Here is a 55523-nt window from a genome sequence, read left to right as displayed (position 1 = left end):
GCGAGCGTCAGATCGACGTGGCTGTCGTTCGGCGTCGGGATGTAGACCGCCTCGATGGACGGGTCGGCGAACAGGGCCTCATAGGAGCCGTGGGCGACGGGAATGTCGAGGGCGACCGCCGCCGTCTTCGCCGTATCGATGTTGCGCGAAGCAATGGCCGCCACCTCCAGCCAGGGCGTCGTGCGAAACCCGGGAATGACCTTCTCGCGGGCGATATTGGCGGTGGAAACGACGCCGATACGGACGGGCTTGTGCGTGGACATGTGCAGCCTCCCTTCTGTTTTGTACGATTTATAGGGGAGGGCTTCGGGGAAGGGAAGCGTGTCAGACGTTGCCGGACGATCGTTCGGCCGACATCGCCAGCTCGGCGTGCAGATGGACGAGTTCGCCGCTGGTCAACGCCCGCTTCCGTTCGGTTGCGAGCCGCCGTACGGCCTCGACGAGGGGACCCGCGAGCTTTGGGTCGAGGGCCATGCCGCGACTTGCCAGAACGTGGGCCAGCGCCTGGGCGCCCGAGTGCTTGCCGATGACGACGGTGTGGTGACGCCCGAGCAGCCTGGGGTCGAGGCCCTGGTAGGTCTGGGCTTCCTTGAGAAGACCGGCGACGTGGAGGCCGCTCTCGTGGGAGAACACATCGCGCCCGACGACGGCCTTGCCGAGTGGTACGTCGCGGCTGGCCGCGCTGGCGACCATCTCGGCAAGCGGCTTCAGCGATGGCAGGTCGATACCGGTCGAGCGGCCGTCGAGCCGCAGCAGGGCGACGGCCACCTCTTCCAGCGCGGCGTTGCCGGCTCGCTCGCCAAGGCCGAGCACGGTGACGGAGGCCTCCTCGCAGCCGGCGCGCAGGGCGGCGAGCGTATTGGCGGTGGCAAGGCCGAGATCGTCGTGTCCGTGAAACTCGAGAGCGAGCGAGGTGCGGGCTCTCAGGTCCACGACCAGTTTCATGGTCGACAGCGGATCGAGAACGCCGACGGTGTCGGCCAGCCGCAGCCGCCAGCCGCCGGATTGCGCGACCATCTCGGCCATGGCGGCGAGGTGATCGGGATCGGCGCGCGAGGCATCCTCGGCGCCGACCGAGACCTCAAGACCGAGATCGAGCGCCATCGGCACGAAACGGGCGATGCGGGAGAGCGCCTCGCGCCTGTCGATGCCGAGCTTGGCGGCGAGCTGCAAGTCGGAGGCGGGAATGGACAAGTTGATGGCCGGTGCGCCGCTGCGGATAGCGGCGGCGATGTCCTCGCCACGCATGCGGCACCAGACGGCGACGCGGACCGGCAAGGCCAGGCCGACGATGGCGGCGATCGTGCCGATCTCGTCTTCGCCCATGGCCGGGGTGCCGGCCTCGATCTCGGCGATGCCGGCGGCGGCGAGCGCCTCGGCGATGGCCAGCTTCTCGCTGCGCGTGAAGGCGACGCCAGGCGCCTGTTCGCCATCGCGCAGCGTGGTGTCGTTGAGGCGGGCGCCGATCATGCTGCGGTCTCCAGAATGCCGGCTTCGCGCGCGATCGCCGGAAGCAAAGCGAGAAGGTGGTCGATGTCCGCATCGGTGTTGAAGCGGGACAACGAGAAACGGACGACCGAGCCGGCGAGATGCTTGAGCCCCATGGCGAGCAGCACACGGCTCGGCGCCATGCCGCCAGCCGCGCAGGCGGAGCCGGACGAGGCGGCGATGCCGGCACGGTCGAGACGGCTCAGCATCATTTCGGCATCTGCGCCGGGGAAGGCGAGACAGGCGGTGTTGGCAAGGCGCGCCGCGCGGTCGCCGAGGACGAACGCGCCGGGAAGGGCCGAGAGGACACACGTCTCCAGGCGATCCCGGAGGCCGGAGATACGCCTGGCTTGGTTGTCGGAGAACGCAAGCCGGGCTGCGACGCCGAAGCCGACGATGCCCGGTACGTTCTCGGTGCCGGCCCGTCGACCACGCTCCTGGCCGCCGCCGGTGATCAAGCCTTCGAAAGGAATGCCTCGACGGACATGAAGGGCGCCGATGCCTTTCGGGCCGTGCAGCTTGTGGGCGCTGAGCGAGGCCATGTCGACGCCGCTGGCGGCAACCGAAAAATCGAGCCGGCCAGCGGCCTGCACGGCGTCGGTGTGGAACAGGGCGCCGACGGCGTGGGCGAGCGGGACGAGATCGGCAATGGGAAACAGCGTTCCTGTCTCGTTGTTGGCGGTCATCAGCGTGACCAGTGCGGTGTCGGGGCCGAGCGAGGCACGATAGGCATCGAGGTCGAGCCGGCCGCATGCGTCGACCGGAAGACGATGGATAACGATGCCATCCGTCGCGGCGAGGCGGTCGAGCGTCGCGTGGACCGATGGATGCTCGACGGCGGACGTCACCACCTTGCGCCGGCCTGGCCGGGCGGCGAGCGCCGCGCGAATGGCGGCGACGTTGCTTTCGCTACCGCCGGAGGTGAAGACGATCTCGTCCGGTCGGTCGGCGCCGATCAGTGCCGCCACCTTACGCCGGGCTGCCTCGATGGCACGACGCGCGTCGCGGCCGGCCGCGTGGACGGACGACGGATTGCCATGGAGGTCGGTCAAAGCCGAAAGCATGGCAGCGGCCACCCGGGGATCGACCGGGGTGGTGGCGTTGGCATCGAGATAGGCGACCGGGCCGGCGACCATGACGATCCCCCCAAGTGTTCAGGCGACGGCGGCGGCTCGGCCGAAGCGTTCGGCATAGACCTTGCCGACGGCGGTCTCGATGTAGTCGTAGGCGTGGGCGTCGGTGACGGTGATGCCGGCGGCCTGAAGGGCATCGCGCGGGCAGTCGCCGACCTTGGCGCAGAGCACGGTGTCGATGCCGTCGAGGGCGGAGATGGTCGGGCCGAGCGTGGCGTCCTCGCCGAAGCCGCCCATGCAATAGGCGTCGACCTTGCGATGGCCGACGAGCGTGATGCCCTTCGACCCCGCCTCGTAGATCTGGAATTCGCGGGCATGGCCGAAGTGCTCGTTGACGCGGGCGCCGCCCTTGGTGGCGACGGCGACGAGGAGGCGGACGTCGTCGGCCACCGCACCGATGCGCCTGAGGGCATCGTCGCGGGCGGCGCCCCGGTCGCCGCGTTCGGCGGCGACGAAGGCGCGGTAGGCCTGCCGAGGGGCGGGATCGTAGGTGACCGTCTCGGGCAGTCTGTCGAGGTTGAACTCCTGGCCACGGTCCTCGCCGAGCAACCCGATGGCGTCGGCGCGGCATTGGCGGCAGTGGCGCATCAGCTTGGCGCCGCCATCGAGCCGATCCTGCAGGGCCTTGAGTTCGGTCGGCGTCGGCCCGCGCTGGCCGGTGAGGCCGAAGTGGGTGCCATGCGCCGGATCGGAGATCAGCGGCATGACGTTGTGCAGGAAGGCACCGCGTGCGCGCACTGCCCGATTGACCTCCGGAAGGTGGTCGTCGTTGATGCCGGGAATCATCACCGAGTTGATCTTCACGAGGATGCCACGCGCGGTCAGCATTTCGAGGCCGCGCATCTGCCGTTCGAGGAGAATGGTCGCGGCCTCGATGCCGGTGCGCCGCTTGTGGTCGAAGAAGATCCAGGGGTAGATCCGGGCGCCGATCTCCGGGTCGACGGCGTTGATGGTGATCGTCACGTGATCGATGGCCATCTCGGCGATCTCATCGACATGGTCGGGCAGCGCGAGGCCATTGGTGGAAAGGCAGAACTTGATGTCGGGGACGACCTTGCGCACCGCGTCGAAGGTGGCGCGGGTATTCTTCCAGTCATGCAGCGCGTCGCCGGGGCCGGCGATGCCGAGCACCGACAGTTCCGGTACGGCGGCGGCCACCGCAACGACCTTGCGCACCGCTTCCTCCGGCGTCAGCCGTTCGGAGACGACGCCCGGCCGGCTTTCGTTGGAGCAGTCGTACTTGCGATTGCAGTAGTTGCACTGGATGTTGCAGGCTGGCGCCACGGCCACATGCATGCGCGCGAAATAGTGGTGCGCCTCTTCCGAATAGCAGGGGTGATCCTTGATCCGTTCCCAGGTCGCGGGGTCGATATCCGCGGGGCGGGACGATGCGCCGCAGGACGACGATGCGCAGCCGCCGCGCCGGGGGCTTGGCGAGACCGTCAGGCTGTCGAGGGAAACGATCTGCGAGGACATGGCACTCTCCGGGCGAAACGAGGTCAACTCGTGTTTCGCAAACGACGTGCCAGACATAAAATGTATTTATTTCAATGGGATATATAGATTGAACGAGAAAGGCGACACACCAGTGGCAGGTCTTTGTCGGACTTGCGACAAGGGCGCGCCTTGCGTGGCGGAGGCTGAAGCCGGGGGCAAACAACGCTCTTCCGTTCGCTGGACGCGGTTAGGCGGCGAATATCAGTGAAATCCCTTAATTATCAAATAGAAGTGAGCTACATTAAAATGCCTCTAAGAAAGGCTTGCATTTTGGGGCGGTTGTGCCGATAGTGCCGACCGTCCGTTTCAAACCCACTCGTAATGAGGATATTCGACATGCTCGGTATTGGCGACAAGCTCCCTTCCTTCACCGTCACCGGTGTGAAGCCCGGCTTCAACAATCACGTCGAAGGGGGCGTCTCCGCATTCGAGGACATCACCGAAGCGTCCTTCCCCGGCAAGTGGAAGGTGATCTTCTTCTACCCCAAGGACTTCACCTTCGTCTGCCCGACCGAAATCGCCGAGTTCGCCCGTCTGGCCAAGGACTTCGAGGATCGTGACGCCGTCGTGCTCGGCGGCTCGACCGACAACGAGTTCGTCAAGCTGGCCTGGCGGCGCGATCACAAGGATCTCGACAAGCTGCCGATCTGGTCGTTCGCCGACACCACCGGTTCGCTGGTCGACGGTCTTGGCGTCCGCTCGCCGGCCGGCGTTGCCTTCCGCGTGACGGTGATCGTCGATCCCGACAACACGATCCAGCACATCTACGGCACCAACCTCAACGTCGGCCGCAATCCGAAGGACACCCTGCGCGTCCTCGACGCTTTGCAGACCGACGAGCTTTGCCCCTGCAACCGCGAGGTTGGTGGCGACACGCTGAAGGCCGCCTGATGTCGATCGCCAGCCTCCAGGATAGGTTTCCGTCCTATGCGCGCGACGTGAAGCTGAATCTCTCGGCAATGGCCGAGGATGACAGCCTGACGCCGCAGCAGAAATACGGGCTGTTCGTTGCCTGTGGCCATGCGTCGCGCAACGCGGAGGTCGCCAAGGCGCTCGAGGGGGAGGCGGCGAGCCACCTTTCCCCCGAGGCGCTCGATGCCGCGCGCGGCGCCGGCGTGCTGATGGGCATGAACAATGTCTATTACCGCTTCCTGCACCTCACCTCGAACCCGGAATACCGGACCATGCCGGCCCGGCTGCGCATGCAGCTGATCGGCAAGCCCGGCGTGGACAAGGTGGATTTCGAACTGTGGTGTCTCGCCGTTTCGGCGATCAATGGCTGCGGGATGTGCATGGACAGCCACGAGAAGGTGGTGCGCGAGGGCGGTCTTCCCGCCTCGGCGGTGCAGACCGCCGTTCGCTTCGCCGCCATCATACAGTCGGCAGCGATCGCGCTTGAGACGGCGGCGGTCGTCGCCTGATCTCGGATCGATACATTGTTGCTGAGCGCCCGGCCGGACAGCGTCCCGCCGGGCGTTTCGTTACCAGCACTCGTCAGGCGGCAGTCCTTCGAACAGCTCGGCAAGGCGACGCCGCGTGGCCGTGGTCGTTCCTTCCGGCAAGCCGTCGGGTGCGAAAAGGCCGATCTCGGCAATTTCCCGATTGGCGCGGAACGCGCGACGCGGCACGCAGTCCGGCACATGGTAAAGCGCCACATGGTCGCGGCCGGCCATGGCCGGATTGAAGTAGAGGCCGAGAAAGCGGGTGGCGCCCGCCGCTTCGTAGCCGGTCTCCTCGAAAAGCTCCCGTCGAGCGGCGGCTTCGGCAGTTTCGCGAGCGTTGACACCGCCACCGGGCAGGTGCCAGCCGGACACGTATGTATGGCGAACCAGCAGTATACGCTCCTCGCTGAAAGCGATGGCGCGTACGCCCAACGTCGTGCCGCCCCACAGTCGGACCGCCAAGGATCGGGCTTGTGCGACAAGGGGTTGCACCGCGTCAATCAGTCGAGCTGTACTCACGACATCCTCATCTGGCAACTGACTCGAAAGTCGACATTTCTTCGGCTGGGAACTTTAGCCTTTCGTCTAGGTCATACTTTGGGTTAACCACTTTTACCTCTAAGGAAAGCTCAGTGTTTAGCCTCATGGCAAAAACATTGTGCATTTGTTATAGCTTTGGTGTGAAAGAGAAGTCGCTGGTGATTTCTCTCAACAACCTCAGAAGAAGGCTATCATGTTTTCCCTCTTCCGCCGTCGCTTCAACCGTGCCCATCGTTATAGTTGGGTGTCGGCCGTCGACGCGAACAATCCCCATATCGTCGCCGCCGTGCTGACATTCTGGGGGCGCTAGTCCGGTTCGGACGCGCAACGGTTCGAGGCGTGAACCAACTTCGTGAGCATAGCATTCGGGGCGGGTTGCCGAGCGGCGATCCGCCCCTCGTTTTTATGGCCCGAGCATTCGTCTTTACCGGCGCGTGAGCATCGGCTACCCAAGATCCATGTTCCGTCTGATCCATATTTCCGACCTGCATCTCGGGCCACTGCCGGCGGCCCGTATCCGCGATCTCGCGTCCAAGCGCATTCTCGGTTACGTCAACTGGCGACGCAATCGATCGCGCGCCTTCGGCGATGACGTCGAGGCGGCCCTGATCGCGGCGATTGCAGCGGAACGTCCCGATCATGTCGCGGTCACCGGCGATCTCGTCAACATCGCGCTTGCCGGCGAGTTTGTAACCGCCGCCGCCTTTCTTGGGCTGATCGGGCCAGGCGAATCGGTCAGCGCCATTCCCGGCAATCATGATGCCTACGTGCCCGGCGCCGCCCGTCGGGCACGGAAGAGCTGGGCGGCCTATATGACGGCCGACGCCGGCGAGGCGGATGGCTGGCCCTACGTGCGGCGACGCGGCGAAGTGGCGATTGTCGGGGTGTCCTCCGCGGTCGCAACCGGCCCCTTCATGGCGACCGGCAGCTTCTCCGAGAAGCAGGCGAAAAGACTGGCGACCGTCCTCGACGAGCTCGGCCGGGCCGGCCTCTGTCGGGTGGTGCTGATTCACCATCCGCCCGTGAAGGGGGCGACGGCATGGCACAAGCGCCTTTCCGGAGCCGCGCGCTTTCGCAAGGTCATCGCGCGCCACGGCGCCGAGCTCATCTTGCATGGCCACACGCACAAGCCGACCCGATTGTCGATTGCCGGTCCGGCCGGAGAGGTGCCGGTCATCGGCGTTCCCGCGGCGACGCAGCGCCCGGACGGTCGTCATCCCGCTGCCGGGTTCAATCTGTTCGATATCGAAAGGTTTGGCGAAGGGTTCCGCATGCACCATCGCCTGATGCAGGTCGTGCCGGGTGGTGGCTTCGTGGAGACGCGGGCCGAGGAGATCGTCAGTGTGGCTGACGGTCAGCCCGGCACCATGAACCAGGCGTAGGCGACGAGTCCCAGCGCGCCGACGGCAAAGCCGGCGAGAAAGACGATCAGCGCCCAGATCAACATCGAGCCTCGATCGGCCGCCCGTCCGGATGCTGCCTCGTCGGTTTCGCGGCGACCCAGAGCCGCCGAGCGTAGCTTGGCGACGAGCGCGTCGCTTTCGAGGGACCGCTCGCGTTCGATCAACCGTTCGGCAATATAGTCGGTCACCGCATCGGCGGTGTCGTCGAGGTCGGCGCTTTCATTGAGCGTCAGGCGACCAAGCCGGGTGTCCTTCAGAAGGCGATAGGACCGGCGGTCACGCGCCATCACCACATGCGTGGTGGGATCGACCCAGAGACGGGGCGGCGCCGAGCCTGCTACCTTGCAGATGAAATAGGCGTCGTCGGCAGGAAGCTCGGAAAACACGCTCGCCAACTCTTCGGCAAGCAGTTCGAGGCGAGCCCGATCGCCTTCGTGCAGGTCGGCGTAGGCGTCGGATCGCTCGCTCTCGGCAATGCGCACACGGCGTACGGCATCGGAAAGACGCCGGACCTTGCCTTCGCCGAATTTATTGTCGCCAGCCTCGCCGCCTGTCATGGCTTATCCTGTCGCTTGGGCCCGCTTCCAGACCAACCGCATGAAAGCATACAGCGATGGCCGAATTAGGACCAGCTTAACCATTCTTCACCCACAGCCGGGTTTGCTCCCCAGGTGAAGAGACCGGCTCGGTTGCCCAAGAAGGGCTTGCCGTGAGATCGTTCGTGGTGTTTGAAATCGGCATCGATGCCCCGGCACCGCGCGGTGGCCGGCGAGGAGGAAGGCCATGAAGCCCGTTTTCATCCAGTTGCAGTGCGCCCCAGGCCAGACCTATGCCGTTGCGGATGCCATCTACGCCCTTGAGATCGCCTCCGAACTCTACTCCACCTCGGGCGAATACGATCTGTTGATGAAGGTCTACGTCGACGCATCGGTCCATGAAGACATCGGCAAGTTCATCAACGAGAAGATTTCCTCGATTCCCGGCATCCTGCGCACTCTGACGACTTTGACGTTCCGAGCGTTCTGACATTTCGAGCGTCCGGCGAGAAACGGGTGGTCTGTGAACTCGCAAGGCATGAGTCTGCTTCGCATCACAACGGAGCTCGATCATGTCCTTTCGCATCACAGGTCTTTCGCCCAACGCCTTTCAGTCGCTCTATGGTTTGCCCGATGAAGAACTCGCGGTCCGAGGCGTGCTTCGCTACGTCGTGAACGAGAATCCGGGTTACCCGGACCGGGTGGAAATGCGCGAGGCCCGGGTCGGTGAAACGGTCCTGCTCCTCAACCATTTCAGCCTGCCGGTGGACACCCCCTATCGCGCATCGCACGCCATCTTCGTTCGTGAAGGCGCCACGGAGGTGTACGACGCTATCGATGAGGTGCCCGAGGTCATGCGGAGGCGCCTGCTGTCGCTTCGGGCATTCGATCAAAACGACATGATGGTCGATGCGGACGTGATCGAGGGAAGCCGGGTTGAAACCGTCATCGAGCGCCTCTTTTCGGATCCGGCCGTGAGCTACATCCACGTGCACAACGCAAAACAGGGATGCTACTCCGGTCGCGTGGACCGCGTGGACGGCTGATACGCGTTCCCTTGATCCGGACTCATCCGGCTCAAGCGGGTCTCGGCCTGACCGGCCGGCGCCCGGTCGGGCGCTTCCGCCTCCGTCAGCTTCCGACCCGAAAGCTCAAAACCCGAGGGAAGCGGTATGAGGCCTCAACGAGAGGATGGCGATCGAGGGCGCGCGCGGGTTTGATCCAGTGCGCCTCTTCATCCGCGAGAAAGATTGCCACACAAGAGCGTAGGCCTAGCTGCCACTGCCGCTTTGAAGCGCCAGGCGGGTGGCGCCTATGATCGGGCCGGGAAGGCCGCTCTTGCGGGCCTGGACGATGACGGCGAGGCCAGCGGTGCCCTCGGGCGCCACGTCGGCGAGCGGTAGTTCCAGTGTCATCGCCTGGCCCGACCACAGGCCGACGGCCTGCATCCTGTCGACGACGTTCACATAGGTGACGGTGAGGTTGCGGTTCTCGCCCGAGCCGATGTTCACCGTTTTGGGGGGGAGGTAGCCGGCGATCCAGACCGAAGCCTCGCCGTCGTAATCCTTGGCAGGCAGACTGACGATGATGCGGTCGCTATGAATGCGGGCGGAGACCGTCAGGTCCGGCGTTTCACCGTTGTCGCGCATGATGTCGAGGGAGGCGCGAATCTCATCCTCGCGGCTGCCGATGACCGCGTCGCGGCCGTTGAGCACCACCTGTGGGGTGAAGACCGCGTGGTCTACGCGCGCCCTCGCGTATTCCCTCTGGCGACGCGTGAACTCAGGCTTGGCGTAGGTATCGCGCCAGCCGAGGTAGTCCCAGTAATCGACGGGGAAGGTGAGGGCGACGGTGTCGCGGTCCTTGGCGAGCCGAGACAGTACCTTATCGGCGGGTGGACAGGCGGAACAGCCCTGGCTGGTGAACAATTCGACGACGTCGGCGGCAATAGCGCTGTTGCTTCCAATTGCCAATGCGACGCAGCAGGACGCCGCACCGAGAGCAAAACCCCCGAAGGTCCCCCGCCATGAGATGGTATCCAAGGCCAACCTCTTCGTCATTGTTCTTTGCGGACGTAATGAATACGACAGGTAAGAGTGACGATCCACTCACGAGTGCTTGACCGAACCAATCGGTCAACGCAACGTCGAGTCCGATGATCTCTGGGCGATCAGGCCGGATTCCGGAAGGCGGTGGCCTCTATCTCGACCTTCATCTCCGGGCGAATGAGGCCGGCGACGACCATCGTGGCCGCTGGCCGGGTATCGGCGAACCAGCGACCGACCACCGAGAATACCGGGTCGGCATAGGCGGCGTTGGTAACGATGTAGCGGACCCGAACCACGTCGGATATCGCGAAGCCGGCGTCGCCGAGCGCCTTGGAGATCGTGGCCATGGCGTTCTCTGCCTGGGCCGAAATGTCGTCGGGCATCGCCATGGTCGTGTAGTCATAGCCGGTGGTGCCTGAGACAAAGCACCAGGGACCGTCGACAACGGCGCGCGAATAGCCGGCGACTGCCTCGAAGGGCGAGCCAGTGGAAATGAGCTGGCGCATGGTCTGCCTCAACCGGGCGGCGCCTCCCGCAGAGGGGAGGCGCGTCCTATCTCAAGCCCAGGGGCGAGCGGCGGCGTTCTGAGCCTCGAAGGCGGCGATCTCGGGCGCCTTCTCGAGCGTCAGGCCGATGTCGTCGAGGCCGTTCAGCAGGCAATGCTTCTTGAACGGGTCGATGTCGAAGGACACCTCGCCGCCATCAGGCCCCTTGATCACCTGGTTGACCAGGTCCACCGTCAGCGTCGCGTTGGAGCCGCGCTCGGCGTCGTCCATCAGTTTCTTGAGATCTTCGGGCGAGACGACGATCGGCAGAATGCCGTTCTTGAAGCAGTTGTTGTAGAAGATGTCGGCGAAGCTCGTCGAGATGACGCAGCGGATGCCGAAGTCGAGGAGCGCCCAGGGAGCATGCTCGCGCGAGGAGCCGCAGCCGAAGTTGTCGCCGGCCACCAGGATTTCAGCCTTGCGCCAGGCGTCCTTGTTGAGGACGAAGTCGGGGTTCTCCGTGCCGTCCTGATGGTAACGCATCTCCGAGAACAGGCCCTTGCCAAGACCGGTGCGCTTGATGGTCTTGAGGTACTGCTTGGGGATGATCATGTCGGTGTCGATGTTGAGGATCGGCAGCGGCGCGGCCACGCCGGTGAGCACGTCGAATTTCTGCATGATCTTTCCTTTCCCGAAGCGAGCAATCAGGCGGGGACGAGGCCGGTCGCGGCCGGCCGTCCCAGCATCAGGTTGAGGTTCTGCACGGCAGCGCCGGAAGCGCCCTTGCCGAGGTTGTCGTAGAGAGCGACGATCAGCGCCTCGTCGCCGGCGGCGTCGGCGAACACGTGGAGGCGCAGCTCGTTGGTGCCGTTGAGCGTGCGCGGGTCGAGGCCGGCAAGTCGTTCGGCAGCCTCGAAGGGCATCACCTTGACGAAAGCCTCGCCAGCATAGCGATCGGCCAGCAGCTCGTGAATCGCCTTGGCCGTCAGGCCGGGTGACATCGCCCACAGACGAAGCGGTACGAACGTCAGCATGCCCTGAGCGAAGTTGCCCACGGACGGCTGGAACTGCGGCGCACGGGCAAGGCCGGTATAGGCGGTCATCTCCGGCAGGTGCTTGTGCTTGAAGGTCAGGCCATAGGGCATGAACGGCGAGGGATCCGCGGCCGACACATAGTCCTCGACCATCTTGCGCCCGCCGCCGGAATAGCCGGAGACGCCATTGTAGGAGAGGGGCGCGTTGGCCGGCATAAGCCCTGCCTCGATCAGCGGACGGATGCCGGCGATCAAACCCTGCGGCCAGCAACCGGGATTTGCGACGCGCTTCGAACCGGCGATCGCTTCGGCCTGGCCCTTGGTCATCTCGGCAAAGCCATAGGTCCAGCCAGCCGCCACGCGGTGGGCGGTGGACGCGTCGATCACCCCGGTGCGGTCGTTGTCGATGAGGCTCACCGACTCCCTGGCGGCGTCGTCGGGCAGGCAGAGGATCGCGACATCGGCTTCGTTGAGAAGCCGGCGGCGCTCGTCCATGTCCTTGCGCTTGGCCGGGTCGATGGTCAGCAGGTCGATGTCGTCGCGGGTGGCGAGGCGGTCGCGGATCTGAAGGCCGGTGGTGCCTGCTTCGCCGTCGATGTAGATCTTCGCCCGCGTCATGATCGGTGCCCGGAGTTGGCCGGCTGGAGCCGGCACGTGTTGGAAAGTCCGCCGCGGCGGGGCGCCGGGCGGAGTGCCGAGAGGCTTTACCATCATCGGCCGTCGCTGTCATGCGCCTTGAGCGGCGCCGTCAGGCCAACGCGGCCGGGTTCAGACAGGCAGGATATAGGTGACCACGAGATAGGCGCAGAGGCCGACGGCCAGCACCAGCGCCAGGGCTCGCGCTATCTTGCGCGCGAAGATGACGTCGGGATCGTCGTTATCGTTGGCGGGGTCGTCGAACTGCATGGCTCCGGCCCGTTGAATGGTCTCGCTTGTATATAATCGCGCTGGCGGTGCGGCCAAGCGAACAAAAGGGCTTGCATCCGGGTTGGCCTTCGTTCGACCCTTTGTTTGCTCTTCCCGCCCGGTCCGGCGATTCCCTTCCCGAGGGGCGCTCGGACGGTAACGCCGACGAGGTTGCCATGGCCAGGCTGTTCACCGCCCTCGAGATTCCCGCCACAGCTGGCTTTCACCTGTCGCTCCTGAAAGGCGGCCTGCCCGGCGCCCGCTGGATCGACCCGGCCAACTATCATGTAACCCTGCGGTTCATCGGCGACATAGACCACCGCACCGCCGACGAGGTGGCTGAGGCGCTCGACCGCGTCTACCGGCCGCCCTTCGAGATCAGCCTCAGGGGGCTGCACTGTTTCGCTTCGGGCCGGGTGCCGCATTCGCTGGCCGTCAAGGTGGAGCCGACCGACCAGCTCATCGAGCTTCAGGCCGAGCACGAGCGCATCATCCAGCGGCTTGGCCTGCCGGCAGAGGGGCGGCGCTACATTCCGCATGTCACCCTTGCCCGCTTCAAGGGCACCACCTCGACCGACGTCGCCCGCTGGCTGTCCGAGCATGGCGATTTCATCGGTCCGCGCTTCCCGGTCGATCGCTTCGTGCTTTACTCGTCGCGCGCCTCGGTGGGCGGCGGTCCCTATCTCGTCGAGGAAGCCTACCCGCTGGCCGCCTGAGCGACGTCAAGCGCTGAGCTTTTCAACGAAGGCGCGGGCGGCGCGGTCGCAGAGATCGAACACGGCGTCGAAGGCCCGGTTGTCCTCGTAATAGGGATCCGGCACCTCACGGGCGAGACCAAGCGCCTCCTCCAGCCAAAGACCGATGCGCGCCGTTGATTCCTTCGGGGCAATCCGGCGGAGATCTGCGACATTCTGCAGGTCCATGCCGACGATCAGGTCGAAGTCGGAAAAGTCGGTCTTTCTGACCTGGCGGGCACGCAGCTGCGACAGGTCGACGCCATGCTTGCGCGCGGCGGCGATGGCTCGGCGGTCCGGCGGATCGCCAGTGTGCCAGCCGCCCGTTCCGGCGCTGTCGACGCGGATCCGATCGGCTAGGCCGGCGGCGGCGAGATGGTTCCGCATCAGCCCTTCGGCGGTGGGCGAGCGACAGATGTTGCCGAGACAGACGAACAGGATGGAACGCAACGGTCGGGTCCTTCTTGGGAGTGGCGGTTTTCGCTGCGGCGCGCCTTGCGGTCAAGACGGGGCGAGCCGTAGTGTCGGGAACCCCACAGCGTGGAGCGTTGCGAAATGGAGTTTTTGCCGACGGCCGGCGTGCTTGCCGCCTATACCCTTGCCGTGCTGGCGCTCAACTACACGCCGGGGCCGGACATGGCGATGTTCGTCGGCACGGCGATCACCCGTGGCCGACGGGCGGGCTTTGCAGCTTTCTTCGGAACCAGCACGGGTATTCTGGTGCATACGCTGTTGGTGACCTTCGGTCTTTCGGCGCTGCTCGCCGCCTCGCCCGTCGCCTTCGACGTGCTCAAGGTGGTCGGGGCGCTCTACCTTCTCTATCTGGCCGTCGGCGCTGTCCGTCATGGTAGCCACTTTTCGCCAGACGACGGATTGCTGCCACCCGAGCCGGCCCTCCGGCTTTACCTCAAGGGGCTCGCCATCAACGTGCTCAACCCCAAGGTGGCGCTGTTCTTTCTGACGTTCCTGCCACAGTTCGTCGAGCCGGGCGACCCGGCCGCCCGTGGCAAGCTGCTGGTGCTTGGCCTGTGGTTCCTCGGGGTATCGACACTGTCGATGCTGCCGCTGATTCTTGGGGCAAGCGGTGTCGCGGCTTTCCTCAAGACGCGTCCCCGGGTCATGCGGGGCATCGATTATGTGTTCGCCAGCGTGATGGGCGCCTTCGCGGTCAGGCTGGTCACTGCCCGTCTTTAGGTTCGCGCGGCCGGGTCAGGAAGACGCCGTCGATGCCGGCCATGCGGCCCGCCACCAGCCAGTAGACGAAGCCGCCGACGAAGCCGGCGGCGATCAGGATGGCGATCTCACGCGGGCCGCCGTCGAACGAACGCATCATCGGCGCAAGCCCAAGGGTGGGCAGGGCTCCGAGGAATCCGCCGGCGGCGAGGTAGATGAGGGCGGTGCGAAGGCGGAACACCTCGGTGATCAGGATGACCACAGCCCAGGGAGCCAGCGCCATGGCGCCGAGATAGCTGGCGGTAAAGGCGGCGCCGACGCCGAAGTTGCTCCAGAACCACAGGCTGTCGGCCGGACCGGCCGGCATGAAGCCGACGGAGGCGGCCAGCATGAACAGGGCGGCGGCCACAATCGCCAGGATGAAGCCGATCAGCGCGGCAAAGATCCGGCCGATCGCCCGCATCAGTCCTCTCCGTGGCCGGCGACCATGGCGCGCATGGCGAGATCGGATTCGCTGAGGCCCATCTCCAGCTTGATCCGTTCGGTCTTTCTCAGGCGCTCGCTTTCGCTCTTCAGCTGGCCGCAGGCGGCGGCGATGTCGCGGCCGCGCGGGGTACGGATCGGCGAGGCATAGCCAGCATCGTTGACGAACTGGGCGAAGGCTTCGATCGTCTCCCAGTCGGAGCACTCGTAGACGGTGCCCGGCCATGGGTTGAAGGGAATGAGATTGATCTTGGCCGGAATGCCCTTCAGCATCTTCACCAGATCGCGGGCATCCTGCAGGCTGTCGTTGACGCCCTTCAGCATCACATATTCAAAAGTGATGCGACGCGCGTTGGAGAGGCCCGGATAGGCGCGGCAGGCGTCGATCAGCTCTTTCAGCGGATACTTCTTGTTGATCGGCACCAGAACGTTGCGCAGGTCGTCGCGCACGGCATGGAGCGAGATGGCCAGCATGCAGCCGATCTCGTCACCGGTCCGGGCGATGTTCGGCACCATGCCGGAGGTCGACAGCGTCACGCGGCGCTTCGACAGCGACAGGCCATCGCCGTCCATGATGATGTGGAGCGCCTGCTTGACCGCGTCGAAATTGTAGAGCGGTTCGCCCATGCCCATCATGACGACGTTGGAGACGAGGCGGCCTTCGCTCGGAACGGCGGCCTCGGCGTTGGGCGCCGCGTCGGGATAGTCGCCGAGCCTGTCACGGGCGACGAGCACCTGCGCCACGATCTCCTCGGCGGTCAGGTTGCGCACCAGCATCTGCGTTCCCGTGTGGCAGAAGGCGCAATTGAGCGTGCAGCCGACCTGTGAGGAAACGCAGAGCGTGCCGCGTCCCTCCTCGGGGATATAGACGGTTTCGACCTCCACCGGCTTGCCGGCGCCGCGCGAGGGGAATCGCAGCAGCCACTTGCGGGTGCCATCGGCCGAAACCTGTTCGGCGACGATCTCCGGACGGCCGACAACATAGGCGGCGTCGAGCTTGGCGCGCAGGTCCTTGGCGACGTTGGTCATCGCCGAGAACTCGCGCACACCGCGCACGTAGATCCAGTGCCAGAGCTGGGTGACGCGCATCCTGAGTTGCCGTTCCTCGACCCCGATGGCGAGGAGCGCCTTGGCCATCTCGATGCGCGTCATGCCGACGAGCGATGGCTTTTCCGGAGCGGCGGCGGGGGAGGCGGCAACAGGGTTGTGGTCGATGAGGGTCGACATGGGCGTTCGATCGGTCCTGATGGGATAACGAGGCGGAAATGTCCGCCCGAAAAGCAAGAACGGCCGCGGACGTCACCGTCCCGACCGTTCCCGGTTGTGCGAAGCTATACCAGAAAACAGCAGAAAACCCAAGATGGGGTTTCAGCTCCGGTCACCAACGAGCCCGCCGGGGGCTCCAGACCGGTTGCGACTTACTGGCACTCGGCGTCGATGCGCTTCAGGGCGGCACTGACGCCCTTCAGCGAGTAGGTGTCGGTGGTAACCGTGCCGCGACGCGACGTGCCGGTGATCACCATGTCCGCTCCAGCCTTCATGGCATTGATGAAGCGGCTTTCCTCGGCGGCGTTCTCGACCCAGGCGCCCTGGTCCTTCGTGTACATGCTGAAGGTGGTGTCGCCGATCTTCACCGTGGTCTTGGAACCTTCCTTGTAGGGATAGCCGGTGATGACGGAGATCTCGTGCTTGACGCCTTCCTTCGGGCGATTGGTGATGAACATGAACACCGGATCGCGGTTGACGCCCTTCGGCAAGGTATCCGTCGGCTGGGTCGCGGCATAGCAAACCTTGGCGCCGGCGTTGTTGTAGGTGTAGGTGGCCCAGCGCTCGAACGTCTGGAGCGGCGTAGGCGCCTTGGTCTGCTGCTGCTGGGCGCCTGCGAGGGTCGTCGCGCCGAGCAGCAGTGCGACGGCCAAGCCGAGGGTGCGTGCGTTCGTCATCTAATCACCTTGGTCTTGTCGTGGGACACGTATGGGCCCACCGAAGCGGTCCGCATGAAGCCTAGGGAAACGTTAAGGCGTCGTGGTTACCAAAGTGTTGCTCCGGCGTATCGATCCGTCGGGCAAGGGCGGCCATGGACGCTTCACGTTGTCGCGGCGCGAGGCTTGGCCGGAAATCGGGCGACAATGGGGCCGGCCGGCAATCGCCTTTCCATCTCGGGGTGTTATCCGGCTTTTTCCGCCGCGAGTCGGTCGAGCGCGGCGCGGGCAGCGGCGCGGTGCCGCTCGCCAATGTTGCCCCGAACCATGCCGATTGCGGTGACCAGGACGGTGATGTCGTCGGTGAAGCCGAGACCAAGCACGAAGTCCGGCAGGATGTCGAACGGCATCACGAAATAGGCAAGCGCGGCGAGCAGCGTGGCCCGCACCGGCGCCGGCGTTTCCGGGTCGAGTGCGCAGTAATAGGCGGCCACGACCTCATCGATGAAGGGAATGGCCGCAATGGCCTTCCTGGCCGTTTTCCAGAAACGCGAGCGGACTCGAGCCTCGTGCCCGTCGGCAGGGCCTATGATTTCGGGGTCGGGATCATGAACTTTGCGCATGGGCTCGAAATGGGAATCAGAGCCCGTGCTGTCAACGGTCGATCCGATAGATCGGAATGCGGCCGTCCCTTGCCTTGTAGATGCGGGTTTCGAGGGCGCCGAGCGGCTCGATGCGCTCCGGCTCAATGCCGAGCGTCGCCGGATCGACCTCGGTGACCATGAGAGCCGGTCCGTGCTTGGCGGGATCGTAGGGTATGGTCATCTCGAACTGATCGCTCGGCGCGGCGCCGGAGGCGACATAGGGCCTGACGTCGAGTCCGCTGCCGCGCAACTCGTAGAGGGTTTCCGAGGTCATCGGACGTCCGACGGTGACGACCGTGCGGACGCCGGCTGCTCGCGCTGCGGCGATCAGCTTTTCGCCATAGTCCGACCAGTGCAGCAGGCGATGAAGCTGCGTCGGCTTCTGCGGCAGCGCCACGTGGCCGACGAGACTGGTGCCGATGGCGAGACCGACGGCCGCCGTCGTATTGATCGCCGTCGACAGCTTCAGAAGGCCACGCCAGCGAGTATCGACGAGTACGGCGCTGGCGAAGATGACGAGGGCGGGAAAGGCCGTCGCGGCCCAGTTGCCATGCAGCTTGGCAAAGGCGGCGTTGACGCCGATGACGATCAGAATCGGCAAACTCAGCCACATCATCAGCCGGTCGGCGACCGGTTTGGTCGAACGCCAGCCGAGAATCGCGGCGAGGACGGCGACGGCGAACAGGATCGGGCCGGGGATGGCGGCCTGGCCGCCGAGATACTCAAAGATCTTGCCGAGTTTGAAGCCCATCGCTTGCCAGCCGGCGTTGTCGCCTGTGTGGTGGAAAGTGACGAAACCATTCTGGGCATTCCAGATCAGGTTTGGCAGGAAGCCGACGAGGCCTCCGAAAAGCGCCACCCAGGTGGCGCCGCTCCGCAAGAGCGGGCGCCGGTCGGCGGCCACCAGAAAAAAGACCAGCAGCGAGGCTGGCAGGTAGATCATCGCGTATTTGGCATTGAGGCCGATGGCGACGACGCCGGCAAGATAGAGGGCTCGGGAGAGCGAAGCCCGTTCGACAAACAGGACCGTCGCATGCAGGCCGACGCACCAGAAGAACAACAGCGGCACGTCGGTGTTGAGGATCAGCGACGACAGGCTGACGGCCGGCATCGATACGTAGGCGAGGGCGCTCCAGAAGCCGATGCGATAATCGTAAAGCCGGCGGGCGGCGAGGAAGACGAACCAGGCGGACGCCGCATGCAGAAGCGGTGCTGGCGCTCGCACGCAGGCAACGCCGCTGCCGCAGACTTCGGTTGTTCCTCGGATCAGCCAGGCGATGAGGCCGGGCTTGGTGAAATAGCCGAAGGCGAGATTGCGCGACCAGGCCCAGTATTGAGCCTCGTCGTAGCTGAGTTCGAAGCCGCTCAGGAAGAGGGCGATGAGGCGGAGCGTCAGAAAGCAGGCGATGACCAGAAGGGTCAGTCTCGTCCAGTCTCTGTCGGAGGTCGATTGGGGCTCGGTCATGCTCGGCTCGGCTGGGCTGGCTGGGTGGCCGGGTTTATCAGCTGCGATCATGGCCGGCAAATGACGAATCTCCAGCCTTGCGCGGCTGTCACAGTCGGTTAAATTGCCGGCGATCGTTTTGAGCCGCCGGCCAGCCTCCCACCGACCGCCGCGGCTTTCATCTCCACGGAGTTTCCATGAAAAAGGGCGAAGTCAAGAAAGTCGTGCTGGCCTATTCCGGCGGTCTCGACACGTCGATCATCCTCAAGTGGCTGCAGACCGAACTCGGCGCCGAAGTCGTGACCTTCACGGCCGACCTCGGCCAGGGCGACGGCGATCTGGAGCCGGCCCGCAAGAAGGCCGAGATGCTGGGCATCAAGGAGATCTTCATCGAGGACGTGCGCGAGGAGTTCGTTCGCGATTTCGTCTTCCCGATGTTCCGCGCCAACGCCGTCTACGAGGGCGTCTACCTGCTCGGCACCTCGATCGCCCGTCCCCTGATCTCCAAGCACCTGATCGATATCGCCCGGAAGACCGGCGCCGACGCTATCGCCCATGGCGCCACCGGCAAGGGCAACGACCAGGTGCGCTTCGAGCTCAGCGCCTACGCGCTCAACCCGGACATCAAGATCATCGCCCCCTGGCGCGACTGGTCGTTCAAGAGCCGCACGGATCTGCTCGACTTCGCCGAGAAGCATCAGATCCCGATCGCCAAGGACAAGAAGGGCGAGGCGCCCTTCTCGGTCGACGCCAACCTCCTGCACTCGTCCTCCGAGGGCAAGGTGCTGGAGGATCCTTCGCAGCCGGCGCCCGAATACGTCCACATGCGCACCATTTCGCCGGAGGAGGCGCCGGACAAGCCGACCGTCATCACCATCGGTTTCGAGAAGGGCGACGCCGTCTCGATCAACGGCAAGCGCATGAGCCCGGCCGAGCTGCTGACGGCGCTCAACAAGTATGGCCATGACAACGGCATCGGCCGCCTCGATCTGGTCGAGAACCGCTTCGTGGGCATGAAGTCGCGCGGCGTCTACGAGACGCCCGGCGGCACCATCCTGCTGACCGCCCACCGGGCGATCGAAAGCATCACGCTCGATCGTGGCGCCGCTCACCTCAAGGACGAGCTGATGCCGCGCTATGCCGAGCTGATCTACTACGGCTTCTGGTTCGCGCCCGAGCGCTACATGCTGCAGGCGCTGATCGACAAGAGTCAGGAGAACGTCGAGGGCGAGGTGACGCTGAAGCTCTACAAGGGCAACGTCATCGTCACCGGCCGTGCGTCGCCGAAGACGCTCTATTCGTCGACGCTGGTCACCTTCGAGGACGATCAGGGCGCCTATGACCAGAAGGACGCCGCCGGCTTCATCAAGCTCAACGCGCTGCGCCTGCGCACGCTCGCCAAGCGCGACCAGGGCTGAGCCGTACCGATCCTAGCCTAAGCAAAAGGCCCGCTCCGATGTCATTCGGAGCGGGCCTTTTCTGTTTACGGGGAGTGGAGACGCGGCGTTTATGCCGCGCGAAGGCTGTCCACGAACTTGCTGACCTCGCTCTGGAGGTCGGTGGACTGGTGTTCCAGGTCGGCCGAGAGCGCCATCAGGTGGGTCGATGCACGGCCGGTCAGTTCGGCGGCTTCGCCGACGCCGGCGATGGAGCCGGTCACCGTCTGCGTGCCCTCGGCGGCCCGCTGGGTGTTCTGGGCGATCTCGTCGGTGGCCGCGCCCTGTTCCTCGACGGCGCCGGCGATCGAGGCGGTCACCTCGCGGATCGTCGAGATGGTCGAGGTGATGCGACCGATGGCTGTCACCGTCTCGTTGGTCGCTTCCTGGATTTCGCCGATCTTGGAGCCGATCTCGTCGGTCGCCTTGGCCGTTTGGGCGGCCAGCTGCTTCACTTCCGAGGCGACGACCGCGAAGCCCTTGCCGGCGTCTCCGGCCCGCGCCGCCTCGATGGTGGCGTTGAGGGCGAGGAGATTGGTCTGCTCGGCGATGGCCCGGATGAGATTGACCACGTCGCCGATGCGAACGGCGGCATCGGTCAGCGCACGCACCTTGGCCTCAGTCCGCGACGCTTCGGCGGCGGCCTCCTCGGCGACACCGGCCGACTTGGAGACCTGCACGTTGATCTCGCGGATCGACGCGGTGAGTTCTTCGGCCCCGGCGGCCACCGTCTGCACGTTGGAGGCGGCGGTTTCGGCAGCGCCTGTCACCGACTGAGCCCGACCGGAGGTGGCGTCGGCGGTCTCGGACAGCTCGCGGGCAGCTTCCGCCACCTCGGCAGAAGACTTGGCGAAGCGGTCGGCCAGCGCACCCATGGTCGACTGGAAGGCGTCGGCGAGCGCCTGCCGATCCTGGAGTTGCCGATCGGCGGCGATGCGATCGTTCTCGCCCTGCTCGGCCCTCAGCCTTTCGGTTTCCGCCAGTCCCTTGGCGAACACGTCGAGCGTCCGCGCCATGTCGCCGACCTCGTTGCGGTGGTCGGCATAGGGAATGACCGCGTCGCGATCGCCGGTGGCGACCGCCTTCATGGCGGTGGTGATGCGGCTGATCGGTTTTACGATGCCGCGTGCGAGCGCCCAGCCAAACACCAACGTCATCGCCATGATGACGCCGAACACCATCATGAGCTGGTCGCGAGCCTCGCGGCGGGCGCGGATTTCCGACGTGGAGGCGGCCGTGTCGACGCTGCGAATCATCGAGACGAGGTTGTCGAGCTGTGGCTCCAGCGTCTTGTAGCCGTTGGAAAGCTGCTGGTAGATGCTGAGGAACTTCTGCTGCAAGGCAACCCACTGGCCGACGTTGGCGGTGTACTCCTCCATTGCCTTGCCGAGGGCGGCCTTGGCGTCTGCGCCGAGCGAGCTGCGCGCCAGCGCCCGGGTGAAATCCATGGACGTCTTGCCGAAGGCGGTGAAGGCCTGTGGGTCGCTCTTCAGCATGAAGTCCTTTTCGTGGGTCCGCAGGGTCGCGAACAGAGCCGCCAGCTCGGGCGACGGATTGGCGGCGAGAAGATCGGTTACGGCCTGGCTGGACTGCAGGAGCGCACCGTTGACGCCCTGCTTCGGGTAGAGGCCGAGCTGCTTCTTGATGTTCAGGATGGCCTTGAAGGAAGAGCCATATTCCTCGAGGCCGGCCTTGATCTCGGCCACGTTGGAGGCCTTCGTCGGATCGGTCGCTTTGATGCGCGTCTCGAGCTGCTGGATGGTCGAGTCGGTCATGCGGGTGAGGTCGCCGTGCAGGCCCGAATAGCGCTCGTTGCCGGTGAACAGGAACTCGATCTCGGAGCGACGGAGCTGCAGCGCGGTGGTCTGCAGCGTGCCGGCCAGATCGGCATTGATGCGGGCGCTGGCCGCGCGTTGGCGATAGGTATTGGCGTTGATGTCCTGCATCATGTAGAGCCCGCCGACGACGGCAAGGGCCAGGAGCGAGAACAGTCCGAAGGCGAAGACCTTCGTTGCGATGCGGAATCGCGATCCGATCGCGAATCCCTTGAGCCTTAGTTTTGGCATCTGGACACTCCCCCGAGGGAGCCGACCCGGCGTCGCGCCCAAACCGGTGCGCCGTCTCCTCCCGATCGGCTTTCTTCCCTCAAGCATCGCCTTCGCCGATTAATTGCAGGTAAAGCGCATTGCGGAAAATCGCGCGAGTCAACGCAAACTGGCGATGTCAGGAATACCTTCCCGACTGCCTGGGATATGGGCACGGCGACGGTTGCGCGGCGCGCGAAATTGCGGGAAGCTTCGCCGTCTCCCGCCAGAGGGCTCGTCGTCTTCCATGCCGCTTTCGCTCCTTGTTTCGGCTTTCGTCGCCGCCTTCCTCTATGTCGTCATTCCCGGCCCGGCCTTCATCGCGCTCCTCGGCATTGGCGCCGGACAAGGGCGAAGCGCCGGTGCCCGCTTCATCGTCGGTCATCTCGCCGGCGACACGCTGTGGACGAGCCTTGCGCTCGTGGCGCTTGTCGGCGCGCATGTCGTGGGGCCGATGGTGTTCGACCTGCTTGGCTGTGTCTGCGGCGCCTATCTGGCCTTCATCGGCTGGCGTGCCTTCCGCGCCCGGCCGAATGGCCAGGGGCGGGCGGTCATGGCGGTGGAGCGACCGTTCAGGCGCGGGCTTATCTTCGGCCTCACCAACCCCAAGGGCTATCCGGTGGCGCTCGCCACCTTCACGGCGCTGGTTGGCGGTGTTGCCGACACGCTGTCGTTCTCAAGCCTGCCTGCGCTGATTGCCGCGTCTTTCCTCGGCTTTCTCGTCGCCGATGTGGTGATGATCGCCGTCATCGGAGCCGGCGCGGTGCGTCGCTTCTACCGGGCGCACGAACTGGCGATCGTCAGGGGCTCGGGGCTCCTGTTCATGGGGTTTGCCGCGCAGGCCTTCTGGCACGCGGCGCCCGGTCTGCTGGGCCTGAGGAGAGCCTAGTGGAGCGTTGAGTCCCGCCCGACATAAAGCGCCCGCTCAGATGTCTCGGTCGAACCACTGGGTCTTTCGCTCGCGCCGGATGATTTCGGCGAAAGCGCCTGCCGAACCCGTCGGCAAGGCACGGGATGACTAGATGTTTAGTCCCGGTCTTCGATCCGCTTTTCGACGGTGCAGAGAAACAGGGCTGCGAGCGTGACCACCGGGATCACCGTGGCGAAGGCGATCGGCGGTGAACCAATCAGCGCCACGGCGCCGGAGTCGACGAAGCCGCTGCCCATCTGAGCAAAGCCCAGAAGAGCGGCGGCGGCCCCGGCCTTCTCGGGGAACGCGGCCATGGCGCGGGTTGTGAGGTCGGGCGTCACGATGGCGAGCGCGAAGGCAAACAAAGCCACCGGCGCCATTACCGTCAGGTAGGATGGCGGGAAGACGGCGATCGACGCCGTCATCGTCAGCGCTCCGGCCGTGGCAAGAGCAAGGCCCGGCAGCACCAGGTCGCGGGCCGGAACGTGCTTGAGCAGCGCCTTGGTGAGGATGCCGCCGAGGATATAGGCGCCAGTCTGGGCCAGCATGCCGAAGCCGAAGGCCTGGGGAGTGAGGCCGGCGGTATCAATCAGCAGGAAGGGCAGCGTCGAACTCAGCGAGTAGAAGCCGCCGAAGACGAGCCCCATGGTCAGGGCCGGAAACAGGAAGCGCCGGTCGCCGGCAAGGGCGACATAGGCACGGGCAAGGCCGGCGGGCCTGGCGCGTGTCGGATCGGGCGCCCGGTTGGTTTCCGGCAGGAAGCGATGGACCGCGACGAGCAACACGCCACCGTAGACCACCATCAATACGAAGATCGCGCGCCAGTCGAAGGCGAGCATGGCCAGGCTGCCCAGCGTCGGCGCCACCGCCGGGCCGATGGCGAGAAAGATGCCGATGGTGTTCATCACGCGAGATGATTGCTCGCCGGCGAAGTTGTCGCGGACGATGGCGCGGGCGACCGAGATGCCGACCGCGGCGCCGATGCCTTGGACGAGGCGGGCCGCCGTCAAAGCGTGGATGGACGGTGCAAGCACCGCTCCGATCGAGCCGATGGCATAGAGCGCGAGGAAGGCCAGCGCGGTCGGGCGGCGGCCGTAGGCGTCCGACAGGGGGCCGCAGATCAGTTGCGCCAGGGCGAAGCCGGCGAAATAGGCGGCAAGCGTCGCCTTCACGGCCGGGTAGGTCGTGGCGAAGTCCCGCACCAGCTCCGGCATGGCCGGTGTGTAGAGCGCGAGCGACACCGGTCCGAGTGCAATGAGGAGTGAGCCGATCGCCGCGACATGGCGCTCGGTCATCGGGGCATGATGCATGGAACGTTCCGGAAAAGAAGGCCGAAGGCGGCGCTTCTAGCAGATGCAAACGGGTGCTGTTAAGTGTCACCTCGCTTTGCATGGCTGATGATCGGCGGAATAATCAGGTTTTTCTTGCTACCGTCACATTCATTTGTATAGTGCGCGCCAGAATGACGGTCCGGAGGCTCGCTTCGGGCCGTCTGTCTTTTCCCAACCGAGTACGCCCATGCAAATGCGCAACATCGCCATCATCGCGCACGTCGACCATGGCAAGACGACACTGGTCGATGAGCTTCTGAAGCAGTCCGGCACCTATCGCGAGAACCAGAAGGTTGCCGAGCGCGTGATGGATTCCAACGACCTCGAGAAGGAGCGCGGCATCACCATTCTTGCCAAGGCGACTTCGGTGGTCTGGAACGACGTGCGGATCAACATCGTCGACACCCCTGGCCACGCCGACTTCGGTGGCGAGGTGGAGCGTATCCTCAATATGGTGGACGGCGCCATCGTGCTGGTCGACGCCGCCGAGGGGCCGATGCCGCAGACCAAGTTCGTGGTCGGCAAGGCGCTGAAGGTTGGCCTCAAGCCGATCGTCGCCATCAACAAGGTCGACCGCCAGGATGCCCGCATTCACGAAGTCGTGGACGAGGTGTTCGATCTGTTCGCCAACCTCGACGCCACCGAGGAGCAGCTCGACTTCCCGATCCTCTACGGTTCGGGCCGCAACGGTTGGTTCTCGACCCAGCCGGAAGGCGGAGAGGCCGACGGCATGAAGCCGCTGTTCGATCTGGTTCTGCGCCATGTCGAGCCGCCGCATGTCGAGCAGGATGCGCCCTTCCGCATGATCGGGACGCTTCTGGAAGCCAATCCCTTCCTCGGTCGCCTCGTTACCGGTCGCATCACCTCGGGTTCGGTGAGAACCAACCAGACCATCAAGGTGCTCGACCAGGACGGAAAGGTCGTCGATCAGGGGCGCGTGTCCAAGCTTCTGGCCTTCCGTGGCCTTGAGCGCACCGCGATCGACGTCGGCGAAGCGGGCGACATCGTGGCGATCGCCGGTCTGACCAAGGGTACGGTTGCCGAGACCTTCTGCGCGCTCGAAGTGACCGAGCCGCTGCACGCCCAGCCGATCGATCCGCCGACCGTCACCATGACCTTCCTCGTCAACAACTCGCCGCTGGCCGGTACCGAGGGCGACAAGGTGACGAGCCGCATGATCCGCGACCGCCTCCTGCGCGAGGCGGAGGGCAACGTCGCCCTCAAGATCGAAGAGAGCACCGAGAAGGATTCGTTCTTCGTCTCGGGCCGTGGCGAACTGCAGCTGGCCGTGCTGATCGAGACCATGCGTCGCGAAGGCTTCGAGCTTGCCGTGTCGCGGCCGCGTGTCGTGTTCCGCAAGGACGAGACGACTGGCGAGACGCTCGAGCCGATCGAGGAAGTGGTGATCGACGTCGACGAGGAGTACTCGTCCGTCGTCGTGCAGAAGATGAGCGAGCGTCGGGCCGACATGGTCGAGATGCGCCCGTCCGGCGGCAATCGCCTGCGTCTGGTGTTCTTTGCGCCGACGCGCGGCCTGATCGGCTACCAGTCGGAACTGCTCACCGATACGCGCGGGACGGCGATCATGAACCGCCTGTTTCACGAGTATCAGCCGCACAAGGGCGATCTGCCCGGCCGGCGCAACGGCGTGCTGATCTCCAACGACATCGGCGAGGCCGTCGCCTATGCGCTGTGGAACCTCGAGGACCGTGGCCCGATGATGATCGAGCCGGGTTGGAAGGTTTACCAGGGCATGATCGTCGGCGAGCATACTCGCGAGAACGATCTCGAGGTCAACGTGCTCAAGGGCAAGAAGCTGACCAACGTCCGCTCGGCCGGCAAGGATGAGGCCGTGCGCCTGACGCCGCCGATCCGCATGACGCTGGAGCGGGCGCTTGCCTGGATCCAGGAGGACGAACTGGTCGAGGTGACGCCGAAGTCGATCCGCCTGAGGAAGACGACGCTCGATCCGATCGAGCGCAAGCGTGAGCGGTCGCGCGACGCGGCTGCCTGAGGTCGCTTCATCTGGACATTGAAAAAGGGCGGTGCCATGCGGCGCCGCCCTTTTCATATGAGGCGCGCCCCTGAAAACGAAAAGGACCGCGTCGGTGCCGACGCGGTCCTTGAAAGCCTGCTTCGGCGCCGACTATCAGCCTTCGCCACCTTCTGAGCTGCCCTCGGTCGTCGCCTTGGCGCGGCGGGTGCGTGGACGGGTGGTCGAGGCGATCGGGGTGCCGACAGTGGTCGCGCGACGCCGCGGAACGCGCTTGCGCGGTGCCTCCTCGGCCTCGGCCTCGGTCGAGGCGGCAGCCACCGGTTCCGGTGAAGGCTCACGGGCAGGTTCGGCGGTCGGGGCTGGGCGTTCGGCTACCGGTGCCGGACGCTCGGCCGGTGCCGGACGTTCGGCAACTGGAGCCGGACGCTCGACTGCCGGAGCAGGGCGTTCTGCAACGGCAACCGGTGCGGGGTCGGACGAGCGCGGCTGACGCTCGAGCAAGAAGGCGGGAAGGCCGGCTTCGGCGGCAGCGACCGGCGCCGGGCGCTGCTCGCGTTCGGTCCGGACGACCGGCTGCGGCGAATCGGGAAAGCTAACGTCGGGCTGCGGCGCATCGGCCAGGGTCGGCGCCAAGGCCGGCTGCGGCTGGCGGTCGCCACCGCGATTGTCCTGGTTGTTCTGCCCCTGGCGGTCACCACGGTCGCCACGGTTGTCGCGGCCGAAGCGGTCGAACCGCTGACGACGATCGCGACGATACTCGTTGCGGTCCTGCTGCTGACGGTCGCCGTTGTCGTTGTTGCGGTTGTTGTCACCGTTGCGGTTGTTGTCGCCGCCACGATTGTTGTTGTCGCCGTTGCGATTGTAGTCGCGCTGCTGGCCGTTGTCGCGGTTCTGGTAGCCGCCTTCGCGTTGCTCGCGCGGCTCCCGCTGCTCGTTCGGCTGGCGATTGTTGTTGTCGAACTGGCCGGGCTGGCGAATCTCGATCTGGCGCGGCTCGAAGCGGTCGGAACCGATCGGCTCGAAATCGTCGTCCTCGCTGTCGTCCTCGCGACCGGCAGCGGCGGCGGCCTGGGCGGCCTGGGCGGCGGCAATGATGCGGTAATAGTGCTCGGCGTGCTGGAGGTAGTTCTCCGCCATCACTCGGTCACCGGCCGATGACGCGTCGCGAGCGAGCTGCGTGTATTTTTCGGCGATGTGAAGGGCGGTGCCTCTGATCTTGATGTCCGGGCCGTTGGAATCAAACGACCGGGTCAGCGGATTGGGAGCCTTGCGGTTGGGCCGGCCGCGCATCCGTTGCTTGTTCTGCTGGTTCTGCCTCATATGTCCGCTATCTCTTGCCTTCGCGGGTCAAAAAAGCACGAGGCGCGAGGCCGCGAGTCTCGTTGACTGCCGGCTCTCCCTGATGAGGGGGCCGGCGAAGTCGCGGCGCCTAGTGCAAACACATCATCTATCAAGAACGACCGTCAGACTGAGCGCTTGCGCCCATGACGGTGTCGCCTCAGCATCCTCTACGTTTGATCGTATCGAGAACGGGTCTGAGCGGGATCGTGGCCCACGCCCTGGCTCTGCCGGCAACCGGACTGTGTGAGCTAGCTCCGACTGCTCATCCGCCAAGGCAAGAGGTCATGCCTCCCGAATACGGCTTTTCGACGGTGACGTCAAATACAGCCGATTCTCTACGGAAGGACCCTAGCTGCTTCGTTGCGACTTTCCAAGCTGATTTTTGGCTTCAGGGTCAATAAAGCGAGGGAATTTCAGTCGAATTGCGCGCTTCGCCGGCCTGACACGACGCGTTGGCGGCTGCCGAGGTCTCGGTGGACTTCGACTTCAACCAGACCTGAAGCTCTGAACAGGGTATCGACTGCTTCGCCCTGGTCCCAGCCGATCTCGACAGCAAGTAGTCCACCGGGAGCAAGATGGTCATGAACGCCTCCGACAATGGTCCGGTAGGCCGCCAGCCCATCGGGGCCGCCGTCGAGGGCGAGCAAGGGGTCGTGCAGGCGCACCTCGCGGTCAAGGTCGGCGATGACGGTGCTCGCGATGTAGGGCGGGTTGGAGACGATCAGGTTGAAGCTGCCGGTGACGGCCGCGAAAAAGTCGCCCTGGGCGAAATCCAGCCGATCGCCAACGCCGTTGCGGTCGGCGTTGTCCTTTGCCACCGCCAGGGCGCCGGGCGACAGGTCGGTGGCCATTCCGCGTGCGCCGGGCAACTTGGCAAGCAAGGTCACGGCGATGGCGCCCGTTCCGGTGCCGAGGTCGAGAAACCGGAGGCCTTCCCCGCGTGGCGAGACACCGGCAATGCGACCGTCGCGAACGGCGGCAAGAGCCACTTCGACCAGTGTTTCGGTATCCGGGCGTGGTTCGAGCGTGTCGGGGCCAAGGATGAAATCGAGACCGTAAAAGGACGCGACCCCGAGGATGCGGCCGATAGGCTCGCCTGCGGCGCGGCGGTCGAGCCACCCCAAGAGGCGGTCGGCGGCGCCCGGGGCGACCGCTCGATCGGCGGCGGCGAGCAGGTCGAGCCGGCTGGCGCCCGTGGCGGCCTCCAGCAGCAGGCGGGCGTCGATGTCCGCCGTATCGATGGCGGCATCCTTCAGACGTCGGCGCGCGGTGGCAAGCAGGGCGCCAAGGGTGGGGGTGTCGCTCATGCCTCGGCTTCGGCGAGCAGTCTGGCCTGATGGTCGGTGATCAGCGCATCGACCACGTCATCAAGGTCGCCCTCCATGACCTGCGGCAGCTTGTAGAGCGTCAGGTTGATGCGGTGGTCGGTGACGCGCCCTTGCGGGAAGTTGTAGGTGCGGATGCGCTCCGAGCGGTCGCCGGAGCCCACCTGGCCACGCCGGTCGGCGGCGCGGGCGCTGTCGGCCTTCTCGCGCTCGATCTCATAAAGACGGGCGCGCAGGAGCTTCATCGCCTTGGCGCGGTTCTTGTGCTGGGATCGCTCTTCCTGGCAGGCGACCGCGATCCCTGTCGGGATATGGGTGATGCGGATGGCGCTGTCGGTGGTGTTGACATGCTGACCGCCTGCGCCCGACGAGCGGAAGGTGTCGACGCGAAGGTCGGCCTCATTGATGGCGATGTCCACGTCCTCGGCTTCCGGGAGAACTGCCACGGTGGCGGCGGAGGTGTGGATGCGGCCCGAGCTTTCGGTCACCGGTACGCGTTGTACCCGGTGGACGCCGGATTCGAACTTCAGCCGGGCGTAGACGCCGGCGCCGTCGATCGAGGCGATGATCTCCTTGTATCCGCCGAGCTCTGCCTCCGACACGCTCATGACCTCGACGCGCCAGCCGTGCGTCTCGGCGTAGCGCTGGTACATGCGGAAGAGATCGCCGGCAAACAGCGCCGCCTCGTCGCCGCCGGTTCCGGCGCGTACTTCGAGGATGGCGCTCTTGTCGTCGGCCCGGTCGCGCGGCAGGAGCGCGATGCGGACGTCCTGCCTCAGCGTCTCGACCCTCTCGGCAAGCTCGGGCCGTTCGGCCTCGGCGAGCGACCGCATGTCCGGATCGGTGCCCGGGTCGGCAAGCATCGCCTCGATGTCGGCGAACTCGCGGTCGGCATCGCGCAGGGCGCGGATACGGACGACCAGCGGCTCCAGTTCGGCATAGTCGCGCGACAGGCGCACGAAGGTTTCGGCGTCGGGGTTGCCGGCAAGCCGCGCTTCAAGAATGGCGAAACGGTCGAGGAGGGCCTCGAGACGGGCGTCGAAGGGAGTCATACCTTGGCGGAAGCCTTGAGCGGGGACCGGGTCAATTGAGCGGGATATCCCGGGATTCGGCGAAATCCTGCAGCAGCTTGCGGATCGGCGGACCGTCGGGTCGGTTGAGGGCCGGCGCCAGCAGCGCTTCGAGTTCGCCGAGGTTGACCGAGCGGATCATGTCCTTGACCGGGCCAACGGAGGTGGCGGCCATGGACATCGACCGGAAGCCGATGGCCATCAGCGCCATGGCGGTGAGCGGCGTGCCGCCCAGCTCGCCACACAGCGTGGCCGGCTTGCCATACTCGGCCGACTTGCGGGCAATGGTGCGGAGTGCGCGCAGGAAGGATGGCGCGAGCGGGTCGAAGCGCTGCGACACCTTGGCGTTGCCGCGATCGACGGCCAGCATGAACTGGAACAGGTCGTTGGTGCCAACCGATACGAAGTCGACCACCGACAAGAGCTCGTCGAGCTCGAACAGCAGCGCCGGCACCTCGATCATGGCGCCGAGCTTCAGCGACGATGGCAGGGCGTGGCCGTGCTTTTCCAGGAAGCGCTGCTCGCCCATGACCAGTTCCTTGGCCTTGACGAACTCATCGACCGTCGAGATCATCGGGAACATGACGCGCAGCTCGCGGCCGCCGGCGGCCTTCAGCAGGGCGCGGATCTGCGTCCTGAGAATGACGGTGCGGTCGAGGCCGATGCGGATGGCCCGCCAGCCCATGGCCGGGTTCTCCTCCTGCACCGAGCGGGTGAGGTAGGGCAGCACCTTGTCGCCGCCGATATCGAGCGTGCGGAAGGTGACAGGCCGGCCGGTGGCGCCGTCGAGAATCTTGGAATAGAGCTCCGCCTGCTGGCCCAGCTTGGGGAAGGTGGGCGCGATCATGAATTGCAGTTCGGTGCGGAACAGGCCGATGCCGTCGGCGCCCGACTCGTCGAAATGCGGCAGGTCGAACAGCAGGCCGGCATTGGTGTTGAGGGCGATGCGCACGCCGTCGAGCGTCACCGGCGCCTTGAAACGCAACTGGCGGTACCGCTCCTGCCGGCGGGCGCGGAAGCGGACCTTGGTGACGTAGGCTTGCTCGACGTCGGCCGGCGGCCGCAGGTGCACATAGCCGCTTTCGCCGTCGATGATGATGCTGTCGCCGTTCTCGGCCAAAGACACGACGTTGGCGAGCTGGCCGACGGCCGGAATGGACAGGGCGCGGGCGACGATCGCCACGTGACTGGTCGAGGTGCCTTCTTCCAGCACGAGGCCGCGCAGCTTGGAACGGTCGTAGTCGAGGAGCTCGGCGGCGCCCATGGAGCGCGCCACGACGATGGCGTTCTCCGGCAGCTCGGTATTCTTGTCCTTGCCCATCAGCTCGCGCAGCAGGCGATAGGTCAGGTCGTCGAAGTCGTGCAGGCGTTCGAGCAGGTAGGGGTCGGTTTGCCGCTGCATGCGGGCGCGGGTGTCGGACTGCACCCGCTCCACTGCCGCTTCGGCCGACAGGCCTGAACGGACGATCGCCTCCTCCATGCGCCGCGTCCAGCCGCGATCGTAGGCGAACATGCGGTAGGCTTCGAGCACGTCGCGATGCTCGCCGTGGTGGGCGACCTCGCCCCTGTCGATCATGTCGTCGATCGAGAGGCGCAGGTTGGCGATGGCGGCTGTCAGCCGCTTCACCTCCTGCTCGGGGTCCTCGGCGATGAAGTTGGTGACGACGACGCGCGGCTCGTGCAGCACGACATGTCCGAGGCCGACGCCGTCGGACAGCACGATGCCGGGCACGTGCATGGGGCGATTGAGATCGAGTACCGTCTGCTGGGCGGCGGCAAGGCCCAGCACTTCACCGGAGGCGATGATCTCGGCAATGATCATGCCGGTGGTCTGAAGCGCTTCCTCCTCCTCCTCGGAGTAGGTCTTGCGGACGCGGTTCTGCACCACCAGAACGCCGAGCGTCCGTCCCGAGCGCAAGATCGGCACGCCGAGGAAGGAGTGATAGGCCTCTTCGTCGGTGCCGGGAATGTAGGAGAAGGCAGGGTGTTCCTGGGCGTCGGCAAGGTTTAGCACCGCCGCTTCGGCGGCGATAAGGCCGACGAGGCCCTGGCCGACGCGAAGGGACGCCTTGTGGACGGCATCCCGGTTGAGGCCCTCGGTGGCGAACAGCTCAAGCACGCCGTCGGCTCTGAGGACATAGAGCGAGCAGACCTCCGCGACCATGTTGGACGCGATGGTGGTGACGATCTTGTCCAGTCGCTCCTGGGCGCTGATCGGCTCCGCCATCACCTCGCGGAGGCGGCGGAGCAGAACGCGCGGTCCGGAAAGGCCTCCCCGCATCGTCGGCTTCCTGCTCTCTCCCGCAGGCCGGAACGGCGCCAGGCCGGCCGACGGGTTCATACACTCCATATTGCCAGCCCTAGCGCTTTTTGCGGCCGGCTTGAAGCCATCAATATGGCAGCATCTCCTTGCGAGCGGCTGCCGGAAAACGAATGGGCTCCAGCACGTTGATAAGGCCTCGCCGGTCTTCCGGCGAGGCCCTTTTCCGTTCGTGCCCGACAAATCGGCGTGAGTGCGCCGACCGAACTCGCCGATTCCGGGGCCTCTCCGGAACCGATAATCCGTGTTAGGCCTTGTCGAGCCCGTAGACCGAATGCAGGGTGCGAACGGCTAGCTCGGTGTAGGCCTCGTCGATCAGCACGGAAATCTTGATCTCGGACGTGGTGATCGCCCGGATGTTGATGCCCTTGTCCGACAACGCCTTGAAAGCCTGGGCGGCGACGCCGGCGTGGCTGCGCATGCCGACGCCGATCACCGACACCTTGCACATGCCGGTGGTGCCCTCGAAGGTCTTGTAGCCGATCTCGGCCTTCTTCTCGTTGAGCACGGCGGTGGCGCGCTCGTAGTCGGCGGCCGGCAGCGTGAAGGTGATGTCCGTCTCGGCGCCGTCGGCGGAGATGTTCTGGACGATCATGTCGACGTTGACGTTGGCGTCGGCCAGCGGTCCGAACACGGCGGCGGCGACGCCCGGCTGGTCGGGCACGCGGCGGATGGAGATCTGCGCCTCGTCCTTGGAGTAGGCGATACCGGTGACGACTTCCTGTTCCACGATCTCGTCCTCATCGCAAATAAGCGTTCCGAACGGGTCGCCGTTCGGCATGGTCTTAGGGTTGTTGGGGTCCTCGAAGGACGACCGCACGAAGGTGCGGACCTTGTGGACCATGGCGAGCTCGACGGAGCGCACCTGAAGGACCTTGGAGCCGAGGGAGGCCATCTCCAGCATCTCCTCGAAGGAGACCTTGTCGAGACGGCGCGCCTTCGGCACGATGCGGGGGTCGGTGGTGTAGACGCCGTCGACGTCGGTGTAGATGTCGCAGCGGTCGGCCTTCACCGCCGCGGCGATGGCGACGGCCGAGGTATCCGAGCCGCCGCGGCCGAGCGTCGAAATGCGTCCGTCCGGGCCGATGCCCTGGAAACCGGCGACGACGGCGACGCGGCCGGCCTCCATCTGCTCGATGACGCGGCTGCCATCGATGGACTGGATGCGAGCTGCGCCGTGGGCACCATCGGTGACGATCGGAAGCTGCCAGCCCTGCCAGGAGCGGGCATCGACGCCCATGGCCTGCAACGTGATGGCAAGAAGACCGCTCGTTATCTGCTCGCCCGAGGCGACGACGGCATCGTATTCGCGAGCGTCGTGCAAGGCGGAGGCACCACGGCAAAGCGCGACCAACTCGTTCGTCTTGCCGGCCATGGCCGATACGACGACGGCGACCTGATTGCCGGCATCGACTTCGCGCCTGACATGGGCCGCGACATTGCGGATCCTATCGAGATCGGCGACGGAGGTGCCGCCGAATTTCATCACCAATCGAGCCATTTTCCGACGTCGTTTCCTAAGGGGCGGGAACCCCGTTGCGAGAGGTGAAAACGCAGGCAGCCATGCGGCGCCCGCAGGGCCGCGATCTCAATACAGGAAGGTGCGCCGCCGGGCAATCGCAGAGCGTTTGCCCGGCGTTTGTTTTCTGCCTCAGTCGCCGGCGGCCTCTGGCCTTGGCTTTCGTGCTTCGCACGGGCGCCGCTTGGCGCCGGAAGCCGCTGGACGCGGCTTCGGGTGCGTTTGCTTGGCGGCGTGTGGTCAGAGGCGGAAGATGGCGCGGGCCCAGGTGACGAGGTGTTCGAAGAAGGGCGTGACGGCGCGGAGGCGGCCGTAGTCGCCGGCGCAACCGTGGTGAAGTCCCTCGTAACGGCGGAAGTCGAGTGTCACGCCGGCGGCGGCAAGGCGACCCGCATAGGCTTCTCCCTCATCGCGCAGAACGTCGCAGCCAGCCGTCAGCAGCAAGGCCGGCGGCAGGCCGGCGAGGCTTTCGGCCCGCAAGGGTGAGGCATACGGATGGGTGCGCTCGGCCGGGTCGGGCACGTAGTGATCCCAGAACCAGGCCATGTCGTCGGCGGTGAGGCCGAAGCCTTCGGCGAACTCGGCGTAGGACGGATGGCCGGCGGCGATGTCGTCGGTCACCGGATAGATCAGCATCTGGCCCGAGAGGACCGGTCCCCCTTCGTCGCGAATGCGCAGGGCGGTGACGGCGGCGAGGTTGCCGCCGGCGCTATCGCCGCCGACGATCAACTTGGCCGGGTTGAAGCCGAGATCCTTGGCGTGGGCCGCCACCCAGCGGATGGCTGCGAGGCAGTCATCGCTGGCCACGGGGAAGCGGTGCTCGGGCGCCATGCGGTAGTCGATGGAAACGACGATGGCGCCGACACTGGCGCAAAGGTTGCGGCAGACGTTGTCGTGGGTGTCGAGCGAGCAGAGCACCCAGCCGCCGCCGTGGATGTAGACGATGCCGGGCAGGATGTCGCCCTCGCCGAACGGTCGATAGACGCGCGCCGCGATGGCGCCGCTGCCGACCGGAATGGAGATGGTCTCGGTCGTCTTCACCGGTGCGCCGGCGAACCTTGGCTCGGCCTCGGCTCGGGCTCGGGCGGCCTCCGCCGACAGCTCCCTGAGAGGCGGTTCGCCTCGCGCTGCTGCGGCGGCGAGGTCGGCGGCAATTTCGGGGTGAAGCGGCATGACATCCTCCAACATGCATTTTTCACAAGTGAAGCGCTTCAGAACGGCGCCGGAAAGAGTTCTTTTCCGCTTATGACCAGTTTTCGTGGATCCAGACGCGATTGAAGCCGAGGGTTGACTTGGCAGTCGGCCGGTTCGAAAAGTCGGAGGCCTATTCCGGCACAAGCGTTGCGGAGAATCCCATGACCGAGATGAAGCGTGGCAGTGTCGATCAGGCCGAGGTCGATCGCTTCTCGGCGATGGCCAGGGAGTGGTGGGACCCGAACGGCAAGTTCAAGCCCTTGCACAGGTTCAGCCCTGTCCGGCTTGCCTATATCAAGCGGGAGGTTTGCCGGCATTTCGGTCGCGACGAGCGCGCCGCCGACGCTTTTACCGGTCTTTCCTTCCTCGATATCGGCTGCGGAGGCGGTCTGGTGTCCGAACCGATGGCGAGACTTGGCGCAACCGTCATCGGGGTCGATCCGTCGCCCGTCAACATCGAGGTGGCGCGTCTGCATGCGTCCGAAACCGGCGTGAACGTCGATTACCGGGCCACCACCGCCGAGGAGCTGTTTGCCGCCGGCGAACGCTTCGATGTCGTGCTGGCGTTGGAAGTGGTCGAACACGTCGCCGACGTGCCGACGTTCCTTCAGACGGTGGCGGACCTGGTGAAGCCCGGCGGTCTCGTCATCGCCGCCACGCTCAACCGCACGCTCAAGGCGCTTGGCCTTGCGGTCGTCGGCGCCGAGTATGTGTTGCGCTGGCTACCGCGCGGCACTCATGACTGGAGGAAGTTCGTCAAGCCCGAGGAGCTGGAGGCGCCGTTGCAGGATGCCGGCCTGATGCTGCTCGACAGGCGCGGCGTGGTGTTCGATCCGGTTCGGTTCTCCTGGAAGGAGAGCGACGACACAGATGTGAACTACATGGTCCTGGCGGCCCGGCCGGCTCAGCCGGCCTGAAATCGAGCCTGTTGGCCTTCGGTGCCTGTCATTCGACTTCGATCCGCGCTTCGTCATCCCTGAGTGGTTCGAAGCGCGCCTTGAGCGTCTGGAAGGTGCCGGGGGCGATGAAGAGGCCTCCTGCAAGCATCCGGTTTCTCTCGCTGACTCGGTCCCACGCCACCTCGTCGGCGCAGTGGAGGCGATAGAGAATGGCGTCACCGCCGTGTTCGGCGACAAGAGCCCGCGTTCGCTGTCTTTCGGCCCAGGACCAGAAACCGAAGTCCAGGATCACATTTGTCCCGACCGAGAGGCCGCGCGTCCAGGTCATTTCCATGACGCGGAAGACACGGCGCGCATACTCCGGGAACAGGTCCGCCGGAGGATCGTTGCCGTAGAGCTCGTTCATCCATTCATCGTGGGTGAAGCGGAGGGCCTTTTCTTCTTCCTCAAGGCGCTTGGCGAATGTCGTCTTCCCAGCTCCGATGAACCCATGGAGCAGGAACGCTTTCGGTTTCCGGTTCATGATCCCAGCTCGTCCCCAGCGGTAAAGTCCGCGCCTCGTCCAGAAGCCGATCCGCCGCTCTCAACCGCTTGTGTTGTTGGGCTCAGTCTAGTTGCGCTCGCCGGGCAGAACGGGTAGCGGCAGGATATCGATGCCGTCCTCGACGAGGGCGCGGGCGTCTTCTGCGGTAGCTTCGCCGTGAACGGCACGAACCGGCGCTTCGCCGAAGTGAATGCGGCGCGCTTCCTCGGCGAAGCGTTTGCCGACATTCTCGGAACCGTCGAGCAGCGCGGCCTTGATTTCCTTCAGCTTCTCTATGAGCTCACGCGCCTCGGGCGGGACGGCGACGAGTTGCTTGTCCTGCGAGGCGGTCGGAGCGACGGCCTTGCTTTCCGATGTCGTGACGTTCGGCCGCATCAGTGCCTTGCTGACCGACGTCGAGCCACATTCGGGGCAGGCGCAGAAACCGGCCGACGACTGGACGTCGAAATCCTCCGAGGAACGGAACCATCCCTCGAACTCATGGGCATTGGAACAGACGAGCGAATAGCGGATCATGACTTTCAACATGGCGCGCCGGCTTTGCTATCGCAAGTCCGGCGCTTCTATTTTGCTGTAGCGCGGCAAAGGGACGGGCAAACAAACGCCACGCTATTGCACGATATCCTCGTTCGGAGTGTCCAGCACCGCGAATTGCGGGCAGACCTCGCAGTTCAGTCGGCGTGATATCGAATCCGGGAAGCAGGATGAAGCGGTTTTTGATTGGACTACTGCTGTTGGGCCTTGGAGGGGGCGCCTACCATATCGGCATGGCGCGCTTCGGTTCCGGCTCGCCGCCTTCCATGGTTCCGGTGGAACAGCAGGCCGACCTGATCGAAGTCAGCAAGTCGCAGCGAACCTTGACGCTTGCCAGGGGCGGCGTGCCCCTCGCCACGTTCAAGGTTGTCTTCGGGGCCGCGGCCGAGGCGGGGCCTAAGCGTCAGGAAGGGGATGAGCGAACCCCGGAGGGCCAATATCTGATCGACTGGCGGAATGCGCGGTCATCGGCCTATCTCAGCCTGCATATCTCCTACCCTGATGCCCGCGACCTTGCCGAGGCGCAGCGGCGCGGCGTCCCTCCGGGCGGAGATATCATGATCCACGGGCTACCCAATGGTTGGGGTTGGCTTGGCCCCATCCACCATCTCGTCGACTGGACAGACGGCTGCATCGCGGTCACCAATGCCGAAATGCGAGAAATCTGGGCTCGGGTGCCAAACGGCACGCCGATCCGGATCGATCCGTGAGCGGGGATCACTCCGCCAGCGAAAAGCGGCGCTCGTTTGCCAGCGAGGGGATGCGGGCGCGGGTCAGCTCCACTTCGTCGAGGTCGATGTCAGCGACGACGACGCCGGGGTCGGCGTGGTCGGCCTCGGCGATCACCTTGCCCCAGGGGCCGACGATCAGCGAATGGCCATAGGTCTCGCGCCCGTCCTCATGCACGCCGCCTTGAGCGGCCGACACCATGAAGCAGCCGTTCTCAATGGCGCGGGCGCGCTGTAGCACGTGCCAATGCGCCTCGCCGGTCTGGCGGGTGAAGGCGGCAGGCGCCCCCATGATCTCGACCTCGGCATGGCCGTAGGCGCGGAACAGTTGGGGAAAGCGCAGATCGTAGCAGATGGCGAGGCCGATCTTCGTTCCCGCCGCTTCCACGACGATGGCGCTTTCGCCCGGCGTATAGGCGGCGCTTTCGCGCCAGGTTTCGCCCATGGGGAGGTCGACGTCGAACATGTGGATCTTGTCGTAGCGGGCGCGGAGATCGCCGGTGGGGGCGAAAACGTAGGCGCGGTTGGCGATTCGTCCGTCGTCACGGCGGATCGCCAGCGAGCCGAAATGCAGGGTGATGCCGAGTTCGCGGGCAAGCTCGGCGCCACGGGCAACGAAAGGATCCTTCGCCTCGACGGCCAATTGCCCCAACATGTCGGCGCGGTCCCGCTCGATGATGTTGGTCATCTCCGGCGTCTGGACATAGGTGGCGCCGGCGGCGGCGGCATCTCGAATGAGCGCCTCGACCTCGGGCAGGTTCCTTGAGGGGTCGCGGCCGGACCGAAGCTGCACGGCGGCGACACAGAGCGGACGCGTCATCTTGCCTCCTAGAGCGTTTTCGAGCGAAGCGGATATCGCTTCGCGAGAGGAAAACGCATGACCTTCACAAGGTAGGGTGCTCCCCCTCGCGCTATCCGGCAAGGAGGGCGTCGAGCCGCCCTTCGGCGTCGAGCGCGTAGAGGTCGTCGCAGCCGCCGACGTGCGTGTTGCCCAGAAAGATCTGCGGGAACGTCGAGCGGCCGGAGCGCTGCATCATCTCAGCCTTGAGGGTGCGGTCGCTACCGGCATCGATCTCGGTGAAGGTGGCTCCCTTCCTGGTCAGGAGCGCCTTGGCCCTGACGCAGTAGCCGCAGCCCTCGCGGGTGTAGATGGTGACCGGAACCATGCGGGTCTCCTCGATAAGCATATTCGTTCCGAATCTATAGCCCGCTTCAGCTCGGCGCCACAACCCGCGCCAGTGTAAGCACGTCGACCGCCACGGCCCCTGCGGAGAGCAATGCGCGAGTGGCGGCTTCCAGTGTTGCGCCGGTGGTCAGCACGTCGTCGACGAGGATGGGTCGGCGCCCGGCGAGCATGGCTTTCTTCTCGGCGGGCACTACGAAGGCACCGCGCATGTTGCGCGCTCGCTCGTCTCGACCGAGCCCGACCTGCCGGGGCGTGCGCCGCGTGCGCTGGAGGAGGCGGGTCGCGACCGGCAGGCCGGTAAGGTGGCCGACCTGATGCGCGAGAAGCGTCGCCTGGTTGAAGCGGCGGCTGGCCAGCCGCCCCCAGTGCAGCGGCACCGGCACCAGCATGTCGGCGTCGGCGACGAGTTCATGGGCGGCCCGAGCCATCCATGCGCCGAGCATCGGTGCGAGATCGGTGCGGTCGGCGTATTTCAGGGCGTGGACGAGGTCCGGAATCGGGCCCTCGTAGGATGCCGCCGAGCGCGCGCGGGCGTAGGCCGGAGGATCCGCGACGGCAGGCGCCGAGAGTATGCCGGGGCCAAGGTCGATGGGCAGTGGCGTGCCGAGCCGCTCGCACCAGGGGCGTTCAAGGAAGCGCACGCCCTGCCAGCAGTCAGTGCAAAGTCCGCCGGCGCTACCGAGGCGGGTGCGACATACGGGGCAGGCGGGCGGCAGCACGAGATCGGCAACCCCGCCGCAGGCGGCGCGAAGCAGGCGTCCGGCGGCGGCGACGGCAGTGAAACGCATCGGGCGCCGGCGTGGGATGTCGGCGGAAAGAGGGAGCCAGACGTCGGACTCTGCGGCCATGGTGCGCTCGCCGGTTGCGGTGAGACTAAAGCACGCGCGGCAAGCCTGTGCCAGAGGGCAGATGCGATCCGCGATTTGACGCGCCGATGCCGCCCGCCTATCACGCTGTCGAATCCGTTGCCGGAGGCTCGCCGATGACCCCAGTGATCTTCGACCGCTCGCTGTTCGCCCGCCGCCGGGCGCGGGCGCTCGCCGAGCGGCGCCCCGGCGCCGACTTTCTTCTGACGCTGGCCGCCGACGATCTCGCCGATCGTCTCGCCGCCGTCGACCGTCGTTTCTCGCGGGCGCTGGTGGTCGGTGATCCGACCGGTACGCTCGCGGCCCGGATCGCTGCCGGTCGGGTCGATGAAGTGGTGCGCGCGGATCTGCTGGTTCCGGGCGTCGATGGTGGCGGCGCGGTGGTGATCGATGACGAGGCGCTGCCGTTTGCGACCGGCGCCTTCGATCTCGTGGTGTCGTCGTTGGCCCTGCAATTTGCCAACGATTTGCCGGGCGCCCTGATCGAGGCGCGGCGTGTGCTTCGGCCGGATGGCCTGTTTCTCGGCGTGCTGGCCGGTGGCGAGACGCTGACCGAGCTCAGGCAGGCCTTCCTGGCGTCGGAAAGCCGTCGCTCCGGCGGCGTCAGTCCCCGCGTCGCGCCGATGGCGGAGGTGCGCGACCTCGGTGGTCTGTTGCAGCGGGCCGGTTTTGCGCTGCCGGTTGCCGACCAGGATCGGCTGATGCTGCGCTACTCGAGTGCGCTGGCGCTGATGGACGACCTCAAGGCAATGGGAGCGACCAGCGTTCTGGTCGACCGTCGCCGTGGCCTGACTGGGCCGGCACTGCTAGCCGAGGCGGCGTCGGCCTATCAGGAGATGTTCGGCGATCCAGATGGGCGCGTTCGGGCCAGTCTTTCGCTCGTGTCGCTGTCGGGGTGGTCGCCGCATGAGAGCCAGCAGAAGCCGCTCCGACCCGGCAGCGCCAAGATGCGGCTCGCCGACGCGCTGAAAGCACCGCCCGAGACCTGAAGCGGCTCGGAGAACGGATTTGACGCCTGAGCCCCTGCCGACATCACGCTCGCTCAAACGATGACCTTGAAAATTTATTTATAATCAATTACTTACTATTTTGTCTCCGACATTTTGTCGGATAGGTACTCGAAGGTGTTGCTAAAGCTGCCGGACACGTCGGTCATCGTCAGGATGCCGATCAGTGCCAGGCCGATCATCATCAGGAGGATGCCATATTCGATGGCGGTCGCGCCCTCGGTGTCGCGCAGTAAGGCATCGAGCCGGCGCAGTCCTTGTCCAGGGCCCTTCGTCGCCATGCTGCCGCCTCTTCCTTTTTCGGAAATGCCGTGACCTGCCAGCCGAGCGGCCAGCCATGCGCAGCCCCTATCCTTGCCGTGAAATCGTGATGATTTCGTATATGCCGGTTAGGAAAGGCCGCCGGAAGGTGGCGACAGAAGGTCCTGGAGGTGGGGAATCAGCGGCTCATCGGCTGGCGGCATTGGGTAGTCGCGCAGCTTCTGGGGTCGGACCCAGGCCAGCGCCTGTCCTTCGCGACCCGCCACTTCGCCCTCCCAACGCCGACAGACGTAGAGCGGCATCAACAGGTGAAAATCGTCATAGGCATGGCTGGCAAAGGTGAGCGGGGCGAGGCACGGGTGCTTGACGTCTATGCCGAGCTCTTCCCTGAGCTCGCGGATCAGCGCATCCTCGGGCCGCTCGCCAACCTCCAGCTTTCCCCCGGGAAACTCCCACAGACCCGCAAGCGCCTTTCCTTCGGGCCGCTGGGCCAGCAGGATCCGCCCGTCGGCGTCGATCAGCGCGCAGGCGACGACCAGCACCATCTTCATTGGCGGTTCTCCCGGCGAGGAAACATCGATCAACTGCGATAATCGCCGTTGATGGCGACGTATTCCTTGGTGAGGTCGCAGGTCCAGACGGTGGCCTGGCCATCGCCGAGACCGATGTCGGCGCGGATGACGATCTCGTCCTTTCGCATGACCGCCGAGGCGGCGTCCTCGGAGTAGTCGGGGTCGCGTTCGCCTTCGACGGCGACGCGAATGCCGCCGAAGTAGATGGCGAGGCGGTCGCGGTCGGCCGGTTCGCCGGCCTTGCCGACGGCCATGACGACACGGCCCCAGTTGGCGTCCTCGCCGGCAACGGCCGTCTTGACCAACGGCGAGTTGGCGATGGCGAAGGCGATGCGCTTGGCGGAAGCATCGTCGACGGCGCCGGTGACGTTGACCTCGATGAACTTGCGAGCGCCTTCGCCGTCGCGCACCACCATTTTGGCGAGGTCGAGCAGCAGGCCTTCAAGCGCGGTGCGGAAGGCTTCGAGGCGCGGATCGGCCGGATCGGTGATGCGCGGCGCGCCGCGCCCGGCCGCCTTGCCGGTGGCGAACAGCAACAGTGTGTCGGAGGTCGAGGTATCGCTGTCGACGGTGATCGAATTGAACGACTTCCGGGCGCCCTTGGAGATGAGATCCTGCAGCACCGGCGCCGCCAGCGGGGCGTCGGTAAAGATAAAGGACAGCATGGTCGCCATGTCGGGCGCGATCATGCCTGCGCCCTTGGCCATGCCATTGATCGTCACGGGCACGCCGCCAAGGTCGACGGTGGCGGTCACCACCTTGGGAAAGGTGTCGGTGGTCATGATGGCACGGGCGGCATCGATCCACGGCGCCGGGGCGAGGCGGGTGGAGAGGTCGCCGAGCACGGCCTGGAATTTCTCGGGTTGGAGCGGTTCGCCGATGACGCCGGTAGAGGCTAGGAAGACCTCGCTTGCCGCTACGCCAAGAGCGGCCGAGACATAGGCGGCGGAGGCTTCCACCGTTTCGCGGCCCTTCTTGCCGGTAAAGGCGTTGGCATTGCCAGAGTTGACCATCACGGCACGCGCCTTGCCGGCGGGAAGATTGGCGCGGCACCAGTCCACCGGTGCCGAGGGGCACTTCGACGTCGTGAAGACACCAGCTACCTCGCTCCCCTCGTCAAGGGCGACCAGGAGCACATCGGTTCGTCCCTTGTACTTGATGCCGGCCGCGGCGGTCGCAAAGCGCACGCCCTCGAGGGCCGGCAGTTCAGGGTAGGATTTGGGGGCGAGCGGGGACAGGTTTCCGGACATCTTGGGCTCTTGGCGAGAGGCTAGGGCGATCCCCGGCCGACGGCCGGCCGGGGAGAGCACCAATCAGTTGGCGGGGGCAGGGGCTGCCGGATCGGCCGGAGCGTTCGCCGGAGCGTCGGTCGGCGTCAGGATCTCGATCTTGGCCGCCTCGCGCATCTTGGCGAGCGTTTCCTGATACTTGTCGCGCTGGACGACCTGGACGACCTGCTCGCGCACCTGATCGAGGGTCGGAACCGGTTGGGTGCGGCGCTCTTCGACCTTGAGGATGTGATAGCCGAACTGGGTCTTGACGGGCTTGGTCGAGGTCTCGCCGGGCTTCAGCGCGAAGGCTTCGGCTTCGAACTCGGGCACCATCTGCCCCTTGGTAAAGAAGCCGAGGTCGCCACCGGTCGGCTTCGAGCCGGGGTCTTCCGACTTTTCCTTGGCGATGGCCTCGAAGTCGCCGCCGTCGGCCAGCTGCTTCAGGATGGCGTTGGCCTCTTCCTCGGTCTTCACGAGGATGTGACGGGCGTGCACCTCCTCGGGGCCGACGTAGCCGGCGGTGTCCTTCTCGTAGCGGGCCTTGATTTCGTCGTCGGTAATCTTGGCCTGCAGTTCGTCTTCGACATAGGTGTTGCGCAGGGCCTGCGCCTCGAGGAAGGCCATTCGGGCCTTGTATTTCGGGCTGTCCGCGGTGCCGGCCGCCAGGGCAGCGTCGGCCATGACATGCATGTCGACGAGGGCATTGATCAGCATCGTGCGGCGCTGCGCCTCGGGAATCTGGGCAAGCTGATCGCCGAACACGTCGGTGGCCATCTGGAGTTCCGAGGCGGTTATGTCCTTGCCGTTGACGCGGGCCACCACGTCTTCGGCCAAAGCCGGCAGCACGGAAAGCGGCAAGGCGATGAGGGCGGCAAAAAGACCGAGGCGACCGCGAGCGCCGGCGGCGGGAGCAAAGTTCATCGGGGACGATCCTGTCTTCGGTCCGCGTCCGGAGATCGGGCCGGTACCGTGTGGCAGCCCTATAGCGCGCCCGGCGCGCGGCGGCAAATTATCCGTGGCGTCAGGGGCGAAAAAGAAGGACCTGGAGGAGAGGATGCAATCCGCGCAGTTGCCGGTCCCGGCCGCCGCGAGAAGCGCCGATTCCTGCCATCGGCATGGGCCCCAGCGTTGACATATCTCCGACCCCGCCATAGATGGAGCGTGGCTCGGCAGGTCGGGCGAACGGCGGCCCGGAACCAAACTTCGGGCGCCGCCATTCCTCCTTCCAGCGCCTGTACATGGAATTCTGATCGAAGGGATGGGCTGCCATGGTCGGCCTCGGCGGATTAGCACGCAAGATTTTCGGTTCGGCGAACGATCGTCGTATTCGCTCCTACCGCCCCGCCGTGCAGGCGATCGGCGCACTCGAAAAGGAGATGGAGGCGCTGTCCGACGAGGCGCTCGCCGGCAAGACCGTCGAGTTCCGCGAGAAGCTCGCCGCTGGCGTCGAGCTCGACAAGCTCCTGCTTCCTGCCTTTGCTGTGGTGCGGGAAGCGGCCAAGCGCGCGCTCGGACAACGTCATTTCGACGTTCAGCTGATCGGCGGCATGGTGCTCAACGACGGCGACATCGCCGAGATGAAGACCGGCGAAGGAAAGACGCTGGTGGCGACACTCGCCGTCTATCTCAATGCGCTGCCGGGCAAGGGCGTCCACGTCGTCACCGTCAACGACTATCTGGCTAGCCGCGACGCCGAATGGATGGGGCGCGTCTACCGCTTCCTCGGGCTCACGGTCGGCATCATCGTCCACGGCCTATCCGACGACGAACGTCGCGAGGCCTACGCCTGCGACATCACCTACGCCACCAACAACGAGCTCGGCTTCGATTATCTGCGCGATAACATGAAGTACGAGAAGGGGCAGATGGTGCAGCGCGGCCACCACTACGCCATCGTCGACGAGGTGGACTCGATCCTGATCGACGAAGCGCGCACGCCGCTGATCATTTCCGGTCCGCTCGAAGATCGCTCCGAGTTCTACAACACCATCGACACCTTCATTCCCGGCATCGCCGACGAGGATTTCGAGGTCGACGAGAAGCAGCGCACGGCGATCTTCTCGGAGGTTGGTACCGAACGGATGGAAGAGCGGCTGCGTGAGGCCGGCCTTCTCAAGGGCGGTTCGCTCTACGACGTCGAGAATGTCTCCGTCGTCCACCATCTCAATCAGGCGCTCCGGGCGCACAAGCTGTTCCAGCGCGATCGCGACTACATCGTCAAGGACAACGAGGTGGTCATCATCGACGAGTTCACCGGCCGCATGATGCCGGGCCGCCGTTATTCGGACGGCCTGCACCAGGCGCTGGAGGCCAAGGAGCACGTTCGCATCCAGCCCGAGAACCAGACGCTCGCCTCGATCACCTTCCAGAACTATTTCCGCATGTACGACAAGCTGGCCGGCATGACCGGCACGGCCTCCACGGAAGCGGACGAGTTCGCCGACATCTACGATCTCGAGGTCGTCGAGATCCCGACGCATCGTCCGATCGCCCGTATCGACGACCACGACGAGGTCTACCGGACCGTCGAGGAGAAATACGCGGCCATCGTCGAGACCATCCGCGCCTGCAAGGAGAAGGGCCAGCCCATCCTGGTCGGCACCACCTCGATCGAGAAGTCCGAGCAGTTGGCCGATCTTCTCAAGAAGCGCGGTTTCCAGCAGAGCGACCCGGACGTGCTGATGGACGGCGACAAGCCGGTGTTCCAGGTGCTCAACGCCCGCTATCACGAGCAGGAAGCCTACATCATCTCGCAGGCCGGCCTGCCGGGCGCCGTGACGATCGCCACCAACATGGCCGGTCGCGGTACCGATATCCAGCTCGGCGGCAATGCCGACATGCTGATCGCCCGCAAGCTCGCCGACGTGCCGCCGGGACCGGAGCGCGAGGCCCGCGAGGCGAAGATCCGCGAGGACGTCGAACGTCTCAAGGAGAAGGCGCTGGCTGCAGGCGGCCTGTTCGTGCTTGGCACCGAGCGCCACGAGAGCCGTCGCATCGACAATCAGCTGCGTGGCCGCTCCGGCCGCCAGGGCGACCCCGGTCAGTCGCGCTTCTATCTGTCGCTTCAGGACGACCTGATGCGCATCTTCGGCTCCGACCGTATGGACGGCATGCTGCAGAAGCTGGGCCTGAAGGATGGCGAGGCCATCATCCATCCGTGGATCAACAAGGCGCTCGAGAAGGCGCAGCAGAAGGTCGAGGCGCGCAACTTCGACATCCGCAAGAACCTCCTCAAGTTCGACAACGTCATGAACGATCAGCGCAAGGTGATCTTCGAGCAGCGCATCGAGCTGATGACGGAGGAAAGCGTCGCCGACACCGTCGCCGACATGCGGCGCGAGGTGATCTCCGCCATGGTGTCGCGGCATATCCCCGAGAATGTCTACGCCGAGCAGTGGGATGTCGCCGGTCTGCATGAGGCGGTGATCGAGACCCTGAACATCGAGGTTCCCGTCGCCGATTGGGCCAAGGAAGAGGGTATCGCCGACCAGGAGATCGAGGAGCGCCTGATCGCCGCGGCCGACGCCGATTTCGCCGCCCGCGAGGAGCGTATCGGCGCCGAGCTGATGCGCCGCGTCGAGAAAGCCATCCTGCTGCAGACGCTGGACAATCTCTGGCGCGAGCATCTGGCCCATCTCGACCATCTGCGTTCGGTGGTCGGCTTCCGCGGCTACGCCCAGCGCGATCCGCTCAACGAATACAAGACCGAGGCCTTCTCGCTGTTCGAGACGCTGCTCAACGATCTGCGCCGGCAGGTGACGGCCAATCTCAGCCGCGTCGAGGTGCGACAGGCGCCGCCCGAGACGCCGGCTTTCGACGACCGGGAGCTCTCGGCCCATCATGCCGACCCTGCGACGGGCCTCGACGAGGAGCCGGTTGGGACGGCGCCGGTCTTCGCCGCCACGCCGGTCGCCCGCGATGCCAACGATCCTTCAAGCTGGGGGCATGTCGGCCGCAACGAACCGTGCCCCTGCGGCTCCGGCAAGAAGTTCAAGCACTGTCATGGCCAGTTCGCCTGACAGTTTCTCGAAAGATCCGTCCGGGAGAGCGCCGTTTTTCCGGACGGGCAGGGTCAAGCATAAACAATTCGTCGCAATTGGTCTCTGAAAGGCCGTTTGAAAAAGCTGATCAGCAATAGCACGAATTATGTCGGCAGCCCCAAAGGCGCATGCTGGATCTGAACGATTAATCTTGACTTTTAGTGTCAACTCTTTAATCAGATGGTGTCATGCGTCTTACCCAAGCCACCAATTATTCGATCAGGGTGCTGCTCTATTGCGCGGTGAATCCCGACCGCCCGAGCCGCGTCGCTGACATCGCCGCCACCTTCGACATGTCGGAGACGCACCTGTTCAAGATTCTGAAGGTGCTTGTGGATCACAAGTTCATCGAGACCATTCGCGGCCGTCATGGCGGCTTGAAGCTTGGTCGTCCGGCGGACGAGATCAAGCTTGGTGACGTCATCGCCGCCACCGAGGAAAGCTTCCAGATGGCGGAGTGCTTCTCGGAGGAGGGGCGCAAGGACTGCCCGCTGATCCTTTCCTGCGAATATAACCGTGTGCTGCGTGAGGCGCTGGGTGCCTTCTTCGCCGTGCTCGACCGCTACACGGTGGCCGACATCGCCAAGGATCGCTCCATGCTGCGCGGCGCGCTCGGCATCGACGATCTCCTTCATCCGGCGCTCGCCAGCGCCTGACGAGGCTTTGCACCATTTCAAGCCCGCCCGGCGGTTTCCGTCGCGGCGGGCTTTGTGTTTTTTGCTTCCCCCTTTTCGGCGCTCACCTCGGTCCCCATATTGGTCGGCGAGGGGCAAGGGTCATGACCTAAGCTCAAGATATCCAGACGCTTCCGCCGGGCTTCGGACGGAGGAAGCGGGCTCCAGGAAAGGATGTCCAGATGAATTTCGAAAAGTATACCGAGCGGGCGCGCGGCTTCGTGCAGTCGGCGCAGACCATGGCGCTTGGTCGTGGTCATCAGCAGTTTGTGCCCGAGCATCTCCTGAAGGTTCTGCTCGACGATCCCGAGGGCATGGCGGCCGGCCTGATCAACGCTGCCGGTGGCGACGCCGGTCGCGCGCTTTCGGCCGTCGATCGCGCGCTCGAGGCAATGCCGCGCGTCTCGGGCGGCAATGGCCAACTCTATCTCACGGCGCCGACGGCCAAGGTGTTCTCCACCGCCGAGGCGCTGGCCGACAAGGCGGGCGACAGCTTCGTCACCGTCGAGCGGCTGCTCATCGCGCTCGCCATCGAGACGGAAGCGGGGACTGCCAAGATCCTCAAGGATGCCGGCGTCACCGCCAATGCGCTCAACGCGGCGGTCAACGAGATCCGCAAGGGTCGCACCGCCGACAGCGCCTCGGCCGAGAGCGGCTATGACGCGCTGAAGAAATATGCCCGCGACCTGACCAAGGCGGCGCGCGACGGCAAGCTCGACCCGGTGATCGGCCGCGACGAGGAGATCCGCCGCACGATCCAGGTGCTCAGCCGCCGCACCAAGAACAATCCGGTGCTGATCGGCGAGCCAGGTGTCGGCAAGACGGCCATCGCCGAGGGGCTGGCGTTGCGCATCGTCAACGGCGACGTGCCGGAAAGCCTGAAGGACAAGGAACTGCTCGCCCTCGACATGGGCGCGCTGATCGCCGGCGCGAAATATCGTGGCGAGTTCGAGGAGCGCCTCAAGGCGGTGCTGTCGGAAGTGACGGCGGCCGAGGGCGGCGTCATCCTGTTCATCGACGAGATGCACACGCTGGTCGGCGCCGGCAAGGCCGACGGGGCGATGGACGCCTCCAACCTTCTGAAGCCGGCCTTGTCGCGCGGCGAACTGCATTGCGTCGGTGCGACCACGCTCGACGAGTATCGCAAGTATGTGGAGAAGGACGCGGCGCTGGCCCGGCGTTTCCAGCCGGTGTTCGTCGACGAGCCGACGGTGCCCGACACCATCTCCATCCTGCGTGGCATCAAGGAGAAATACGAGCAGCACCACAAGGTGCGCATCACCGATGCGGCGCTGGTGGCGGCGGCGACACTTTCCAACCGCTACATCACCGACCGCTTCCTGCCCGACAAGGCCATCGACCTCGTCGACGAGGCTGGCTCGCGGCTCAGGATGCAGGTGGATTCCAAGCCCGAAGAGCTTGATGAGATCGACCGGCGGGTGATCCAGCTCCGAATCGAGCAGGAGGCGTTGAAAAAGGAAACCGACGCCGCCTCGCGCGACCGGCTGGAGCGGCTGGAACGCGAGCTAGCCGAACTCGAGCAGGAATCGACGGCGCTGACGGCTCGCTGGAAGGCCGAGAAGGACAAGCTCGGCCATGCGGCGGAGCTGAAGCGCCGGCTCGACGAGGCGCGCAACGATCTCGCCATTGCCCAGCGCAAGGGCGAGTATCAGCGGGCCGGCGAGCTGGCCTACGGCGTCATTCCGGGCATCGAGTCCGAGTTGAAGGCGACCGAGGCGGCGGCCGGGCAGGGCGATGGCATGCTGGAAGAGGCGGTGACGCCGGACCATGTGGCGCAGGTCGTCTCCCGCTGGACCGGTGTTCCCGTCGACAAGATGCTGGAAGGCGAGCGCGAGAAGTTGCTCCGGATGGAAGACGAACTCGCCAAGCGCGTCGTCGGCCAGTCCGAAGCGGTGCATGCCGTCTCGACGGCCGTTCGCCGCGCCCGTGCCGGCCTTCAGGATCCGAACCGGCCGATCGGCTCGTTCATGTTCCTCGGCCCGACCGGCGTCGGCAAGACCGAGCTGACCAAGGCGCTCGCCGCCTATCTGTTCGACGACGAGCACGCCATGGTGCGCATCGACATGTCCGAGTACATGGAGAAGCACTCGGTCTCCAGGTTGATCGGCGCGCCTCCGGGCTATGTCGGATACGACGAGGGTGGCGCGCTGACAGAAGCGGTGCGACGCCGGCCCTATCAGGTCGTGCTGTTCGACGAGATCGAGAAGGCGCATCCGGATGTCTTCAACGTGCTCCTGCAGGTGCTCGACGACGGGCGCCTCACCGACGGCCAGGGCCGCACGGTGGACTTCAAGAACACGCTGATCATCCTGACGTCGAACCTTGGCTCGGAGTATCTCGCGGGCCAGAAGGAAGGCGAGGACGTCGATGCGGTGCGCGAGCAGGTGATGGGCGTGGTTCGTTCGGCCTTCCGGCCGGAGTTCCTCAACCGGCTTGACGAGATCGTCCTGTTCCATCGCCTGAAGCGGTCGGAAATGGGCGCCATCGTCGACATTCAGCTCAAGCGCCTCGAAGCGCTCCTGGAGGATCGCAAGGTGACGTTGACGCTCGACGACAGCGCGCGGACCTGGCTCGCCGACAAGGGCTACGACCCGGTCTACGGCGCGCGGCCCTTGAAGCGGGTCATCCAGCGCCAGCTTCAGGATCCGCTGGCCGAGCGCATCCTGGCCGGCCATGTCCGCGACGGCGATACCGTGGCGGTGACCGGCGGCAGCGACCGGCTGCTGTTCTCGGAGATCCGGGACGTCGCGGCGTAAGCGAACGCCAGCGAGGCAATTTCAGGCCGGCCGGGGCAACCCGGCCGGTTTTTCGTTCAGAACGCCATCGACCACAGGGCCGACACCGGCATGGCGATGATGAGCCCCGGCAGCATGTTGCCGATCGGGAACATCTTGATGCCGCAGATGCGGAGGCCGGTCGCCAGCATCATCACGCCGCCGGTGGCCGAGAAGTCGGCGACCATCTCAGGCGTCGTCAACGGCATCAGCAAGGTGGCGCCGAAAGCGAGCGCAAGCTGAACGGCCATCTGCGGCACGGCGATCGTGGCGACCGACAGGCCGAGCGTCGTCGCGAAGATGGCGGCAGTGGGCAGATCGAGGAAGGCCTTGGCGATCAGCACGCTCGGGTCGTGCGTCATGCCTTCGTTGAGCGCACCGAAGATGCCGGCGCCGGAGGCGCAGAACAGCACGAGAATGGCGACGAAGCTTTCGATGAAGGCTTCGTGGGAAATGCCGCGCGGCGTTGTCGCCACCTTCTCCACCAGCCGCTTGGCAAGGCCGCCGATCAGCGAGAGGCCATCCTCGATGCGGATGAGCTCTCCGATGAGTGCGCCAAGCACGGTGGCGATCACCATGACCGGCATATTCGTGACGTGGGCGATCAGCACCACGCCCATGGCCATGGAAGATACGCCAAAGGCAAGGGGCATGCCGGCCCGAAGCCGTTCCGGCATGCGATGGGCGACGAGCGTGCCGCCAAGGGCGCCGAGGAGAATGGCGGCGCCGTTGATAAAGGGTCCGATGATCATAAAGCCGTCCCGCTAGAGCATCATTCGACCGGAGTGAAACGAAAACCGAGAAGATGAAGCTTACTAAACAATATGTTAGAGCGCTGATCTCACTCAGTCAGATCGAACAGCGCTCTAGAGCCCCCGCCGATCAGGTTGAATCAAGCTGATCGAAAAGCGGCTGCTCCAGCAAATGAATCTGGAGCCTTCGCTAGGCGACCAAATGTTTCAATTTGGTCGGCGAAGGCTCTAGGGTCGGCCTTCTATACGCCTCTGGCTGGCATTGGCCAGCCGGCTCACTCGGATTTGATGACGTCTGTCAGTGGTTTTCCGACACGGGCAGGTTTCGCTCTTCCTGCCGCGTCTTGATGAGGCTGACCAGAACGCCGCCGGCGATCAGCGCGAAGGTGACGCCGAGCGAGATGGCGGCCGGGAACTTGTCGAGGCCCATCAACTCGGCCGCGAATACCTTGCCGCCGATGAACACCAGCACCAGGGCCAGCGCCGGCTTCAGGTAGCGGAAGCGGTGGATCATCGCGGCGAGCGCGAAATAGAGTGCGCGCAGGCCGAGGATGGCGAAGATGTTCGAGGTGTAGATGACGAAGGCGTCGGTGGTGATGGCGAAGATCGCCGGCACGGAGTCGACGGCGAAGACGATGTCGGCGGCCTCGATCAGCACCAGGGCCAGGAACAGCGGCGTCGCATGCAAGGCCATGCGGCCACCGTCGGCAAGCGGCTTGCGGACGAAGAAGCGATCGCCGTCGAGCTCCTTGGTGACGTTGAGGTGGCGGCGCAGGAAGCCGACCAGCGGGTTCTTGTCGAGATCGGGCTCCTTGTCCTCGGTCACCAGCATCTTGATGCCGGTGAGCACCAGGAAGGCGGCGAAGAGATAGAGGATCCAGTGGAACTCGGCGACCAGGGTGGCGCCGGCGCCGATCATGATGCCGCGCAGCACGATGACGCCGAGGATGCCCCAGAATAGCGCCCGGTGCTGGTAGCGGCGGGGAATGCCGAAGAAGGAGAAGATCAGCGCGATGACGAAGATGTTGTCGAGCGCCAGCGTCTTCTCGATGACGAAGCCGGTGAGATAGGCGAGACCGGACTCGGCGCCGATGTGCCACCAGACGAAGGCGCCGAACATGAGCCCGATGGCGATGTAGCCGCCCGACAGGATGAGGCTCTGTCGGATGGAGATCTCCTCCGACTTGCGGTGGAGGACGCCGAGGTCGAAGGCGAGCAACAGGGCGACGAGGCTGAGGAAGGCCAGCCAGAGAGAGAGCGGCGTGCCGAGCCAGGGGGTGGTGAGGAGAGCAAGATCCAAGGTCGCGAACTCTGCCGGCGGGATGCGTCGACAATGGTCCGACATCGCAGATGCGCCGGCGGCTTCTGCCAGAGGGGCCCGGACCTAACGGGTTGGGCCTGAAATGGGGCGGTGGTTGCCGACGTTCAAGAGGGCTGTATGTATTTGTCCGCATGAACGCCGGAGAGCGTCCAACTATCCACCATTGGCCATGGTGGCGGTGCGGGCCGTCTGGCTTTCGCCGGCGAGCAGCGTGTCGACGCGGTCGCGCTCCGCCTGGAAGGCGGCGAGCACTTCGCCGTCCAGCGTGCGGCCCTGGGGCAGCTTGATGCGGAGCGGGTCGACCGGTGTGCCGTTGACATGCACCTCGTAGTGAAGGTGCGGGCCGGTCGAGAGACCGGTGGTGCCGACATACCCGATCACCTGGCCCTGCCGGACGCGCACGCCCTCCTTGATGCCCTTTGCAAAGCCGGTCTGGTGGGCATAGGCGCTGGCGTAGCCGTTGGTGTGTTGGATTTCGATGTAGTTGCCGTAACCGTTCTTCCAGCGGGCGTAGGTGACGATGCCGTCGCCGGCTGCCATGATCGGCGTGCCGCGCGGCGCGGCCCAGTCGACGCCGGTATGCATGCGGGTGACGCCGAGCAGCGGATGGTTGCGGGCGCCGAAGCCCGACCGGAAGGTGCCGCCCGACATCGGCTTGCGCATCAGGAACTTCTTGGCGCTCTTGCCGCTGTCGTCATAGTAGTCGATCGTGCCGTCGTCGGGCGCGCGATAGCGATAGAAGCGGCGCTCCTTGCCCCCGAGCGTGATCGAGGTGAAGACGATCTCGCCGTTGTCCGTCTCTTCGCCGTCGTCGCCGAGCGTGTAGACCATCTGGAAGCTGTCGCCCGGCTGGATGCGGGTGTTGAAGTCGAGGTCGAAGGAGAAGACGCGCACCAGCTCGTCGATCAGGGCCGGTGGTACGCCGTTCTTGAGCGACGTCTCGTAAAGGCTCTCGTAAAGGCGTGGCCGCGGGCTGTTCTCGTCGCTCTCGTCTCCGGCGGCGGCCTGCTCGGTGACTGGCGGCTCGTCGACGGCGATATAGGTGCCGTCGTCACCGAGGCCGACCGAACCGAGATGGCCGCCGTCGCGATAGACGGAAACAAGGATCGGCCGATAGCGCGCCGTCTCGTCGTCGGGGTCGGGCGCCAGGCGAATGTGAACCTCGTCGCCGATTTTCAGAAGACGCAGGCGATCGGCCTTGTGGAAGGCGAGCACGATGTCGCCGGCTTCGTCGTCGGTCGCCTCGTTGTCGGTCAGCAATTGTTCGAGCGGTTCGTCGGCCTCGACGGCGACGCGCCTGTCCTCGAAGGCGTTGCCCGAACCCGAGGAAGCCGGCTCGGCCGTTGTCGTCGGTACGAAGGAGACGTTCTCGGGGATGATGCGCACCCCGAACTGGTCGAGCGACGAGGGTTCGGCAAAACCGAAGTCGAAGCGCGACTGGTCGACCGGCGACAGCGAGGCGGTCTTGACGTTGGTGCCGTTGAGGAAGCTAGCCGCCTCGCGCACGATCCGTTCGGTCTGGGCGATATCAAGTGGAATGGAGGCTTCGAGCGTCGGGTCGTTCACCGGGAAATCGGTGACCTTCAGCATCATGTCGCTCTCGACGGCGGCGCCATAGAGCATCGCCTCGCTCCCTTCCGACCCGCCGGCGTTGGCGTCGGCGAAGATGCGGAGCGGATTGTAGGGTGGAATGGGATCGGTGATCTCGGCCATGTCCGAGACCAGAGTGGTCGAAACCTTGGCGAACGGCTTCAGGCGGATGATCTCGTGCTCGCCGTCCTTGGCGATGGTCGACACCTTGAGAATCTGGCGGGCCGGCTCGAGATTGGCTTCGACGATCGGGAAGTCGCCTTTGGCGATCAGCTCGTTGTCCGGCGTCGGCACCACCACGGCGGATCGCGTGACGGTTCCCGAGGGCTCGGCGATGGTCTCGCGGCCGTCGAAAGCTGCGTAAAGAGCGCCGCCCATAAGGAAGGTCGAGGCAAAGGTCGCAAGCACCGTGCCTGTCAGCCAGCGGATCGATACGCCGCGCCGGTCAGGCAGTCCCCGGGCGCCGGACGTCAGAAGCGGCGGCAGGTCGCCGAGCTCGACGCTATCGTTCCGGTGCAGGGGACGCGCTGCATTCATGGATGGTGTCTTGCTTCCGCCCGTTGATGGTGGAGCGCTTGGGTCATTATCGCGGGCATGCCGGCGAACCCTGGCGCCTTCCTTGAATTTGGCGGTGACTTTGCCGCCCGGTGTCGCGGCTTGTCAATGTCGGCTCCGCCGTTGGCGCCGCTTCTCCGGAGAAAAAGCGCCTGCCGACGGTTCTCGTCGGTGAAAAATGGGGCGGGAGTTGGGCGTCGAGGCGGACAATGGCGGGATTCCGGCAAGCTTTGCCGGCTGGCTAAAAATAAGGCACACAAAAGTTAGATGAAATTGTCGGCAAGTTATCCGGCTTTGGTCGATCGCAGGCAAAAATGTCCCGGAAATCAGCCGAAAGTCGACTTTCGCATCCGAAAAACGCGTGCCACAAAACCGTGTTGACAGCCTGAACCGTGCCCCCTATAAGCACGTTCATCGACGGCGGCGCTGCGGCGACGTGGTGCCGGCGAGTTTCTGTTGCCTGGTGCTGGTGTTAAACTGGCGGTCTAGA

The 55523-nt window shown here is 65.3% G+C and carries 53 protein-coding genes (1 of these 53 running past the window's edge); 16 read left to right on the top strand and 37 right to left on the bottom strand.

From position 1 onward, the window contains the following. The 4 genes from M4J40_RS02160 to nifB all read right to left on the bottom strand — a co-directional run. Positions 1 to 263, bottom strand: the 5' end (the start) of a protein-coding gene (locus tag M4J40_RS02160) for a Gfo/Idh/MocA family protein (RefSeq protein ID WP_251751748.1). 745 nt of this gene lie to the left of the window's left edge; only the first 263 of its 1008 coding nucleotides appear in the window; it begins with the start codon at positions 261 to 263; the stop codon falls past the left edge of the window. 61 nt (positions 264 to 324) lie between these two features. Further along, a complete protein-coding gene (nifV, locus tag M4J40_RS02155; protein ID WP_251751745.1) occupies positions 325 to 1470 on the bottom strand; it encodes a homocitrate synthase in 1146 nt (381 codons plus the stop codon). Continuing rightward, positions 1467 to 2624 (bottom strand): cysteine desulfurase family protein, encoded by a 1158-nt coding sequence (locus M4J40_RS02150; RefSeq protein WP_251751743.1) that lies wholly within the window; start codon positions 2622 to 2624, stop codon positions 1467 to 1469. Before M4J40_RS02150 ends, nifV begins: the two co-directional genes overlap by 4 nt. Positions 2625 to 2642: 18 nt before the next feature. Then, on the bottom strand, positions 2643 to 4097 hold the full coding sequence (gene nifB / locus M4J40_RS02145; RefSeq protein ID WP_251751742.1) for a nitrogenase cofactor biosynthesis protein NifB: 1455 nt from the start codon (positions 4095 to 4097) through the stop codon (positions 2643 to 2645). Positions 4098 to 4454: 357 nt separating this feature from the next. Here nifB and M4J40_RS02140 point away from each other — a divergent pair, with 357 nt between their 5' ends. Together M4J40_RS02140 and M4J40_RS02135 are read left to right on the top strand one after the other, a co-directional pair. Continuing rightward, a complete protein-coding gene (locus M4J40_RS02140; RefSeq protein WP_251751740.1) occupies positions 4455 to 5009 on the top strand; it encodes a peroxiredoxin in 555 nt (184 codons plus the stop codon). Continuing rightward, positions 5009 to 5539 carry a carboxymuconolactone decarboxylase family protein gene (locus M4J40_RS02135; protein ID WP_251751738.1) on the top strand — a complete coding sequence of 177 codons (531 nt, stop codon included), beginning with the start codon at positions 5009 to 5011 and terminating at the stop codon, positions 5537 to 5539. Before M4J40_RS02140 ends, M4J40_RS02135 begins: the two co-directional genes overlap by 1 nt. A gap of 60 nt (positions 5540 to 5599) precedes the next feature. On the opposite strand, the gene M4J40_RS02130 is transcribed toward M4J40_RS02135, so the two are convergent. After that, on the bottom strand, positions 5600 to 6022 hold the full coding sequence (locus M4J40_RS02130; RefSeq protein ID WP_251751737.1) for an NUDIX domain-containing protein: 423 nt from the start codon (positions 6020 to 6022) through the stop codon (positions 5600 to 5602). 536 nt (positions 6023 to 6558) lie between these two features. Here M4J40_RS02130 and M4J40_RS02125 point away from each other — a divergent pair. After that, positions 6559 to 7482, top strand: coding sequence for a metallophosphoesterase (locus M4J40_RS02125; protein WP_251751735.1), 924 nt, complete (start codon positions 6559 to 6561; stop codon positions 7480 to 7482). Here M4J40_RS02125 and M4J40_RS02120 read toward each other — a convergent pair. Then, complete coding sequence (locus tag M4J40_RS02120; protein WP_251751734.1) at positions 7455 to 8060, bottom strand: hypothetical protein; 606 nt, start codon at positions 8058 to 8060, stop codon at positions 7455 to 7457. The two genes, M4J40_RS02125 and M4J40_RS02120, sit on opposite strands and share 28 nt — an antisense overlap. Before the next feature lie 226 nt (positions 8061 to 8286). Here M4J40_RS02120 and M4J40_RS02115 point away from each other — a divergent pair, with 226 nt between their 5' ends. Together M4J40_RS02115 and M4J40_RS02110 are read left to right on the top strand one after the other, a co-directional pair. Then, a complete protein-coding gene (locus M4J40_RS02115; protein ID WP_251751732.1) occupies positions 8287 to 8529 on the top strand; it encodes an Lrp/AsnC ligand binding domain-containing protein in 243 nt (80 codons plus the stop codon). A gap of 82 nt (positions 8530 to 8611) precedes the next feature. After that, positions 8612 to 9085, top strand: a complete 474-nt coding sequence (locus M4J40_RS02110) for a DUF1203 domain-containing protein (RefSeq protein ID WP_251751730.1) — start codon at positions 8612 to 8614, stop codon at positions 9083 to 9085. Between the two features lie 225 nt (positions 9086 to 9310). On the opposite strand, the gene M4J40_RS02105 is transcribed toward M4J40_RS02110, so the two are convergent. From M4J40_RS02105 to M4J40_RS02085, 5 genes are all read right to left on the bottom strand, one after another. Beyond that, the gene (locus tag M4J40_RS02105) at positions 9311 to 10081 is read right to left on the bottom strand and encodes a thioredoxin family protein (protein WP_251751729.1); all 771 of its coding nucleotides are present in this window, start codon (positions 10079 to 10081) and stop codon (positions 9311 to 9313) included. A 128-nt stretch (positions 10082 to 10209) separates the two neighbouring features. Then, entirely contained in the window at positions 10210 to 10593 is a 384-nt protein-coding gene (locus M4J40_RS02100; RefSeq protein WP_251751727.1) for a RidA family protein, read from the bottom strand. A gap of 51 nt (positions 10594 to 10644) precedes the next feature. Then, the gene (gene leuD, locus M4J40_RS02095; protein WP_251751726.1) at positions 10645 to 11250 is read right to left on the bottom strand and encodes a 3-isopropylmalate dehydratase small subunit; all 606 of its coding nucleotides are present in this window, start codon (positions 11248 to 11250) and stop codon (positions 10645 to 10647) included. A 26-nt stretch (positions 11251 to 11276) separates the two neighbouring features. After that, the gene (gene argC, locus M4J40_RS02090) at positions 11277 to 12224 is read right to left on the bottom strand and encodes an N-acetyl-gamma-glutamyl-phosphate reductase (RefSeq protein ID WP_251751724.1); all 948 of its coding nucleotides are present in this window, start codon (positions 12222 to 12224) and stop codon (positions 11277 to 11279) included. Positions 12225 to 12374: 150 nt separating this feature from the next. Then, positions 12375 to 12512 (bottom strand): hypothetical protein, encoded by a 138-nt coding sequence (locus tag M4J40_RS02085; protein ID WP_251751723.1) that lies wholly within the window; start codon positions 12510 to 12512, stop codon positions 12375 to 12377. A 176-nt stretch (positions 12513 to 12688) separates the two neighbouring features. Here M4J40_RS02085 and thpR point away from each other — a divergent pair, with 176 nt between their 5' ends. Continuing rightward, a complete protein-coding gene (gene thpR / locus M4J40_RS02080; protein WP_251751720.1) occupies positions 12689 to 13228 on the top strand; it encodes an RNA 2',3'-cyclic phosphodiesterase in 540 nt (179 codons plus the stop codon). 6 nt (positions 13229 to 13234) lie between these two features. Here thpR and M4J40_RS02075 read toward each other — a convergent pair whose 3' ends face one another. Then, complete coding sequence (locus M4J40_RS02075) at positions 13235 to 13696, bottom strand: low molecular weight protein-tyrosine-phosphatase (RefSeq protein ID WP_251751719.1); 462 nt, start codon at positions 13694 to 13696, stop codon at positions 13235 to 13237. 105 nt (positions 13697 to 13801) lie between these two features. On the opposite strand from M4J40_RS02075, the gene M4J40_RS02070 reads away from it, so the two are divergent. Next, positions 13802 to 14440, top strand: coding sequence for a LysE family translocator (locus M4J40_RS02070; RefSeq protein WP_251751717.1), 639 nt, complete (start codon positions 13802 to 13804; stop codon positions 14438 to 14440). Here the strand turns inward: M4J40_RS02070 and M4J40_RS02065 are convergent. The 5 genes from M4J40_RS02065 to M4J40_RS02045 form a co-directional block, all read right to left on the bottom strand. Next, positions 14424 to 14882 carry a hypothetical protein gene (locus M4J40_RS02065; RefSeq protein ID WP_251751715.1) on the bottom strand — a complete coding sequence of 153 codons (459 nt, stop codon included), beginning with the start codon at positions 14880 to 14882 and terminating at the stop codon, positions 14424 to 14426. The two genes, M4J40_RS02070 and M4J40_RS02065, sit on opposite strands and share 17 nt — an antisense overlap. Further along, positions 14882 to 16129, bottom strand: coding sequence for a 23S rRNA (adenine(2503)-C(2))-methyltransferase RlmN (gene rlmN, locus M4J40_RS02060; RefSeq protein WP_251751714.1), 1248 nt, complete (start codon positions 16127 to 16129; stop codon positions 14882 to 14884). Before rlmN ends, M4J40_RS02065 begins: the two co-directional genes overlap by 1 nt. 191 nt (positions 16130 to 16320) lie before the next feature. Next, entirely contained in the window at positions 16321 to 16845 is a 525-nt protein-coding gene (locus M4J40_RS02055) for an invasion associated locus B family protein (RefSeq protein ID WP_251751713.1), read from the bottom strand. Positions 16846 to 17069: 224 nt separating this feature from the next. Continuing rightward, entirely contained in the window at positions 17070 to 17447 is a 378-nt protein-coding gene (locus tag M4J40_RS02050) for a YkvA family protein (protein ID WP_251751712.1), read from the bottom strand. Positions 17448 to 17478: 31 nt separating this feature from the next. Beyond that, a complete protein-coding gene (locus tag M4J40_RS02045) occupies positions 17479 to 18933 on the bottom strand; it encodes a glycosyltransferase family 39 protein (protein WP_251751711.1) in 1455 nt (484 codons plus the stop codon). 176 nt (positions 18934 to 19109) lie between these two features. Between M4J40_RS02045 and M4J40_RS02040 the strand changes: the two genes are divergently transcribed. After that, positions 19110 to 20330, top strand: a complete 1221-nt coding sequence (locus M4J40_RS02040) for an argininosuccinate synthase (RefSeq protein WP_251751710.1) — start codon at positions 19110 to 19112, stop codon at positions 20328 to 20330. A gap of 89 nt (positions 20331 to 20419) precedes the next feature. Here M4J40_RS02040 and M4J40_RS02035 read toward each other — a convergent pair whose 3' ends face one another. Continuing rightward, the gene (locus tag M4J40_RS02035) at positions 20420 to 22414 is read right to left on the bottom strand and encodes a methyl-accepting chemotaxis protein (protein WP_251751709.1); all 1995 of its coding nucleotides are present in this window, start codon (positions 22412 to 22414) and stop codon (positions 20420 to 20422) included. A gap of 265 nt (positions 22415 to 22679) precedes the next feature. Between M4J40_RS02035 and M4J40_RS02030 the strand changes: the two genes are divergently transcribed. Further along, on the top strand, positions 22680 to 23321 hold the full coding sequence (locus M4J40_RS02030) for a LysE family translocator (protein WP_251751708.1): 642 nt from the start codon (positions 22680 to 22682) through the stop codon (positions 23319 to 23321). 137 nt (positions 23322 to 23458) lie between these two features. On the opposite strand, the gene M4J40_RS02025 is transcribed toward M4J40_RS02030, so the two are convergent. Next, complete coding sequence (locus tag M4J40_RS02025) at positions 23459 to 24652, bottom strand: multidrug effflux MFS transporter (RefSeq protein ID WP_251751705.1); 1194 nt, start codon at positions 24650 to 24652, stop codon at positions 23459 to 23461. 208 nt (positions 24653 to 24860) lie between these two features. On the opposite strand from M4J40_RS02025, the gene typA reads away from it, so the two are divergent. Further along, the gene (gene typA / locus M4J40_RS02020; RefSeq protein WP_251751704.1) at positions 24861 to 26687 is read left to right on the top strand and encodes a translational GTPase TypA; all 1827 of its coding nucleotides are present in this window, start codon (positions 24861 to 24863) and stop codon (positions 26685 to 26687) included. Positions 26688 to 26822: 135 nt separating this feature from the next. Here the strand turns inward: typA and M4J40_RS02015 are convergent, their stop codons facing one another. The 6 genes from M4J40_RS02015 to M4J40_RS01990 all read right to left on the bottom strand — a co-directional run bounded on the left by M4J40_RS02015 (position 26823) and on the right by M4J40_RS01990 (position 35417). Next, entirely contained in the window at positions 26823 to 27989 is a 1167-nt protein-coding gene (locus M4J40_RS02015) for a DUF4167 domain-containing protein (RefSeq protein WP_251751702.1), read from the bottom strand. 434 nt (positions 27990 to 28423) lie between these two features. After that, complete coding sequence (prmC, locus tag M4J40_RS02010) at positions 28424 to 29317, bottom strand: peptide chain release factor N(5)-glutamine methyltransferase (RefSeq protein WP_251751700.1); 894 nt, start codon at positions 29315 to 29317, stop codon at positions 28424 to 28426. Continuing rightward, positions 29314 to 30387, bottom strand: coding sequence for a peptide chain release factor 1 (gene prfA, locus M4J40_RS02005; protein WP_251751698.1), 1074 nt, complete (start codon positions 30385 to 30387; stop codon positions 29314 to 29316). Before prfA ends, prmC begins: the two co-directional genes overlap by 4 nt. A 31-nt stretch (positions 30388 to 30418) precedes the next feature. After that, positions 30419 to 32686, bottom strand: a complete 2268-nt coding sequence (gene ptsP / locus M4J40_RS02000) for a phosphoenolpyruvate--protein phosphotransferase (RefSeq protein ID WP_251751696.1) — start codon at positions 32684 to 32686, stop codon at positions 30419 to 30421. 286 nt (positions 32687 to 32972) lie between these two features. Then, the gene (locus M4J40_RS01995) at positions 32973 to 34226 is read right to left on the bottom strand and encodes an aspartate kinase (protein ID WP_251751694.1); all 1254 of its coding nucleotides are present in this window, start codon (positions 34224 to 34226) and stop codon (positions 32973 to 32975) included. A gap of 258 nt (positions 34227 to 34484) precedes the next feature. Next, on the bottom strand, positions 34485 to 35417 hold the full coding sequence (locus M4J40_RS01990; protein ID WP_251751692.1) for an alpha/beta hydrolase: 933 nt from the start codon (positions 35415 to 35417) through the stop codon (positions 34485 to 34487). A 182-nt stretch (positions 35418 to 35599) separates the two neighbouring features. On the opposite strand from M4J40_RS01990, the gene ubiG reads away from it, so the two are divergent. Beyond that, positions 35600 to 36355 carry a bifunctional 2-polyprenyl-6-hydroxyphenol methylase/3-demethylubiquinol 3-O-methyltransferase UbiG gene (gene ubiG / locus M4J40_RS01985; protein WP_251751690.1) on the top strand — a complete coding sequence of 252 codons (756 nt, stop codon included), beginning with the start codon at positions 35600 to 35602 and terminating at the stop codon, positions 36353 to 36355. A gap of 28 nt (positions 36356 to 36383) precedes the next feature. Here the strand turns inward: ubiG and M4J40_RS01980 are convergent, their stop codons facing one another. Further along, on the bottom strand, positions 36384 to 36860 hold the full coding sequence (locus M4J40_RS01980) for an AAA family ATPase (RefSeq protein ID WP_251751688.1): 477 nt from the start codon (positions 36858 to 36860) through the stop codon (positions 36384 to 36386). An 87-nt stretch (positions 36861 to 36947) separates the two neighbouring features. Further along, the gene (locus M4J40_RS01975; protein WP_251752157.1) at positions 36948 to 37397 is read right to left on the bottom strand and encodes a DUF1178 family protein; all 450 of its coding nucleotides are present in this window, start codon (positions 37395 to 37397) and stop codon (positions 36948 to 36950) included. Between the two features lie 188 nt (positions 37398 to 37585). Between M4J40_RS01975 and M4J40_RS01970 the strand changes: the two genes are divergently transcribed. Further along, a complete protein-coding gene (locus M4J40_RS01970) occupies positions 37586 to 38125 on the top strand; it encodes a murein L,D-transpeptidase family protein (protein ID WP_251751686.1) in 540 nt (179 codons plus the stop codon). A gap of 7 nt (positions 38126 to 38132) precedes the next feature. Here the strand turns inward: M4J40_RS01970 and M4J40_RS01965 are convergent, their stop codons facing one another. The 3 genes from M4J40_RS01965 to M4J40_RS01955 all read right to left on the bottom strand — a co-directional run bounded on the left by M4J40_RS01965 (position 38133) and on the right by M4J40_RS01955 (position 40177). Beyond that, positions 38133 to 38963 carry a carbon-nitrogen hydrolase family protein gene (locus M4J40_RS01965; RefSeq protein ID WP_251751684.1) on the bottom strand — a complete coding sequence of 277 codons (831 nt, stop codon included), beginning with the start codon at positions 38961 to 38963 and terminating at the stop codon, positions 38133 to 38135. A 91-nt stretch (positions 38964 to 39054) separates the two neighbouring features. After that, a complete protein-coding gene (gene grxC, locus M4J40_RS01960; protein WP_251751682.1) occupies positions 39055 to 39309 on the bottom strand; it encodes a glutaredoxin 3 in 255 nt (84 codons plus the stop codon). A gap of 46 nt (positions 39310 to 39355) precedes the next feature. Beyond that, on the bottom strand, positions 39356 to 40177 hold the full coding sequence (locus M4J40_RS01955) for a ComF family protein (protein WP_251751680.1): 822 nt from the start codon (positions 40175 to 40177) through the stop codon (positions 39356 to 39358). A gap of 134 nt (positions 40178 to 40311) precedes the next feature. On the opposite strand from M4J40_RS01955, the gene M4J40_RS01950 reads away from it, so the two are divergent. After that, positions 40312 to 41184 (top strand): methyltransferase domain-containing protein, encoded by an 873-nt coding sequence (locus tag M4J40_RS01950; protein ID WP_251751678.1) that lies wholly within the window; start codon positions 40312 to 40314, stop codon positions 41182 to 41184. Between the two features lie 95 nt (positions 41185 to 41279). Here M4J40_RS01950 and M4J40_RS01945 read toward each other — a convergent pair whose 3' ends face one another. From M4J40_RS01945 to M4J40_RS01930, 4 genes are all read right to left on the bottom strand, one after another. After that, positions 41280 to 41483 carry a Flp family type IVb pilin gene (locus M4J40_RS01945; protein ID WP_251751677.1) on the bottom strand — a complete coding sequence of 68 codons (204 nt, stop codon included), beginning with the start codon at positions 41481 to 41483 and terminating at the stop codon, positions 41280 to 41282. Positions 41484 to 41591: 108 nt separating this feature from the next. Further along, a complete protein-coding gene (gene mutT / locus M4J40_RS01940) occupies positions 41592 to 42014 on the bottom strand; it encodes an 8-oxo-dGTP diphosphatase MutT (protein WP_251751675.1) in 423 nt (140 codons plus the stop codon). 29 nt (positions 42015 to 42043) lie between these two features. Beyond that, positions 42044 to 43285 (bottom strand): bifunctional glutamate N-acetyltransferase/amino-acid acetyltransferase ArgJ, encoded by a 1242-nt coding sequence (argJ, locus tag M4J40_RS01935; RefSeq protein WP_251751674.1) that lies wholly within the window; start codon positions 43283 to 43285, stop codon positions 42044 to 42046. A 63-nt stretch (positions 43286 to 43348) separates the two neighbouring features. Then, positions 43349 to 44227 carry a peptidylprolyl isomerase gene (locus M4J40_RS01930; RefSeq protein WP_251751672.1) on the bottom strand — a complete coding sequence of 293 codons (879 nt, stop codon included), beginning with the start codon at positions 44225 to 44227 and terminating at the stop codon, positions 43349 to 43351. A 347-nt stretch (positions 44228 to 44574) separates the two neighbouring features. Here M4J40_RS01930 and secA point away from each other — a divergent pair, with 347 nt between their 5' ends. The 3 genes from secA to clpB all read left to right on the top strand — a co-directional run bounded on the left by secA (position 44575) and on the right by clpB (position 50797). Continuing rightward, complete coding sequence (gene secA / locus M4J40_RS01925) at positions 44575 to 47325, top strand: preprotein translocase subunit SecA (protein WP_251751670.1); 2751 nt, start codon at positions 44575 to 44577, stop codon at positions 47323 to 47325. 209 nt (positions 47326 to 47534) lie between these two features. Then, complete coding sequence (locus M4J40_RS01920) at positions 47535 to 48002, top strand: Rrf2 family transcriptional regulator (protein ID WP_101291071.1); 468 nt, start codon at positions 47535 to 47537, stop codon at positions 48000 to 48002. Between the two features lie 200 nt (positions 48003 to 48202). After that, complete coding sequence (clpB, locus tag M4J40_RS01915) at positions 48203 to 50797, top strand: ATP-dependent chaperone ClpB (RefSeq protein ID WP_251751668.1); 2595 nt, start codon at positions 48203 to 48205, stop codon at positions 50795 to 50797. A gap of 56 nt (positions 50798 to 50853) precedes the next feature. Here clpB and M4J40_RS01910 read toward each other — a convergent pair whose 3' ends face one another. The 3 genes from M4J40_RS01910 to M4J40_RS01900 form a co-directional block, all read right to left on the bottom strand. Beyond that, positions 50854 to 51567 carry a DUF554 domain-containing protein gene (locus tag M4J40_RS01910; protein WP_251751666.1) on the bottom strand — a complete coding sequence of 238 codons (714 nt, stop codon included), beginning with the start codon at positions 51565 to 51567 and terminating at the stop codon, positions 50854 to 50856. A 298-nt stretch (positions 51568 to 51865) separates the two neighbouring features. Continuing rightward, positions 51866 to 52867, bottom strand: a complete 1002-nt coding sequence (locus tag M4J40_RS01905; RefSeq protein WP_251751663.1) for a TerC family protein — start codon at positions 52865 to 52867, stop codon at positions 51866 to 51868. A gap of 174 nt (positions 52868 to 53041) precedes the next feature. Beyond that, the gene (locus M4J40_RS01900) at positions 53042 to 55015 is read right to left on the bottom strand and encodes a M23 family metallopeptidase (RefSeq protein WP_251751662.1); all 1974 of its coding nucleotides are present in this window, start codon (positions 55013 to 55015) and stop codon (positions 53042 to 53044) included. Between the last annotated feature and the right edge of the window lie 508 nt (positions 55016 to 55523).

The sequence above is a fragment of the Pleomorphomonas sp. JP5 genome, assembly GCF_023721815.1.
GTDB lineage: Bacteria > Pseudomonadota > Alphaproteobacteria > Rhizobiales > Pleomorphomonadaceae > Pleomorphomonas.
Note: the sequence above shows the minus strand (reverse complement) of the source record. Positions and strands in the feature narration are given on the sequence as shown.

Excerpts from the sequence above, each read along its gene's own strand:
- nifV (WP_251751745.1), bottom strand. The coding sequence starts at position 1,470 with ATGATCGGCGCCCGCCTCAACGACACCACGCTGCGCGATGGCGAACAG.
- M4J40_RS02150 (WP_251751743.1), bottom strand. The coding sequence starts at position 2,624 with ATGGTCGCCGGCCCGGTCGCCTATCTCGATGCCAACGCCACCACCCCG.
- nifB (WP_251751742.1), bottom strand. The coding sequence starts at position 4,097 with ATGTCCTCGCAGATCGTTTCCCTCGACAGCCTGACGGTCTCGCCAAGC.
- M4J40_RS02140 (WP_251751740.1), top strand. The coding sequence starts at position 4,455 with ATGCTCGGTATTGGCGACAAGCTCCCTTCCTTCACCGTCACCGGTGTG.
- M4J40_RS02135 (WP_251751738.1), top strand. The coding sequence starts at position 5,009 with ATGTCGATCGCCAGCCTCCAGGATAGGTTTCCGTCCTATGCGCGCGAC.
- M4J40_RS02125 (WP_251751735.1), top strand. The coding sequence starts at position 6,559 with ATGTTCCGTCTGATCCATATTTCCGACCTGCATCTCGGGCCACTGCCG.
- M4J40_RS02120 (WP_251751734.1), bottom strand. The coding sequence starts at position 8,060 with ATGACAGGCGGCGAGGCTGGCGACAATAAATTCGGCGAAGGCAAGGTC.
- M4J40_RS02115 (WP_251751732.1), top strand. The coding sequence starts at position 8,287 with ATGAAGCCCGTTTTCATCCAGTTGCAGTGCGCCCCAGGCCAGACCTAT.
- M4J40_RS02110 (WP_251751730.1), top strand. The coding sequence starts at position 8,612 with ATGTCCTTTCGCATCACAGGTCTTTCGCCCAACGCCTTTCAGTCGCTC.
- M4J40_RS02100 (WP_251751727.1), bottom strand. The coding sequence starts at position 10,593 with ATGCGCCAGCTCATTTCCACTGGCTCGCCCTTCGAGGCAGTCGCCGGC.
- leuD (WP_251751726.1), bottom strand. The coding sequence starts at position 11,250 with ATGCAGAAATTCGACGTGCTCACCGGCGTGGCCGCGCCGCTGCCGATC.
- argC (WP_251751724.1), bottom strand. The coding sequence starts at position 12,224 with ATGACGCGGGCGAAGATCTACATCGACGGCGAAGCAGGCACCACCGGC.
- M4J40_RS02085 (WP_251751723.1), bottom strand. The coding sequence starts at position 12,512 with ATGCAGTTCGACGACCCCGCCAACGATAACGACGATCCCGACGTCATC.
- thpR (WP_251751720.1), top strand. The coding sequence starts at position 12,689 with ATGGCCAGGCTGTTCACCGCCCTCGAGATTCCCGCCACAGCTGGCTTT.
- M4J40_RS02070 (WP_251751717.1), top strand. The coding sequence starts at position 13,802 with ATGGAGTTTTTGCCGACGGCCGGCGTGCTTGCCGCCTATACCCTTGCC.
- M4J40_RS02065 (WP_251751715.1), bottom strand. The coding sequence starts at position 14,882 with ATGCGGGCGATCGGCCGGATCTTTGCCGCGCTGATCGGCTTCATCCTG.
- rlmN (WP_251751714.1), bottom strand. The coding sequence starts at position 16,129 with ATGTCGACCCTCATCGACCACAACCCTGTTGCCGCCTCCCCCGCCGCC.
- M4J40_RS02055 (WP_251751713.1), bottom strand. The coding sequence starts at position 16,845 with ATGACGAACGCACGCACCCTCGGCTTGGCCGTCGCACTGCTGCTCGGC.
- M4J40_RS02050 (WP_251751712.1), bottom strand. The coding sequence starts at position 17,447 with ATGCGCAAAGTTCATGATCCCGACCCCGAAATCATAGGCCCTGCCGAC.
- M4J40_RS02045 (WP_251751711.1), bottom strand. The coding sequence starts at position 18,933 with ATGACCGAGCCCCAATCGACCTCCGACAGAGACTGGACGAGACTGACC.
- M4J40_RS02040 (WP_251751710.1), top strand. The coding sequence starts at position 19,110 with ATGAAAAAGGGCGAAGTCAAGAAAGTCGTGCTGGCCTATTCCGGCGGT.
- M4J40_RS02035 (WP_251751709.1), bottom strand. The coding sequence starts at position 22,414 with ATGCCAAAACTAAGGCTCAAGGGATTCGCGATCGGATCGCGATTCCGC.
- M4J40_RS02030 (WP_251751708.1), top strand. The coding sequence starts at position 22,680 with ATGCCGCTTTCGCTCCTTGTTTCGGCTTTCGTCGCCGCCTTCCTCTAT.
- M4J40_RS02025 (WP_251751705.1), bottom strand. The coding sequence starts at position 24,652 with ATGCATCATGCCCCGATGACCGAGCGCCATGTCGCGGCGATCGGCTCA.
- typA (WP_251751704.1), top strand. The coding sequence starts at position 24,861 with ATGCAAATGCGCAACATCGCCATCATCGCGCACGTCGACCATGGCAAG.
- M4J40_RS02015 (WP_251751702.1), bottom strand. The coding sequence starts at position 27,989 with ATGAGGCAGAACCAGCAGAACAAGCAACGGATGCGCGGCCGGCCCAAC.
- prmC (WP_251751700.1), bottom strand. The coding sequence starts at position 29,317 with ATGAGCGACACCCCCACCCTTGGCGCCCTGCTTGCCACCGCGCGCCGA.
- prfA (WP_251751698.1), bottom strand. The coding sequence starts at position 30,387 with ATGACTCCCTTCGACGCCCGTCTCGAGGCCCTCCTCGACCGTTTCGCC.
- ptsP (WP_251751696.1), bottom strand. The coding sequence starts at position 32,686 with ATGCGGGGAGGCCTTTCCGGACCGCGCGTTCTGCTCCGCCGCCTCCGC.
- M4J40_RS01995 (WP_251751694.1), bottom strand. The coding sequence starts at position 34,226 with ATGGCTCGATTGGTGATGAAATTCGGCGGCACCTCCGTCGCCGATCTC.
- M4J40_RS01990 (WP_251751692.1), bottom strand. The coding sequence starts at position 35,417 with ATGCCGCTTCACCCCGAAATTGCCGCCGACCTCGCCGCCGCAGCAGCG.
- ubiG (WP_251751690.1), top strand. The coding sequence starts at position 35,600 with ATGACCGAGATGAAGCGTGGCAGTGTCGATCAGGCCGAGGTCGATCGC.
- M4J40_RS01980 (WP_251751688.1), bottom strand. The coding sequence starts at position 36,860 with ATGAACCGGAAACCGAAAGCGTTCCTGCTCCATGGGTTCATCGGAGCT.
- M4J40_RS01975 (WP_251752157.1), bottom strand. The coding sequence starts at position 37,397 with ATGATCCGCTATTCGCTCGTCTGTTCCAATGCCCATGAGTTCGAGGGA.
- M4J40_RS01970 (WP_251751686.1), top strand. The coding sequence starts at position 37,586 with ATGAAGCGGTTTTTGATTGGACTACTGCTGTTGGGCCTTGGAGGGGGC.
- M4J40_RS01965 (WP_251751684.1), bottom strand. The coding sequence starts at position 38,963 with ATGACGCGTCCGCTCTGTGTCGCCGCCGTGCAGCTTCGGTCCGGCCGC.
- grxC (WP_251751682.1), bottom strand. The coding sequence starts at position 39,309 with ATGGTTCCGGTCACCATCTACACCCGCGAGGGCTGCGGCTACTGCGTC.
- M4J40_RS01955 (WP_251751680.1), bottom strand. The coding sequence starts at position 40,177 with ATGGCCGCAGAGTCCGACGTCTGGCTCCCTCTTTCCGCCGACATCCCA.
- M4J40_RS01950 (WP_251751678.1), top strand. The coding sequence starts at position 40,312 with ATGACCCCAGTGATCTTCGACCGCTCGCTGTTCGCCCGCCGCCGGGCG.
- M4J40_RS01945 (WP_251751677.1), bottom strand. The coding sequence starts at position 41,483 with ATGGCGACGAAGGGCCCTGGACAAGGACTGCGCCGGCTCGATGCCTTA.
- mutT (WP_251751675.1), bottom strand. The coding sequence starts at position 42,014 with ATGAAGATGGTGCTGGTCGTCGCCTGCGCGCTGATCGACGCCGACGGG.
- argJ (WP_251751674.1), bottom strand. The coding sequence starts at position 43,285 with ATGTCCGGAAACCTGTCCCCGCTCGCCCCCAAATCCTACCCTGAACTG.
- M4J40_RS01930 (WP_251751672.1), bottom strand. The coding sequence starts at position 44,227 with ATGAACTTTGCTCCCGCCGCCGGCGCTCGCGGTCGCCTCGGTCTTTTT.
- secA (WP_251751670.1), top strand. The coding sequence starts at position 44,575 with ATGGTCGGCCTCGGCGGATTAGCACGCAAGATTTTCGGTTCGGCGAAC.
- M4J40_RS01920 (WP_101291071.1), top strand. The coding sequence starts at position 47,535 with ATGCGTCTTACCCAAGCCACCAATTATTCGATCAGGGTGCTGCTCTAT.
- clpB (WP_251751668.1), top strand. The coding sequence starts at position 48,203 with ATGAATTTCGAAAAGTATACCGAGCGGGCGCGCGGCTTCGTGCAGTCG.
- M4J40_RS01910 (WP_251751666.1), bottom strand. The coding sequence starts at position 51,567 with ATGATCATCGGACCCTTTATCAACGGCGCCGCCATTCTCCTCGGCGCC.
- M4J40_RS01900 (WP_251751662.1), bottom strand. The coding sequence starts at position 55,015 with ATGAATGCAGCGCGTCCCCTGCACCGGAACGATAGCGTCGAGCTCGGC.